Origin of the sequence: Klebsiella oxytoca NBRC 105695, assembly GCF_001598695.1 — a bacterium.
In the GTDB taxonomy this organism is placed as follows: Bacteria; Pseudomonadota; Gammaproteobacteria; order Enterobacterales; family Enterobacteriaceae; genus Klebsiella; species Klebsiella oxytoca.
The window spans coordinates 56,710-113,563 of the sequence record NZ_BCZK01000015.1 but is presented as its reverse complement, the minus strand read 5'-3'; the positions used below and the strand labels follow the sequence as shown (position 1 = coordinate 113,563).

Annotated in this window: 55 protein-coding genes (1 of these 55 cut by a window edge); 28 read left to right on the top strand and 27 right to left on the bottom strand. The window is 59.1% G+C overall.

Annotation, left to right across the window (positions count from 1 at the left end):
• Positions 1-321: 321 nt before the first annotated feature.
• The 5 genes from csrA to pncC all read right to left on the bottom strand — a co-directional run bounded on the left by csrA (position 322) and on the right by pncC (position 5,711).
• Complete coding sequence (gene csrA, locus KO1_RS22225; protein WP_000906486.1) at positions 322-507, bottom strand: carbon storage regulator CsrA; 186 nt, start codon at positions 505-507, stop codon at positions 322-324.
• A gap of 238 nt (positions 508-745) precedes the next feature.
• Entirely contained in the window at positions 746-3,373 is a 2,628-nt protein-coding gene (gene alaS, locus KO1_RS22220) for an alanine--tRNA ligase (RefSeq protein ID WP_004114720.1), read from the bottom strand.
• Between the two features lie 130 nt (positions 3,374-3,503).
• Positions 3,504-4,004, bottom strand: a complete 501-nt coding sequence (gene recX, locus KO1_RS22215; RefSeq protein ID WP_004114721.1) for a recombination regulator RecX — start codon at positions 4,002-4,004, stop codon at positions 3,504-3,506.
• Positions 4,005-4,074: 70 nt separating this feature from the next.
• Positions 4,075-5,133 (bottom strand): recombinase RecA, encoded by a 1,059-nt coding sequence (gene recA, locus KO1_RS22210; RefSeq protein ID WP_004104808.1) that lies wholly within the window; start codon positions 5,131-5,133, stop codon positions 4,075-4,077.
• An 80-nt stretch (positions 5,134-5,213) separates the two neighbouring features.
• On the bottom strand, positions 5,214-5,711 hold the full coding sequence (gene pncC / locus KO1_RS22205; RefSeq protein WP_016809455.1) for a nicotinamide-nucleotide amidase: 498 nt from the start codon (positions 5,709-5,711) through the stop codon (positions 5,214-5,216).
• A 203-nt stretch (positions 5,712-5,914) separates the two neighbouring features.
• Between pncC and KO1_RS22200 the strand changes: the two genes are divergently transcribed.
• On the top strand, positions 5,915-6,148 hold the full coding sequence (locus tag KO1_RS22200; RefSeq protein ID WP_004114722.1) for a hypothetical protein: 234 nt from the start codon (positions 5,915-5,917) through the stop codon (positions 6,146-6,148).
• Positions 6,149-6,176: 28 nt separating this feature from the next.
• On the opposite strand, the gene KO1_RS22195 is transcribed toward KO1_RS22200, so the two are convergent.
• The 4 genes from KO1_RS22195 to mltB all read right to left on the bottom strand — a co-directional run bounded on the left by KO1_RS22195 (position 6,177) and on the right by mltB (position 9,914).
• Complete coding sequence (locus tag KO1_RS22195; protein WP_024274602.1) at positions 6,177-7,058, bottom strand: metal ABC transporter substrate-binding protein; 882 nt, start codon at positions 7,056-7,058, stop codon at positions 6,177-6,179.
• A gap of 5 nt (positions 7,059-7,063) precedes the next feature.
• Positions 7,064-7,927 (bottom strand): metal ABC transporter permease, encoded by an 864-nt coding sequence (locus tag KO1_RS22190; protein WP_024274603.1) that lies wholly within the window; start codon positions 7,925-7,927, stop codon positions 7,064-7,066.
• A complete protein-coding gene (locus KO1_RS22185; protein ID WP_163470980.1) occupies positions 7,924-8,634 on the bottom strand; it encodes a metal ABC transporter ATP-binding protein in 711 nt (236 codons plus the stop codon). The genes KO1_RS22190 and KO1_RS22185 overlap by 4 nt, the downstream gene beginning before the upstream one ends.
• 203 nt (positions 8,635-8,837) lie before the next feature.
• A complete protein-coding gene (mltB, locus tag KO1_RS22180; RefSeq protein ID WP_004104816.1) occupies positions 8,838-9,914 on the bottom strand; it encodes a lytic murein transglycosylase B in 1,077 nt (358 codons plus the stop codon).
• Between the two features lie 262 nt (positions 9,915-10,176).
• Here mltB and srlA point away from each other — a divergent pair, with 262 nt between their 5' ends.
• The 7 genes from srlA (at position 10,177) to gutQ (ending at position 15,181) form a co-directional block, all read left to right on the top strand.
• Complete coding sequence (gene srlA / locus KO1_RS22175) at positions 10,177-10,740, top strand: PTS glucitol/sorbitol transporter subunit IIC (protein ID WP_004104818.1); 564 nt, start codon at positions 10,177-10,179, stop codon at positions 10,738-10,740.
• Positions 10,737-11,714: a PTS glucitol/sorbitol transporter subunit IIB gene (gene srlE / locus KO1_RS22170; protein ID WP_016809459.1), complete on the top strand. Its 978-nt coding sequence runs from the start codon at positions 10,737-10,739 to the stop codon at positions 11,712-11,714. The genes srlA and srlE overlap by 4 nt, the downstream gene beginning before the upstream one ends.
• 13 nt (positions 11,715-11,727) lie before the next feature.
• Positions 11,728-12,090 carry a PTS glucitol/sorbitol transporter subunit IIA gene (gene srlB / locus KO1_RS22165; RefSeq protein WP_004104820.1) on the top strand — a complete coding sequence of 121 codons (363 nt, stop codon included), beginning with the start codon at positions 11,728-11,730 and terminating at the stop codon, positions 12,088-12,090.
• A gap of 17 nt (positions 12,091-12,107) precedes the next feature.
• Positions 12,108-12,887: a sorbitol-6-phosphate dehydrogenase gene (gene srlD, locus KO1_RS22160; RefSeq protein WP_004104822.1), complete on the top strand. Its 780-nt coding sequence runs from the start codon at positions 12,108-12,110 to the stop codon at positions 12,885-12,887.
• Between the two features lie 134 nt (positions 12,888-13,021).
• Positions 13,022-13,381 (top strand): transcriptional regulator GutM, encoded by a 360-nt coding sequence (gene gutM / locus KO1_RS22155; RefSeq protein WP_004114726.1) that lies wholly within the window; start codon positions 13,022-13,024, stop codon positions 13,379-13,381.
• A gap of 68 nt (positions 13,382-13,449) precedes the next feature.
• Positions 13,450-14,223: a glucitol operon DNA-binding transcriptional repressor SrlR gene (gene srlR, locus KO1_RS22150; RefSeq protein ID WP_004104826.1), complete on the top strand. Its 774-nt coding sequence runs from the start codon at positions 13,450-13,452 to the stop codon at positions 14,221-14,223.
• Entirely contained in the window at positions 14,216-15,181 is a 966-nt protein-coding gene (gene gutQ, locus KO1_RS22145) for an arabinose-5-phosphate isomerase GutQ (RefSeq protein ID WP_004104827.1), read from the top strand. The genes srlR and gutQ overlap by 8 nt, the downstream gene beginning before the upstream one ends.
• Here the strand turns inward: gutQ and norR are convergent.
• Entirely contained in the window at positions 15,144-16,688 is a 1,545-nt protein-coding gene (gene norR, locus KO1_RS22140) for a nitric oxide reductase transcriptional regulator NorR (protein WP_004114728.1), read from the bottom strand. The genes gutQ and norR overlap by 38 nt on opposite strands.
• 187 nt (positions 16,689-16,875) lie before the next feature.
• Here norR and norV point away from each other — a divergent pair, with 187 nt between their 5' ends.
• Positions 16,876-18,321, top strand: a complete 1,446-nt coding sequence (norV, locus tag KO1_RS22135) for an anaerobic nitric oxide reductase flavorubredoxin (RefSeq protein ID WP_004104829.1) — start codon at positions 16,876-16,878, stop codon at positions 18,319-18,321.
• Positions 18,318-19,451, top strand: a complete 1,134-nt coding sequence (gene norW, locus KO1_RS22130; RefSeq protein ID WP_023321494.1) for an NADH:flavorubredoxin reductase NorW — start codon at positions 18,318-18,320, stop codon at positions 19,449-19,451. Before norV ends, norW begins: the two co-directional genes overlap by 4 nt.
• 230 nt (positions 19,452-19,681) lie before the next feature.
• Here the strand turns inward: norW and KO1_RS22125 are convergent, their stop codons facing one another.
• The 4 genes from KO1_RS22125 to KO1_RS22110 form a co-directional block, all read right to left on the bottom strand.
• Positions 19,682-20,695, bottom strand: a complete 1,014-nt coding sequence (locus KO1_RS22125; protein ID WP_004104831.1) for a HoxN/HupN/NixA family nickel/cobalt transporter — start codon at positions 20,693-20,695, stop codon at positions 19,682-19,684.
• Positions 20,696-20,706: 11 nt separating this feature from the next.
• Positions 20,707-22,926 carry a carbamoyltransferase HypF gene (gene hypF, locus KO1_RS22120; RefSeq protein WP_017145507.1) on the bottom strand — a complete coding sequence of 740 codons (2,220 nt, stop codon included), beginning with the start codon at positions 22,924-22,926 and terminating at the stop codon, positions 20,707-20,709.
• Positions 22,927-22,938: 12 nt separating this feature from the next.
• Positions 22,939-23,466: an electron transport protein HydN gene (gene hydN / locus KO1_RS22115; RefSeq protein WP_004104833.1), complete on the bottom strand. Its 528-nt coding sequence runs from the start codon at positions 23,464-23,466 to the stop codon at positions 22,939-22,941.
• 134 nt (positions 23,467-23,600) lie between these two features.
• Positions 23,601-24,614, bottom strand: a complete 1,014-nt coding sequence (locus KO1_RS22110) for a LacI family DNA-binding transcriptional regulator (protein WP_024274606.1) — start codon at positions 24,612-24,614, stop codon at positions 23,601-23,603.
• A gap of 256 nt (positions 24,615-24,870) precedes the next feature.
• On the opposite strand from KO1_RS22110, the gene ascF reads away from it, so the two are divergent.
• Positions 24,871-26,313 carry a PTS cellobiose/arbutin/salicin transporter subunit IIBC gene (gene ascF / locus KO1_RS22105; protein ID WP_004104835.1) on the top strand — a complete coding sequence of 481 codons (1,443 nt, stop codon included), beginning with the start codon at positions 24,871-24,873 and terminating at the stop codon, positions 26,311-26,313.
• Positions 26,314-26,339: 26 nt separating this feature from the next.
• A complete protein-coding gene (locus tag KO1_RS22100; RefSeq protein WP_004104839.1) occupies positions 26,340-27,764 on the top strand; it encodes a 6-phospho-beta-glucosidase in 1,425 nt (474 codons plus the stop codon).
• A 326-nt stretch (positions 27,765-28,090) separates the two neighbouring features.
• Here KO1_RS22100 and hycI read toward each other — a convergent pair whose 3' ends face one another.
• The 9 genes from hycI to hycA all read right to left on the bottom strand — a co-directional run bounded on the left by hycI (position 28,091) and on the right by hycA (position 35,911).
• A complete protein-coding gene (gene hycI / locus KO1_RS22095) occupies positions 28,091-28,576 on the bottom strand; it encodes a hydrogenase maturation peptidase HycI (RefSeq protein ID WP_004104842.1) in 486 nt (161 codons plus the stop codon).
• The gene (locus KO1_RS22090) at positions 28,569-28,979 is read right to left on the bottom strand and encodes a formate hydrogenlyase maturation HycH family protein (protein ID WP_004104844.1); all 411 of its coding nucleotides are present in this window, start codon (positions 28,977-28,979) and stop codon (positions 28,569-28,571) included. Before KO1_RS22090 ends, hycI begins: the two co-directional genes overlap by 8 nt.
• Positions 28,976-29,743 carry an NADH-quinone oxidoreductase subunit B family protein gene (locus KO1_RS22085; RefSeq protein WP_004104846.1) on the bottom strand — a complete coding sequence of 256 codons (768 nt, stop codon included), beginning with the start codon at positions 29,741-29,743 and terminating at the stop codon, positions 28,976-28,978. Before KO1_RS22085 ends, KO1_RS22090 begins: the two co-directional genes overlap by 4 nt.
• The gene (locus KO1_RS22080; protein WP_004104848.1) at positions 29,743-30,285 is read right to left on the bottom strand and encodes a formate hydrogenlyase complex iron-sulfur subunit; all 543 of its coding nucleotides are present in this window, start codon (positions 30,283-30,285) and stop codon (positions 29,743-29,745) included. Before KO1_RS22080 ends, KO1_RS22085 begins: the two co-directional genes overlap by 1 nt.
• Positions 30,286-30,294: 9 nt before the next feature.
• A complete protein-coding gene (hycE, locus tag KO1_RS22075) occupies positions 30,295-32,004 on the bottom strand; it encodes a formate hydrogenlyase subunit HycE (protein WP_014839316.1) in 1,710 nt (569 codons plus the stop codon).
• A 17-nt stretch (positions 32,005-32,021) separates the two neighbouring features.
• Positions 32,022-32,945, bottom strand: coding sequence for a respiratory chain complex I subunit 1 family protein (locus KO1_RS22070; RefSeq protein ID WP_004104852.1), 924 nt, complete (start codon positions 32,943-32,945; stop codon positions 32,022-32,024).
• Positions 32,946-32,947: 2 nt separating this feature from the next.
• Positions 32,948-34,774: a formate hydrogenlyase subunit 3 gene (hycC, locus tag KO1_RS22065; RefSeq protein ID WP_017145506.1), complete on the bottom strand. Its 1,827-nt coding sequence runs from the start codon at positions 34,772-34,774 to the stop codon at positions 32,948-32,950.
• Positions 34,771-35,379 carry a 4Fe-4S dicluster domain-containing protein gene (locus KO1_RS22060; RefSeq protein ID WP_023321498.1) on the bottom strand — a complete coding sequence of 203 codons (609 nt, stop codon included), beginning with the start codon at positions 35,377-35,379 and terminating at the stop codon, positions 34,771-34,773. The genes hycC and KO1_RS22060 overlap by 4 nt, the downstream gene beginning before the upstream one ends.
• Positions 35,380-35,461: 82 nt before the next feature.
• Positions 35,462-35,911 (bottom strand): formate hydrogenlyase regulator HycA, encoded by a 450-nt coding sequence (gene hycA / locus KO1_RS22055; RefSeq protein WP_004104858.1) that lies wholly within the window; start codon positions 35,909-35,911, stop codon positions 35,462-35,464.
• Positions 35,912-36,119: 208 nt separating this feature from the next.
• Here hycA and hypA point away from each other — a divergent pair, with 208 nt between their 5' ends.
• From hypA to KO1_RS22020, 7 genes are all read left to right on the top strand, one after another.
• Complete coding sequence (hypA, locus tag KO1_RS22050; protein WP_004104859.1) at positions 36,120-36,464, top strand: hydrogenase maturation nickel metallochaperone HypA; 345 nt, start codon at positions 36,120-36,122, stop codon at positions 36,462-36,464.
• Positions 36,465-36,471: 7 nt separating this feature from the next.
• A complete protein-coding gene (gene hypB, locus KO1_RS22045) occupies positions 36,472-37,344 on the top strand; it encodes a hydrogenase nickel incorporation protein HypB (RefSeq protein WP_004104860.1) in 873 nt (290 codons plus the stop codon).
• Positions 37,335-37,607, top strand: a complete 273-nt coding sequence (locus KO1_RS22040; protein ID WP_004104861.1) for a HypC/HybG/HupF family hydrogenase formation chaperone — start codon at positions 37,335-37,337, stop codon at positions 37,605-37,607. The genes hypB and KO1_RS22040 overlap by 10 nt, the downstream gene beginning before the upstream one ends.
• On the top strand, positions 37,608-38,729 hold the full coding sequence (gene hypD / locus KO1_RS22035) for a hydrogenase formation protein HypD (protein WP_047720731.1): 1,122 nt from the start codon (positions 37,608-37,610) through the stop codon (positions 38,727-38,729).
• Positions 38,726-39,736: a hydrogenase expression/formation protein HypE gene (hypE, locus tag KO1_RS22030; protein WP_016809470.1), complete on the top strand. Its 1,011-nt coding sequence runs from the start codon at positions 38,726-38,728 to the stop codon at positions 39,734-39,736. Before hypD ends, hypE begins: the two co-directional genes overlap by 4 nt.
• 231 nt (positions 39,737-39,967) lie before the next feature.
• The gene (gene flhA / locus KO1_RS22025) at positions 39,968-42,040 is read left to right on the top strand and encodes a formate hydrogenlyase transcriptional activator FlhA (protein ID WP_004104864.1); all 2,073 of its coding nucleotides are present in this window, start codon (positions 39,968-39,970) and stop codon (positions 42,038-42,040) included.
• A gap of 117 nt (positions 42,041-42,157) precedes the next feature.
• Entirely contained in the window at positions 42,158-43,114 is a 957-nt protein-coding gene (locus tag KO1_RS22020; RefSeq protein ID WP_047720730.1) for an alpha/beta hydrolase, read from the top strand.
• Between the two features lie 119 nt (positions 43,115-43,233).
• On the opposite strand, the gene KO1_RS22015 is transcribed toward KO1_RS22020, so the two are convergent.
• From KO1_RS22015 to KO1_RS22000, 4 genes are all read right to left on the bottom strand, one after another.
• Positions 43,234-44,634, bottom strand: a complete 1,401-nt coding sequence (locus KO1_RS22015; RefSeq protein WP_016809472.1) for a glycoside hydrolase family 1 protein — start codon at positions 44,632-44,634, stop codon at positions 43,234-43,236.
• Between the two features lie 54 nt (positions 44,635-44,688).
• The gene (locus KO1_RS22010) at positions 44,689-46,881 is read right to left on the bottom strand and encodes a CBM35 domain-containing protein (RefSeq protein ID WP_024274609.1); all 2,193 of its coding nucleotides are present in this window, start codon (positions 46,879-46,881) and stop codon (positions 44,689-44,691) included.
• A 14-nt stretch (positions 46,882-46,895) separates the two neighbouring features.
• Positions 46,896-48,233, bottom strand: coding sequence for a maltoporin (locus tag KO1_RS22005; protein WP_004104869.1), 1,338 nt, complete (start codon positions 48,231-48,233; stop codon positions 46,896-46,898).
• Between the two features lie 223 nt (positions 48,234-48,456).
• Complete coding sequence (locus KO1_RS22000; protein WP_016809474.1) at positions 48,457-49,728, bottom strand: PTS cellobiose transporter subunit IIC; 1,272 nt, start codon at positions 49,726-49,728, stop codon at positions 48,457-48,459.
• Between the two features lie 174 nt (positions 49,729-49,902).
• Between KO1_RS22000 and KO1_RS21995 the strand changes: the two genes are divergently transcribed.
• The 9 genes from KO1_RS21995 to sitD all read left to right on the top strand — a co-directional run.
• Complete coding sequence (locus tag KO1_RS21995; RefSeq protein WP_024274610.1) at positions 49,903-50,217, top strand: PTS sugar transporter subunit IIB; 315 nt, start codon at positions 49,903-49,905, stop codon at positions 50,215-50,217.
• Between the two features lie 9 nt (positions 50,218-50,226).
• Positions 50,227-51,549 carry a PTS cellobiose transporter subunit IIC gene (locus KO1_RS21990; RefSeq protein ID WP_016809475.1) on the top strand — a complete coding sequence of 441 codons (1,323 nt, stop codon included), beginning with the start codon at positions 50,227-50,229 and terminating at the stop codon, positions 51,547-51,549.
• Positions 51,550-51,572: 23 nt separating this feature from the next.
• Positions 51,573-51,887, top strand: coding sequence for a PTS lactose/cellobiose transporter subunit IIA (locus tag KO1_RS21985; protein WP_004104873.1), 315 nt, complete (start codon positions 51,573-51,575; stop codon positions 51,885-51,887).
• Positions 51,888-52,132: 245 nt separating this feature from the next.
• Positions 52,133-53,047: an ROK family protein gene (locus KO1_RS21980; RefSeq protein ID WP_004114773.1), complete on the top strand. Its 915-nt coding sequence runs from the start codon at positions 52,133-52,135 to the stop codon at positions 53,045-53,047.
• Positions 53,048-53,103: 56 nt separating this feature from the next.
• Positions 53,104-54,066, top strand: a complete 963-nt coding sequence (locus KO1_RS21975; RefSeq protein ID WP_004104875.1) for a LacI family DNA-binding transcriptional regulator — start codon at positions 53,104-53,106, stop codon at positions 54,064-54,066.
• A 174-nt stretch (positions 54,067-54,240) separates the two neighbouring features.
• Complete coding sequence (locus KO1_RS21970; RefSeq protein WP_024274611.1) at positions 54,241-55,158, top strand: metal ABC transporter substrate-binding protein; 918 nt, start codon at positions 54,241-54,243, stop codon at positions 55,156-55,158.
• Positions 55,155-55,976, top strand: a complete 822-nt coding sequence (locus KO1_RS21965; RefSeq protein ID WP_004104877.1) for a manganese/iron ABC transporter ATP-binding protein — start codon at positions 55,155-55,157, stop codon at positions 55,974-55,976. Before KO1_RS21970 ends, KO1_RS21965 begins: the two co-directional genes overlap by 4 nt.
• A complete protein-coding gene (gene sitC, locus KO1_RS21960) occupies positions 55,973-56,821 on the top strand; it encodes an iron/manganese ABC transporter permease subunit SitC (RefSeq protein ID WP_024274612.1) in 849 nt (282 codons plus the stop codon). Before KO1_RS21965 ends, sitC begins: the two co-directional genes overlap by 4 nt.
• Positions 56,815-56,854: the beginning of an iron/manganese ABC transporter permease subunit SitD gene (sitD, locus tag KO1_RS21955; RefSeq protein WP_024274613.1), read on the top strand. 815 nt of this gene lie beyond the right edge of the window; 40 of the gene's 855 nt are visible here — the first part of the coding sequence; its start codon is at positions 56,815-56,817; the stop codon falls past the right edge of the window. The genes sitC and sitD overlap by 7 nt, the downstream gene beginning before the upstream one ends.

Sequence of the window (56,854 nt, the reverse complement as noted above, 5' to 3'; positions counted from 1 at the left end):
ACGCCTCTTACGAGTGCTTCGAAGAACTTGTTTCTGCTCTTCGTCGCTGCGATGGCGCACATATTACTTTCTGGTACTTATAAGTCAAACCTTTTTTCGAGACCTTTTTTTCGTTTGCACACTTCCCGCGCAATTAGCCTGTGAAAACGGCAAAAAGAGTATTTTATCAACAAGAAATTGCTGATTTTGCTGCTGCTAACGCAAAAGATAACGGGAGCGGAAGCCGCGTAAACGACAAAAAAGAGAGGCTGTCGGAGAAGAAAAGTGGAAAAAACGAACCTGGGAGGGATGCGCCTCACCAAACAGCGAGGCGCGAAAACCTTAGTAACTGGACTGCTGGGATTTTTCAGCCTGGATACGCTGGTAGATCTCTTCACGATGCACAGAGACTTCTTTAGGGGCATTTACGCCAATACGAACCTGGTTACCCTTCACCCCTAAAACTGTCACAGTGACCTCATCTCCAATCATGAGGGTCTCACCAACTCGACGAGTCAGAATCAGCATTCTTTGCTCCTTGAAAGATTAAAAGAGTCGGGTCTCTCGTATCCCGGCATTATCCATCATATAACGCCAAAAAGTAAGCGATGACAAACACCCTACGGTGTAAGCAGTCACGGCATCACATTCTGTTAAACCTAAGTTTAGCCGATATACACAACTTCAACCCGACTTTATCGTTATCAGTGCTTCTCGCGCAAGATGCTGTAGTCCGAGAACCACAGCATCTATGCGATTATAGTTATTACAGTTTTGCGCTTACCCAGCCTTTCACACTGGCCAACGCAGCAGGGAGAGCAGACGCATCGGTACCGCCGGCCTGCGCCATATCCGGACGACCGCCCCCTTTACCGCCCACCTGCTGGGCGACCATACCAACCAGTTCCCCTGCTTTCACGCGGTCTGTCACATCCTTAGACACACCCGCAATCAGAGAAACCTTACCTTCTGCGACCGTAGCTAACACAACAACCGTTGAACCCAGCTGATTTTTCAGATCGTCAACCATAGTACGCAGCATTTTCGGCTCAACGCCGGCCAGCTCGCTGACCAGCAGCTTAACGCCGTTAATCTCTTCTGCTTTGCTGGAGAGGTTTGCGCTCTCCTGCGCGGCAGCCTGCTCTTTCAGCTGCTGCAGCTCTTTTTCCAGCTGACGGCTACGCTCCAGCGCGGCGCGTACCTTCTCGCCGAGGCTGTGGGTATCCCCTTTCAGCAGCTGCGCAATATCGCCCAGCAGATCGCTTTGCGCATGCAGCAGTGCCATCGCGCCTTCGCCGGTGACCGCTTCGATACGGCGCACGCCTGCGGCGGTGCCAGACTCAGAGGTGATGCGGAACAGGCCGATATCACCGGTACGCGAGGCGTGAGTTCCGCCGCACAGCTCGGTGGAAAAATCGCCCATTCGCAGCACGCGAACGCGATCGTCATACTTCTCGCCAAACAGCGCCATTGCGCCTGATTCACGAGCAGCGTCAATATCCATGATATTGGTTTCGATTGGCAGGTTGCGACGGATTTGCGCGTTCACCAGATCTTCAACCGCGCGGATCTCCTCCGGCTTCATCGCCTCAAAATGCGAGAAGTCGAAGCGCAGCGCTTTATCGTTGACCAGGGAGCCTTTCTGCGCAACGTGCGTACCGAGAACCTGACGCAGCGCCGCGTGCATCAGGTGCGTCGCGGAGTGGTTCAGACGGATACGCTGGCGGCGAGCCTGATCGACATCTGCCTGTACGGCGTCGCCGACCTTCAGCGAACCGCCATTCAGTTTACCAATATGACCAATTGCCTGACCGTATTTCTGTGTATCGCTGACCTGGAAGGAGAAACCGGCGCCCTTCAGCTCGCCTTTATCCCCCACCTGGCCGCCGGATTCAGCGTAGAACGGCGTCTGGTCGAGGATCACTACGGCTTCCTGACCGGCGTTCACCGCATTTACCGCTTTACCATCGATAAACAGGGCAGTCACTTTGCCGTTCAGTTCCAGGCTGTCATAGCCTTTAAACTCAGAGGCGCCGTCAACGCGGATCATCGCGTTGTAGTCCGCGCCAAAACCGCTGGATTCGCGCGCGCGACGGCGCTGCTCTTCCATTGCGGCTTCAAAGCCGGCTTCGTCAACCTTGATGTTGCGTTCGCGGCAAACGTCGGCGGTCAGGTCAACCGGGAAACCGTAGGTATCGTACAGGCGGAAAGCGGTTTCGCCGTCCAGCGTGTCGCCCTGTAGTTTAGCCAGCTCTTCATCCAGCAGCGCCAATCCGCGCTCGAGAGTACGGGCAAACTGCTCTTCTTCGGTTTTCAGCACCTGCTCAACCTGAGCCTGCTGCTGTTTCAGCTCTTCGCCGGCGGAGCCCATCACGTCAATCAGCGGGGCGACCAGTTTCCAGAAGAAGGTCTCCTTCGCACCCAGCATGTTGCCATGACGGATTGCGCGACGAATGATGCGGCGCAGCACGTAGCCGCGGTTTTCATTCGACGGGATAACGCCATCAGCAATCAGGAAAGCGCAGGAACGAATGTGGTCAGCGATAACGCGCAGGGACTTGTTAGAGAGATCGGTCGCGCCGGTGACGTCAGCCACGCTCTTAATCAGATCGCGGAACAGATCGATATCGTAGTTGGAGTTAACGTGCTGCAGTACGGCGGCAATACGTTCGAGGCCCATACCGGTATCCACGGACGGCTTAGGCAGCGGCTCCATTGTCCCGTCAGCCTGACGGTTGAACTGCATAAAGACGATATTCCAGATCTCAATATAGCGATCGCCGTCTTCTTCCGGCGTTCCCGGAGGGCCGCCCCAGATATGGTCGCCATGGTCGAAGAAGATTTCGGTGCATGGACCGCACGGCCCGGTGTCGCCCATCTGCCAGAAGTTATCGGAAGCAAAAGGCGCGCCTTTATTGTCGCCGATGCGAATAATACGCTCGCGCGGTACGCCAACTTCATTTGCCCAGATGTCGAACGCCTCGTCATCGGTTTCGTAGACGGTCACCCACAGTTTTTCTTTCGGCAGGGCGAACCAGTTCTCACCGGTCAGCAGTTCCCATGCGTATTTGATAGCGTCCTGTTTGAAGTAGTCGCCGAAGCTGAAGTTACCCAGCATTTCAAAGAAGGTGTGGTGACGCGCGGTGTAACCGACGTTTTCCAGATCGTTGTGCTTACCACCCGCACGAACACAACGCTGCGCGGTGGTTGCGCGCGAATAATTACGTTTGTCGAGACCAAGGAAAACATCCTTGAACTGGTTCATCCCGGCGTTGGTAAACAGCAGGGTCGGGTCGTTATGCGGCACCAGGGAGCTGCTCGCAACTACCTGATGTCCTTTACTATGGAAAAAGTCGAGAAACGCCTGACGGATCTCAGCGGTGCTCTTGCTCATAATTATCCTGAAATCAAGCTAACGAAATGTCGCTGGCAGCCACTACCCAGTATCGACCGGCAGGCTACTCACGAAAATAAAGTGGGAATAAGATAAGTTTTCTTTACGGGGAAGTAAAATCCCGGATGGGTCAATCTGCAAAATTTCGCCAGATTTCCTGGATATCTTCCATCAGATAGCCGCGGTAGAGCAAAAAGCGCTGAATTTTGACTTTTTCTGCAAATACGGTGGGCAAGGGTTCGCCATATTTTCTCTGCGCCTGCTCTTTAGCAAGCTGTGCCCAGTCGATTTCGCAGTCACGCATGGCTGACTCTATCGTCTCGCGGGAAATCCCTTTCTGCTTTAGCTCCTGGCGGACGCGCGCCGGGCCGTATCCCTTGCGGCTGCGGCTGGCAATAAACTGGGCGACAAAGCGATCGTCGTCCAGATAGCGGTTCTCAATACACCATTCGACAACGTTATCGACCTCTTCCGGCGTTACGTTTAGCGCTTCAGGGCCGTTCTTGCTCATCACCGGCGCAGCCAGTTTGCGCCTGAGCTCCTGTTCGCTATGGTCGCGCATTGCCAGAATGCGAATCGCGCGATCCAGCAGACGGGCATAGTCAGAGCGGCGGGATGAAGTTTCAGTCACGGGCAACCTCGCTAATCAAAAAAGCAAAAGGGCCGCATAAGCGGCCCCTTGTTAGTCTGTTCAGACGATATCAGAAATCTTGTTCGGTTTCTGCTTCGCTGTTGCCATCAACCGCGAAGTCCGGCGTGGAGTCCTGATTGCTCAGCAGCAGTTCACGAACTTTCTTCTCGATCTCTTTTGCTGCAGCCGGGTTCTCTTTCAGCCAGGAGATCGCGTTCGCCTTACCCTGACCAATTTTATCGCCGTTGTAGCTGTACCAGGCGCCCGCTTTCTCAATCAGCTTCTCTTTCACGCCGAGATCGACCAGCTCACCGAAGAAGTTGATACCTTCGCCGTAGAGAATCTGGAATTCGGCCTGTTTAAACGGCGCGGCAATTTTGTTTTTCACCACTTTAACGCGGGTTTCGCTGCCGACAACGTTGTCACCCTCTTTCACCGCACCGATACGGCGGATATCCAGACGCACGGAGGCGTAGAATTTCAGCGCGTTACCACCGGTAGTGGTTTCCGGGTTACCGAACATGACGCCAATTTTCATACGAATCTGGTTGATAAAGATCAGCAGCGTGTTGGACTGCTTCAGGTTACCCGCCAGTTTACGCATCGCCTGGCTCATCATACGCGCCGCGAGGCCCATGTGAGAGTCGCCGATTTCACCTTCGATTTCCGCTTTCGGCGTCAGCGCCGCAACGGAGTCGACGACGATAACGTCTACCGCACCGGAACGCGCCAGCGCGTCACAGATTTCCAGAGCCTGCTCGCCGGTGTCCGGCTGGGAGCACAGCAGGTTGTCGATATCGACGCCCAGCTTGCGAGCATAAACCGGATCCAGCGCGTGTTCCGCATCGATAAACGCACAGGTTTTACCTTCACGCTGCGCGGCGGCGATAACCTGCAGCGTCAGCGTGGTTTTACCGGAAGATTCAGGCCCGTAAATCTCGACGATACGGCCCATCGGCAGGCCGCCTGCGCCCAGGGCGATATCCAGGGAAAGCGAGCCGGTGGAGATTGTTTCCACATCCATGGAGCGGTCTTCACCCAGGCGCATGATGGAGCCTTTACCGAATTGTTTTTCGATCTGGCCCAGTGCTGCCGCCAACGCTTTCTGTTTGTTTTCGTCGATAGCCATTATTACTCCTCTCATGCCGGGTGTAACCGGGTAGTCAATTCTGTTCTGTTGAAGCAATTATACTGTATAGTCATACAGTATCAAGTATTTTGTAGAAATTGTTGCCAGAGGAGATTTAGCGCATAGGCCGTGGCCTGGCGGCGCACCGCCTCCCGGTCTCCGGCAAAGCATTCGCGCTGGGTTACGCCCTGTCCGCTGGCGCTCGCCACGCCAAACCAGACGGTGCCCACCGGCTTTTCCGCGCTGCCGCCATCCGGCCCGGCGATGCCGCTGACCGAAATCGCGTAGTCCGCGCGAGCCGCGCGCAGGGCGCCAATCGCCATCTCCACGACCACCGGTTCGCTCACCGCGCCATGGTCAAGCAGCGTCGCTTCGCTGACGCCAATCATCTGCGACTTGGCTTCATTACTGTAAGTCACAAAACCGCGCTCAAACCACGCCGAGCTGCCGGCAATATCGGTCAGGGTTTTGGCGACCCAGCCGCCGGTGCAGGACTCCGCCGTGGTCACCGTCGCGCCGCGCGCTTTCAGCGCCTGCCCCACCTGCTCGCTCAGCTGCATTAATTCCGAATCTGTCATTCGTCGCCCCACGTAAGCTCTATAAACAGGCCATCAAAGATAGCACTTCCAGCGAAGATATGGGGACGGGGTGGCGAATTTACGAGGAGGCTTGCGAAAATCATCGCCCACGCTGTCGCAGCACTTTCGGATAGCAGCCTGATGTCACCGGTGTCACAATTCACCGCACATTAAAGGAAGAGTTAAATTCGAGGTTATCTGGAATGGCCAAAGCCCCCTTTACCGCAGAGCAGAGTCTGCAAAAAATCCGTCAGGTGCGCCTTTGCCTGTTCTTATGCGGCTTATTTTCACTGTTCACCGCGCTTCTGCATATTTTCACCCGCTCCTTCAATCCCCTGTGTGAAGGCGTGCAGCTCTTATTGGGCGTCGGCTGCGTGATCTATGGATTTACTTTAAGCAAAAGAATCAAGCAGATACTTAACGGGCAGCCCGGATAAAAACCGGCCCCCTGCGGGCCGGCAGAAACTATTGCATACTGGCCGCAATCAGCTCGACGTTGTGACGCAGCATTTTCACATAACTGTCCGCCACGCCGCCGGGTTTAGAGAGCGCTTCAGGATAGAGCTCACCGCCCGGCTGCGCGCCCGTTGCGCTGGCGATCTGCTTGACCAGCCTTGGGTCGAGCTGGTTTTCCATAAACCAGGTATGCACGCCGTCGGCTTTAATTTGTTGAATTAAAGCCGCTACCTGCGCCGCGCTGGCTTCACTCTCCGACGATAATCCCTGCGGCGCGAGGAAGGTCACACCATAGGCGCGGCCAAAATAGCCGAAAGCGTCATGGCTGGTGAGCACTTTGCGTTTCTCCAGCGCAATGGCGCTGAACTGGCTTTTTGCCCAGCGATCGATATCGTTGAGCTGGCTGATATAGCGCTGACCGGAAATCTCCAGCGCAGCCTTATCATCCGGGTCCGCTTTTACCAGGCCGTTAAGGATATTCTTCGCATACAGGGCGCCGTTGGCGGCGCTGTTCCACGCATGCGGATCGGTTACCGTTGCGCCATCTTCTTCAAGCGTGTGAGTTTTGACTCCGCGGGAAGCTACCACCAGCTCACCTTTGAAACCGGATGCCTTAATTAAGCGGTCCAGCCAGCCTTCCAGCCCCAGACCGTTGACCACCACGACATCCGCTTTACTCAGCAGCGCGCTATCTTTCGGCGAAGGCTCAAAGGTATGCGGATCGCCATCCGGCCCCACCAGCGTGTTGACATGCACGTGTTCGCCGCCAATCTGCTGCACCATATCGCCTAAAACGGAAAAACTACTCACGACATTCAGCGTTTTCGCCATCACCCCGTGCGATGCGAGCCCCAGCGCCAGCGCCAGCCATATCCCGGTACGTTGCTTCATTTTCCTTACCCCATTAATTTACGCCAGCCGACAACCAGCCGGCTGCGCATGCCAAAAAATACCGATACAAAAAAGATGCCGCTGGCGGTCAGCACGATCGCGGGTCCGGCAGGCAAATTCGCCGCCCACGACAGGCTCAGCCCCATCCACGCGCAAAAACTGCCAATCGACGCCGCCAGCAGCAGAATGCCCGGCAGCGTTCGCGCCCAGCAGCGCGCCGCGACGGCAGGCAGCATCATGACGCCTACCGCCATCAGCGTGCCGAGAACCTGAAACCCGGCCACCAGGTTGAGCACCAGCAGGGCGAGAAACAGGCCGTGGAGCAGCGCCGGCAATCTTCGCGAGTTCACCTGAAGCCAGACGCTATCGAAGGCTTCACTGACCAGGCCGCGATAAAACAACGCGATGCAAATCAGGGTCAGGCTGGCAACGGCGGAGACAAACAGCGCCGAATCGCGGTCTACCGCCAGAATCGAGCCAAACAGCAGATGCAGCAGGTCGACGTTAGAACCGCGCAGCGAGACCAGCGTAACGCCCAGCGCCAGGGAGCCGAGATAAAACCCGGCGAAGCTGGCATCCTCTTTTAAAGGCGTGCGTCGGCTGACCCATCCCGCCACCAGCGCCACCGCAATGCCGGCAATAAAACCACCGACGGTCATCGCCAGCAGCGACATCCCGTTAAGCAGGTAGCCCGCCGCCACGCCGGGCAAAATCGCATGCGAGAGCGCATCGCCCATCAGGCTCATGCGACGTAAAAGTAAGAAAACGCCGAGCATCGTAGTGCTCAGGGAGAGCGCCAGGCACACCACCAGCGCGCGGCGCATAAAGCCAAACTCGATAAAGGGTTGAATAAAGGTGTGCCAGATCATGCCAGCCTCGCGGAGTGAAAGGCGGGCAGTACATCAGGCGTACAGCCCCAGCGGGCGTGCTGCGACGTTAGCAGCAGCGTTTCCGGGAAATAGTCGGCGACCCGTTGGTTATCGTGCAGCACCGCCAGAATCGTCTGTCCCTGCTGGTGCATTTCGAGGATCAGCGCCATCAGCTCACGACAGGTCGCTTCGTCGATGCCGGTAAACGGTTCGTCAAGCATTACCAGCGGCGCGCGTTGCACCATGACCCTTGCGAAGAGCATGCGCTGAAACTGGCCGCCGGAGAGCGCCTCAATCGGCGTTTTCGCCATCGTTAACAGTCCCACCCGCTCTAAGGATGCGACGATACGCTGACGCCCCTCTCCCCTGACCCCGCGCAATAGCGATACCCGGGGCCAGGCCCCCTGGCTGACCACATCCTGCACCGTCAACGGAAACTGCGACTCCAGGGCATGACGCTGCGCCAGCCAGCCGATAACGGGTCGTTCACCGCGCCAGTTCAGACGGCCGCTAACCGGTGGAATAAAGCCGGCTAGCGTCTTGAGCAGCGTCGACTTCCCACAGCCATTAAGGCCGACAATCGCCGTCATACTCCCCGTTGCAATCGTACCGCTAAGGGACGGCGTGATCGCCAGCCCTTCATAGCCAGCCACCAGGTGATCGAGCTTAATCATGGCAGGGATACCGCCCACCAGGTTGCCAGCCACAGCGCGGCCAGCACTACGCAGGCCATCGTCAGCCGGGCGATGCCTGAAGTCATCAATAAGGAAGTCAATGTTTACGCCTCAATAAAACGTTATAACATAACAATATTAAAAGAAGCGTAGATTGTAAATTGGCGTCAACAAAAGGAAATGCTGCAAAATGTTACAGACTCCTCTCCGGACGGAGAGGAGCGCAGAAGGCGGGATTACTGCATCCGGGCCTGAGAAACCGCCAGGCCCAGCTGCCAGACGGCCATCGCGTAATGGGTGCTGTGGTTATAGCGGGTGATAGTGTAGAAGTTCGGCAGGCCGTACCAGTACTGATAGCCGGTACCGACATCCAGACGCAGCAGGCTCGCCTGCTGATGGTTACCCAGCGGCTGGGTCGGGGTTAATCCTGCCGCCGCCAGCTGCGAGACGCTGTATTTAGTTTTAAACCCATTGTTCAGGCCTGGCGCCTGGCCCAGCGCCTGTACCGCGACCAGATCGCCGCTCACCCAACCGTGCTGCTTGAAGTAATTCGCCACGCTGCCGATGGCATCGACCGGATCCCACAGATTGATATGCCCGTCGCCGTTAAAGTCCACGGCATACTGCTTATAAGAAGAGGGCATAAACTGACCATAGCCCATTGCCCCGGCGAAGGAGCCTTTCAGATCGAGCGGGTCATCCTGTTCGCTGCGCGCCATCAGCAGGAACGTTTCCAGCTCGCCGGAGAAGTATTCGGCGCGGCGCGGATAGTTAAACGACAGCGTCGCCAGCGCATCGAGGATACGGGTCTTACCCATCACTCTGCCCCAGCGGGTCTCAACGCCAATAATCCCGACGATAATTTCCGGCGGCACGCCGTAAACCTGGTACGCGCGGTTGAGCGCATCCTGATACTGGTTCCAGAACGCCACGCCGTTCTGCACGTTATCCGGGGTAATAAACTGTTTTTTATAGCGCAGCCAGGCGCCGTTTGGCCCTGACGGCGGCAGCCCGGTCGGCGCCTGGCGGTCCATCAGACGCAGAACATAGTCCAGACGTTTAGCCTGCGAGAGGATCTCATGCAGCTGCTGTCGGTCAAAGCCGTGCTTGCTCACCATCTTGTCGATGAACTGCTCCGCCGCCGGGTTATTCGCGAAATCACCGCTCATTTGCATCACGTTATGCTGCGGCTCAAGTAAAAAACCGCCCGTGCCGCCCGCCATTTCCTTTTCCGCGGGGGTTTGAGGTTTGCTGCTGCAGGCAGCGAGTAGAACGCAAAGAGGGAGTAAAGCCAGATAACGACGCTTCAACATGGGACATCCATTCAACAAATCGGCAAGGGATAATTATGGTAAAGCATGCGCCCGCTCACAAGGAAGCGGCGACGATGTAAATTCTTTTTTCTTGCCGTTTTTGCTTATGCCTCGCCGGATCTTTCTTTCACTTCAGCTATAAACTTTCAAAATAAAATATTTATCTTTCATTTTGCGATCAGTTTAACACTTTTAAACCTTTTAAAATGATTAAAATTAGCCGCCAGTTAGCAAGAAAAATAACACGCTGAAGGAGAGAACAATGATTGAAGTCGTTACCCACGGCGCCGAGTGGTTTATCGGCCTGTTTCAGAAGGGAGGCGAGGTATTCACCGGAATGGTCACCGGGATCCTGCCTTTGCTGATCAGCCTGCTGGTGATCATGAATGCGCTGATCAACTTTATCGGTCAGCAGCGGATCGAAAAGCTGGCGCAGCGCTGCGCCGGTAATCCGATCTCCCGCTACCTGCTGCTGCCCTGCATCGGCACCTTCGTTTTCTGTAACCCGATGACCCTGAGCCTTGGGCGCTTTATGCCCGAGAAATACAAACCGAGCTACTACGCGGCGGCCTCCTACAGCTGCCACTCAATGAACGGCCTGTTTCCGCATATCAACCCCGGCGAACTGTTCGTCTATCTGGGGATCGCCAACGGGCTGACCACCCTCGGCCTGCCGTTAGGGCCGCTGGCGGTGAGCTATTTGCTGGTGGGTCTGGTGACGAACTTCTTCCGCGGCTGGGTAACCGATCTGACCACGTCGATTTTTGAGAAAAAAATGGCCATCCAGCTTGAGCAGAAAGTCCACCTGTCAGGAGCGACATCATGACCCGTATTCGCATTGAAAAAGGCACCGGCGGCTGGGGCGGACCGCTCGAACTGGACGCCGTTGCCGGTAAAAAAATTGTCTATATCACCGCGGGCACCCGTCCGGCGATCGTCGATAAAATTGCCCACCTCACCGGCTGGCAGGCGGTCGATGGTTTCAAAGAGGGCGAGCCGCCGGAAGCGGAAATCGGCGTGGCGATTATCGACTGCGGCGGCACCCTGCGCTGCGGTATCTACCCGAAGCGCCGCATCCCGACCATTAATATTCACGCGACCGGCAAATCGGGTCCGCTGGCGCAGTATATCGTCGAAGATATTTACGTTTCCGGCGTCAAAGAAGAGAACATTTTCGCCCTGGAAGATGGCCCTTCCCCGGCCCCGCAGGCCGCGCCAGCCCAGCCGGCGATCCGCGACTATGACACCAGCAAGAAAATCACCGAGCAGAGCGACGGCCTGCTGGCCAAAGTCGGCATGGGGATGGGTTCCGTCGTGGCGGTGCTGTTCCAGGCCGGGCGCGACACCATCGATACGGTGTTGAAAACCATTCTGCCGTTTATGGCCTTCGTCGCGGCGCTGATCGGCATCATCATGGCCTCCGGCATCGGCGATTGGGTAGCCCATGGCCTGGCGCCGCTCGCCAGCCATCCGCTGGGCCTCGTCACCCTGGCGCTGATCTGCTCTTTCCCGCTGCTGTCGCCGTTTCTCGGCCCCGGCGCGGTCATCGCCCAGGTTATCGGCGTGCTGATTGGCGTGCAGATTGGCCTCGGCAATATTCCGCCGCATCTCGCCCTGCCCGCGCTGTTCGCCATCAACGCCCAGGCCGCCTGCGACTTTATCCCGGTTGGCCTGTCGCTGGCGGAAGCTCGCCAGGACACGGTGCGCGTTGGCGTACCGTCGGTTCTGGTGAGCCGCTTCCTGACCGGCGCGCCAACGGTGCTCATCGCCTGGTTCGTTTCCGGATTTATTTATCAATAAGAGGTGCCTGAAGATGACCGTGATTTACCAGACCACCATTACCCATATCGGCGCCAGCGCGACGATGGCGCTGGAGGAGCAGATGCTGATCACCTTCCGCGAAGGCGCCCCGGCCGATATCGAAGAGTACTGCTTTATTCACAATCACGGCGAGTTGTCCGGCAAGCTGGTGCCGGGCGCGGAGCTACAGCTTGGCGAGCTGCGCTACCCAGTCACCGCCGTCGGCGATGTCGCCGAGCAGAACCTGTGCGAGCTGGGCCATATCACGCTGCGCTTTGATGGTCACCGCGAAGCGGAATTCCCCGGGACCGTACACGTGGCTGGCCCGGTGCCGGAAGGCATCACCACCGGCTGCGTACTGAAATTTGTTGCTTAAGTTGTAAGGAGAAAATTATGAATCAGGTTGCTGTTGTCATCGGTGGGGGACAAACCTTAGGAGAGTTTTTGTGCCGCGGGCTTGCCGCAGAAGGCTATCGCGTGGCGGTAGTCGATATTCAGAGCGATAAAGCGACCCGCGTCGCCCAGGCCATCAACGCGGAGTATGGCGAAGGCACGGCGTGGGGCTTCGGCGCGGACGCCACCAGCGAAGCCAGCGTGGTCGCCCTTGCTCGCGGAGTGGATGAAATATTTTCCCGCGTCGATCTGCTGGTCTATAGCGCCGGGATCGCTAAAGCGGCGTTTATCAGCGACTTCGCGCTGGGGGATTTCGACCGTTCGCTGCAGGTGAATCTGGTGGGCTACTTCCTCTGCGCCCGCGAGTTTTCCCGCCTGATGATCCGCGACGGCATTAAAGGTCGCATCATCCAGATCAACTCTAAATCCGGCAAAGTGGGCAGCAAGCATAACTCCGGCTATAGCGCGGCGAAGTTCGGCGGCGTGGGGCTGACGCAGTCGCTGGCGCTGGACCTCGCGGAGTATGGGATTACCGTGCATTCTCTGATGCTGGGCAACCTGCTGAAGTCGCCGATGTTCCAGTCTCTGCTGCCGCAGTACGCCACCAAGCTGGGGATCCCCGAAGAGCAGGTCGAGCAGTATTACATCGATAAAGTCCCGCTAAAGCGCGGCTGCGATTACCAGGACGTACTTAACGTGCTGATGTTTTACGCCAGCCCGCAGGCTTCATACTGTACCGGGCAGTCCATCAACGTCACCGGCGGGCAGGTGATGTTTTAAAACGTTGCGCACTGTTTCCCCGGAGGCGATGCTGCGCATCTGTCCGGGCTACCGATTATGCGGCTGTCTGGTAGCCCGGACAGGCGCAACGCGCCGCCTCCGGGGAAATATCGCACACGCCTTAAGGAGACTTTATGGTTACCGCACTTATCACCGTCGCCGCCATCGCCTGGATAACCCAGCTCGCCTTTGGCGGCTGGCAAATCAGGCAGTTCAATCGCGCGTTCGATCGGCTGTGCCAGCAGGGACGCGTCGGCGTCGGCCGTTCCTCGGGGCGGTTCAAGCCGCGCGCCGTCGTCGCCATCGCCGTCGACGAAAACGACCGCATTTGCGATACGCTGCTAATGAAAGGCCTCACCGTCTTCGCCAGGCCGCAAAAAATCCCCGTCCTGACCGGTAAACATCTTAAGGAATTGCAGCCTGATGTGATCTTTCCCAATGATCCGCTTTGTCAGAATGCACTATCATTAGCGCTTAATCCGAAACATGGATAATTTCGTTGTGAACGTTAATATCTTGCGAAATTATCATTTCGAAACTTTAAACGCAGGATACAACGCTTATGAAACCACGTCAGCGCCAGGCAGCCATTCTCGAGCACCTGCAATCGCAGGGCAAATGCTCGGTCGAAGAGCTGGCGCAACACTTCGACACCACCGGCACCACCATCCGTAAGGATCTGGTGATCCTTGAGAATGCCGGTACCGTTATCCGTACTTACGGCGGCGTGGTGTTAAATAAAGACGAGGCCGATCCGCCCATCGACCACAAAACGCTGATTAACACCCATAAAAAAGAGCGGATTGCCGAAGCCGCCGTCAGCTTCATTCACGATGGCGACTCGATCATTCTTGACGCCGGCAGTACGGTGCTGCAAATGGTACCGATGCTCAGCCGCTTCAATAACATTACCGTTATGACCAACAGCCTGCATATCGTCAACGCCCTCTCTGAACTGGATAACGAACAAACCATCCTGATGCCGGGCGGCACGTTTCGCAAAAAATCGGCCTCCTTTCACGGCCAGTTGGCGGAAAACGCCTTCGAACACTTCAGCTTCGATCGACTGTTTATGGGCACCGACGGCATTGATTTAATCGCCGGCGTCACCACCTTTAATGAGGTTTATACGGTCAGCAAAGCGATGTGCAATGCCGCCCGCGAAGTTATCCTGATGGCCGACTCGTCGAAGTTTGGCCGCAAAAGTCCCAATATCGTCTGCGGCCTGGAGAGCGTGGACAAACTGATTACCGATGCCGATATCAGCCCGGAATTTAAGCGGGCGCTGGAAGACAAAGGCATCGAAGTCATTATTACTGGAGAACATCATGAGTAACTTTCTGTTAGAAGCCGGACGCCAGACCCTGATGCTGGAGCTTCAGGAGGCGAGCCGCCTGCCTGAACGCCTGGGCGACGACTTCATCCGCGCGGCGGAAACCATCATCCACTGCGAGGGCAAACTGGTCGTCTCCGGTATCGGTAAATCGGGTCATATTGGTAAAAAGCTGGCCGCCACCTTCGCCAGCACCGGCACCCCGGCATTTTTTGTTCACCCGGCGGAAGCGCTGCACGGCGACCTCGGAATGCTCGACAGCCGCGACGTGATGCTGTTTATCTCTTACTCCGGCAGCGCCAAAGAGCTGGATCTTATCGTTCCGCGCCTGGAAGAAAAATCCATTCCGCTGCTGGCGATGACCGGTAAATCCACTTCACCGCTGGCGCTGGCGGCCAAAGCGGTGCTCGATATCGCCGTAGAGCGCGAAGCCTGCCCGATGCACCTCGCGCCCACCTCCAGCACCGTCAATACCCTGATGCTCGGCGACGCGCTGGCCATGGCGGTCATGCAGGCCCGCGGCTTTAACGAAGAAGATTTCGCCCGTTCGCACCCGGCGGGCGCGCTGGGCGCGCGGCTGCTGAACAAAGTCCATCATCTGATGCGCCGCGATGGCGACGTGCCGCGCGTCGCTAACGACACCAGCGTCATGGACGCGATGCTCGAACTCAGCCGCACCGGCCTGGGGCTGGTGGCGGTTTGCGATGAACGCAATCACGTGCAGGGCGTCTTTACCGATGGCGACCTGCGCCGCTGGCTGGTGGGCGGCGGCAGCTTACAGGATATCGTCAGCCAGGCAATGACCCGCAACGGCGTCACTCTGCAAGCGGAAAGCCGCGCGATAGAAGCCAAGGAGCGCCTGATGAAGCACAAAATCAGCGCCGCTCCGGTAGTGGATGAAAACGGCCAGCTGGTCGGCGCGATTAACCTGCAGAACTTTTATCAGGCCGGGATCCTTTAAGCCCCAGACGTTTCGCCAGCCGGTGCAGGTTGGCGACGTCGAGCTCCAGCGCGCGGGCGGCTGCGGCCCAGTTTCGACGGTTATCCGCCAGCGCTCTGGCGATCGCTTCGCGCTGAAACGCCTCTGTCGCCTCGCGCAGGCTTACCGCTCCCACCGACGGCTGCGGGGTAACGGTCGGCAAGGCCGGCGTTTCCTCGGCAAACTGGAAATGCTGCGGCTCCAGCACCACTTCATTACCCGCCTGCGTCGCCCGCGCCAGCACCACCGCCCGATGAATAGCGTGCTCCAGCTCGCGCACGTTGCCCGGCCATGACCACGCAAGCAGCCTGCCGCGCGTCGCCTCGCTTAAAATCACCTGCGCCAGCCCCATGCGCACACGGCACTGTTCGCAAAAATAACCGGCCAGCAGCACCACGTCATTGTCCCGCTCGCGCAGCGCCGGAACCGACAGCGGAAACACGCTCAGCCGATGATACAAATCGGCGCGAAAACGCCCCTCCACGACCTCCTGACGCAGATCGCGATTAGTGGCCGCCAGCACCCGCACATCGACCCGCAGGCTGCGGTCGTCGCCGACGCGCTGAATATCGCCATACTGCAGTACCCGTAGCAGCTTGGCCTGGAGCGCCAGCGAAAGCTCGCCAATTTCATCGAGAAATAGCGTTCCGTTATCTGCCATTTCAAACTTACCGCTGCGGTTGCTGATCGCCCCGGTAAATGCCCCTTTGACGTGGCCAAACAGTTCGCTCTCCGCCACGCTCTCCGGCAGGGCCGCGCAGTTGAGATAGACCAGCGGATTGGCCGCCCTCGGCGACCCCTGATGCACCGCTTTCGCCACCAGCTCTTTGCCGGTGCCGGTCTCGCCGCTAATCAGCACGTTTAAGTCAGAGGCCGCGACGATGTCGATCTCCTTCTTCAACTGCAGCATCGGCGCCGACAGGCCAATGATCTCCTGACGTTCGGATACCGGATACGCGATAGCCTGTTCCGGCAGCACGTTTTGATTCTCCAGCCTGGCGATCAGCAGCGCGTTATTGAGCGCTCCGGCGACCAGAGCGGCTATCAGGCGCAGCTCCTCGTCGCTAAAACTGTCAAAACGGTCCGCATCCATCCCGTCGAGGGTGAGCGCGCCGATCAGAGTTTGCCCGGCAAACAGCGGCAGGCCGACGCAGGCGTGCACCTTCAGGCTCTCCTGACCGGGGATCAGCCCATCGTAAGGGTCCGGCAAATCGCTGTCCGCCGGGAACCGCACCACGTCCCCCGCTCGGGCAATCGCCTCCAGCCGCGGGTGGCCTTCAAGGGCAAAGCGTCGGCCAAGCACGTCCTGGGCCAGGCCATCAATCGCCAGCGGCACAAACTGGTGCGCCTCATAGCGCAGCAGCGCCGAGGCATCGCAGCCGAGTATCTGCCGCAGGGTGGTAATCAAACGCGAGAAACGGTCGGCATGGCCGAGATCGCTTTGTAAATCAATGGCGATTTTCGCCAGGGCCTCGACGGAGAAACTCATGTTCGCCTCATAGTCATTTTGACATTTAACATAGTCATATCGACTATTTTAACCATTGTCATTTTGACATCAATGAATTTTAATAAAAATATAAAAACCATTAAATTCAATAAATTAAAAAGTTGGCACGCAACTTGATATAAGCAAAACATCCTATTTGAACAATGCTGAATTAATTGAGGTTGCTATGTCTATTCTGGTTAAAAATAACATTCATTGGGTTGGCCAACGCGACTGGGAAGTGCGTGATTTCCACGGGACGGAATACAAAACGCTGCGCGGCAGCAGCTACAACAGCTATCTTATCCGGGAAGAAAAAAATGTGCTGATCGATACCGTCGATCATAAATTCAGCCGTGAATTCGTGCAAAATCTGCGCGGCGAAATCGATCTCGCCGATATCGATTACATCATTATCAACCACGCGGAAGAGGACCATGCCGGCGCGCTCACCGAACTGATGACGCAAATTCCGGACACGCCGATTTACTGCACCGCCAACGCCATCGACTCCATCACCGGACACCATCATCACCCGGAGTGGAATTTCAACGTGGTGAAAACCGGCGACAGCCTGGATATCGGCAACGGCAAGCAGCTGATTTTCGTCGAAACCCCGATGCTGCACTGGCCGGATAGCATGATGACCTACATGACCGGCGACGCGGTGCTGTTCAGCAACGACGCCTTCGGCCAGCACTACTGCGATGAACATCTGTTTAATGATGAAGTTGACCAGGTTGAGCTTTATGAGCAGTGCCAGCGCTACTACGCCAACATTCTGACCCCGTTCAGCCGTCTGGTGACACCGAAAATTACCGAAATCCTCGGCTTTAACCTGCCGGTAGATATGATTGCCACCTCCCACGGCGTGGTCTGGCGCGATAATCCGACGCAGATTGTCGAAAAATATCTCGAGTGGGCGGCGGATTATCAGGAAGACCGCATCACGATTTTCTACGACACCATGTCCAACAATACCCGCATGATGGCCGATGCGATCGCTCAGGGCATTACCGACGTGGATCCGCGCGTGGCGGTGAAAATCTTCAACGTCGCCCGCAGCGATAAAAACGACATTCTGACCAACGTGTTCCGCTCGAAAGGCGTGCTGGTCGGCACCTCAACCATGAATAACGTGATGATGCCGAAAATCGCCGGGCTGGTGGAGGAGATGACCGGCCTGCGTTTTCGCAATAAGCACGCCAGCGCCTTCGGCTCCCACGGCTGGAGCGGCGGCGCGGTTGATCGCCTGTCCACGCGTTTACAGGATGCGGGCTTTGAAATGTCCCTGAGCCTGAAGGCCAAATGGCGTCCGGATCTCGACGCGCTGGAGCTGTGCCGTGAACACGGTCGCGAAATCGCCCGCCAGTGGGCACTCTCCCCGCTGCCGGTCACCAGTGAGGCCAAAGCTGCGCCAGAAGCAACGTCCTGCGCAGCAGCAGCCACTGCCGATCTCGGCCCGAAAATGCAGTGCAGCGTTTGCCAGTGGATTTACGACCCGGAACAAGGCGAGCCGAACCAGGACGTCCAGCCGGGTACACCGTGGAGCGATGTGCCGGATAACTTCCTCTGTCCTGAGTGTTCACTGGGTAAAGATGTGTTTGATGTTCTGGCATCGGAGGCAAAATGAGTGATGGCATCGTCATCATCGGCTCGGGCTTCGCGGCCCGTCAGCTGGTGAAAAATATCCGCAAGCAGGACCCGAACATCCCGCTGACCCTGATTGCCGCCGACAGCATGGATGAGTACAACAAGCCGGATCTCAGCCATGTGGTCAGCCGCGGCCAGAACGCCGACGACCTGACCCTGCAAACGGCGGGTGAGTTTGCCGAGCAGTACAATCTGCGCCTGTTTCCGCATACCTGGGTCAGCGATATCGACGCTGATAATCAGCGGGTGAAGAGCCAGGACCGCGAGTGGCGCTATGACAAACTGGTACTGGCCACCGGCGCGACGCCGTTTATCCCGCCGGTGCCGGGCCGCGAGCTGATGCTGACCCTGAACAGCCAGCGTGAATACGGCGCGGCGCAAAGCCAGCTGCGCGATGCAAAAAGAGTGCTGATCGTTGGCGGCGGGCTGATTGGCTGCGAGCTGGCGATGGATTTCTGCCGCGCCGGCAAAGCGGTGACGGTCGTGGATAACTCCGCCAGCGTGCTGTCGGCGCTGATGCCGCCGGAAGCCAGCAGTCGACTGCAGCATCGTCTGACCGACATGGGCGTGCATCTGATGCTGAAGACTCAGTTGGAAAGCCTGGAGCAGAGCGCCGACGGGATTCGCGTCACCCTAGACCGCCAGCGTACGGTGATGGTGGATGCGGTAGTGGCGGCCGCCGGTTTGCGCCCGGAAACGGCGCTGGCGCGGCATGCGGGGTTGAAGACGCACCGTGGCGTGGTGGTGAACAGCCAGCTGCAAACCAGCCATCCGGCGATTTACGCCCTTGGCGATTGCGCGGAAATCAACGGCATGGTCCTGCCTTTTCTGCAGCCGATTCTGCTAAGCGCCATGTGTCTGGGTAAAAACCTGTTGGCCCAGCAGGGCGAGCTCAAGCTGCCGCCGATGCTGGTGAAGGTCAAAACGCCGGATTTACCGCTGCATCTGGCGGGCGATACCCGGCGTGAGGATCTGACGTGGAATATCGTTGCCGCCAAAGATGGCCTGGTCGCGAAAGGCGTTGACGCCGAAAACCGGCTGCGCGCGTTTGTGGTTAGCGAAGATCGCATGAAAGATGCTTTTGCCCTGCTCAGGCAGCTGGTGAGTTAACCTCGATGAAATGAGGTTATTCCCGGGTCGCGGCGTAAACGCCTTACCCGGGCTACCGGATCTCAGACGGCAGTAGCCCGGGCAGGCGCCTTGCGCCGTCCCCGGGAGCAGCGCGCAGAGTGGCATAATTTCCCGGAGGCGATGCTTGCGCATCTGTCCGGGCTACCGCCAGCAGACGGCTGTTAACCTGTAGCCCGGCTAAGCGCAGCGCAAGCCGGGGAAAGCCCAACCTACCGCGCCAGGTTATCGTACCCGCGCCAGCGGTAGTTGAGCACCGACAGCACCCAGCAGGCCACGAACAGCCCGACCACTGCAAAACCGGCGTCGCCGAGATGGTCGTTCAATGCGCCGACCCAGCGCCAGACGCCGCCGCTCAGAGAGAACTTATCCATCAACAGCCCCAGCGCCTCCAGGCCGCCGATAAATAGCGCCACCACCACCGAGGTGCCGGTAATAGTCATATTGTAATAGAGCTTGCGCTGCGGCTTGCTGAACGCCCAGCCGTAGGCGCCGACCATCAGCACGTTATCAAGCGTATCCACCAGCGCCATTCCGCTGGCGAACAGCGCCGGAAAAACCATAATCGACCAAATCGATACCCCGCTCGACGCGCTGGCGGCGGAGATCCCCAGCACGCCGACCTCCGTCGCCGTATCAAAGCCGAGGCCAAACAGAAAACCCACCAGATACATCTGCCAGCTGCGGCTAATCAGGCGGAATGTTTTCGCGAACAGCCAGCTCATCATACCGCCGCCGGTCATAATCTCATCGCTCACCTTTTCGCCCTGCTTCCACGCCTGAAAGCTGCGCCAGACGCTGCGCAAAATGACCAGGTTGATAAGAGCCATCACCAGCAGGAATAGCGCCGATACGGCGGTGCCGATAACGCTGCCGGTCTCGTGAAACCAGCTCATCTGCTGGCCAAACGCGGTGGCGGTCGCGGCAATCGCCGCCGAAGCCAGCACCACAATCGACGAGTGTCCCAGAGAAAACCACGCGCCAACGGCAAAAGGCCGCTTCCCCTGCTGCATCATTTTGCGGGTCACGTTGTCGATCGCCGCGATATGGTCGGCGTCCACCGCGTGGCGCAGACCATATCCCCAGGCCAGCAGGCTGGCGGCCATCAGCGCGCCGCTGCCGCCGAACGCCGCAAAAGCCCAGCCCCAGGCCAGCAAATTGGCGGCAATTAATGCCAGCACCAGCGCCGCTGCGCGCGGCTGCTGACGCAAAATCGTCACTATCATATGGGTATCCTTTAAGCCTGCAGGCGGGCCGCAGCGACGATCGCCTGACCGAGGGCAATGGCGCCATCGCCGGCGGGCAGCTGCTGCGGAAAAAGCAGAGTAAAATCGGCCAGATAAAAGGTCAATCGCGCCGTCAGCAGGCGGTTGTGCAGTACCCCGCCGCCGAAGGCCAGCGTGTGAATGTTCCGCGCGTTCGCGCAATCGCGCATCATCGCCGCCAGCCCGCGGGCCAGCGCATCATGAAAGGCCCACGCTTTTTGCGCCGGGCCCGCCTGCCAGCTCAGCCACTGCCGCCAGAACGTCGCCAGGTCCAGTTTACCTTCGCGCCACGGCAGGGTCACCGGATGATCCACGCCTTCGCAGGTCGCCGCCAGCGCTTCCAGACGGCATGCCGCCTCCCCCTCATAGCTCAGGGCTAGCGGCGCACAGCCCAGCGCGCAGGCGACGGCGTCAAACAGACGGCCGCACGACGATGCCTGCGGCGCATTAATACCACGCTCGATTGCTCGCGCCAGCAGCGGCCAGTTTTGCTGGCGCAGCGCGGCGGTGTCGGCATAATTCTGCCATTCAGGGACAAACGCCAGGCAGTGGGCGAGCAGATTGCGCCACGGCTGACGCGCCGCGAGGTCGCCGCCGGGCAGCGCCACCGACGGCAGACCGCCAAGATGCTCACACTCGCGATAGTTGACCCGCAGGCACTCGCCGCCCCACAGTTCGCCATTTTCCCCCATCCCGATGCCGTCGAGCGTCAGGGCAATCACGTCGCCGCCCTCCAGCGGCCAGCGATGCTCGGCCAGGCACGCGGCAGCGTGGGCATGATGATGCAACACCCGCTCCACCGGCAGCATAAGCGACGCCGCCCACCGCGAAGCGCGGTAGCCGGGATGGGCGTCGGCAACCACCCGCTGCGGCGTAAAAGCGTAGATCTCCTGCATCAGGCGCAGCGCCTGCCGCCACTGCGCCTCAACGCCCTCCTCGTCGAGATCGCCAAAATGCTGGCTGAGCACCGCTTCGTCGCCGCGCAGCAGGCAGAACGTATTTTTCATATCCGCGCCGAGGGCCAGCAGGGGCGGCGCATCGTGAAACCCCGGCGGCAGCGCCAGCGCGTCCGGCACGTAGCCGCGGGCGCGACGCAGCATCTCGCCGCTTTGCCGCACTACGGAATCATCCATCCGCTGCACAATCTCGCGGTTATGCAGCAGAAAACCGTCGGCAATCCCGGCTAAATCCGCCAGCGCCTCTGCGTTGGTTAACGCCGGCGGGCGACCGCTGAGGTTGCCGGAGGTCATCACTAATGGGCGCGCCAGCGCCTGCGAAAGTAAATGCTGCAGTGGATTAGACGGCAGCATCCCCCCTACTTCCGCAAGCCCTGGCGCAATCTGGTCGCACAGCCCGGCCACCTGCGTTTTATCCAGCAGCACGATCGGTGCGGCGGGGGACGTGAGCAGCGTCACCGCCGGTTCATCGAGCCCCGCCGTTGTCGCCAGCATCACCGCCAGCGGTTTCGCCGGGCGATGCTTGCGCGCCCGCAGCCTCGCGACGGCCTCAGGATTTCCGGCATCGCACAACAGATGGAAACCACCCAGCCCTTTCACCGCCACTATATCGCCCGCCATCAGGCGAGCCGTCGCCGCTTCAAGAGCCGCCTCGCCAAATGAATGCGCCTGCGGCCCGCGCCACTCCAGCCGTGGCCCGCACTCGGCGCAGGCTACCGGCTGCGCGTGGAAACGGCGATCGGCGGGGTCGCCATACTCCGCCGCACAGGAGGTGCAGAGTGGAAACGGCGACATAGAGGTCAGTGGACGGTCGTAGGGCATGGCGCGAATAATGGTAAAGCGCGGCCCGCAGTGGGTGCAGTTGATAAACGGATAGCGGTAGCGGCGCTCCTGCGGGTTGTTCATTTCCGCCAGGCATGCCGGGCAGGTAGCGGCATCGGGCACAATCTGCGTGCGCATGCTTCCGGCCCCGCTTTGGCGAATGGTAAAGCCTGGCGGCGCGGCGTCCCAGACAAAAGGCGCCGCTGCCGCGCTGTCGATACGCGCCAGCGGCGGGCAGCGCCGGGTTAACGCGGCGAGAAATGGCGCATCACCGCCGACAAGGCGCACCAGCACGCCGTCGCCGTCGTTGCACACGTCGCCGCGCAGCCCCAACTGCTGCGCCAGCTGCCAGACGAAGGGGCGGAATCCCACCCCCTGCACTTTACCGCGAATGCGGATCTGCACCCCGTTCATTGCGCGACCGGCCTACCAGGCCAGCGCGGTACGGCGGCGTTTTTCGATATTCATCTGTTCGAGCTTGTTGCGGTCGACGCAAATCAGCGCGTGGGTCGGACAGGCATCCATACAGGCCGGGCCTTCCTCACGGTGGTGGCAAAGGTCGCATTTGTTGGCTTCGGCTTTTTCCGCCATCACGTTCAGCCCCGCGCCGCTGTGGCGGATAACCGGGCGCACCACCACTTCCATGGCGCCGTACGGACAGGCCACCACGCAGGTTTTACAGCCAATACAGCGCTCCTGCATCACGTGGACGAAGCCCTGGTCGCGGCTGATCGCGCCGTTCGGACAGACGTTGGCGCACGGCGCGTCTTCGCACTGACGACAGGCGGTGGCCGTCGACACGTTAACGCCTTTGATCACGTGAATACGCGGTAAAAAGCTTTTTGGCGTCAGCGCGGCGCAGTCCTGATTTTCCTGATGAGAGACCACGCAGGCCACTTCACAGGTGCGGCAGCCGATGCATTTGCTTGCGTCGGCGATAATGAAACGGTTCATCCATTTCTCCAGCAGTAAAAAGGTTACGCGCCGGAGTATGCATAATACGTTCCAACTTTTATCTAATTGATATTAAACAAGATAAATACGGAAGATACTGTCATCGTCAGTTGTGACGATGACAGCTGACGACGTCAGGTATGCGGGCCGGGGACCACCGAGTCGCGTTCAATCAGCTCGCCGGGGAAGAGTTGCTGAAATTTAAAATCGCCGCCGTCGAGCATAAAGATCAGCCGGTTGATGCTCTCTTTGATCATCTCCGTCACCGGAACTTTGACGCTGGAGAGCGCCGGAACCATATACGGCGCCAGCACGATATCGTCAAACCCCACGACCGAGACCTGCTCCGGAACCTTGACGCCGATCTGATGCAGCTGTTTCATCGCGCCAACCGCCATGTCGTCGTTGCTCGCCACCAGCGCGCTGTAGCCGACGCGGCGCTGGCGCAGCGTTTCAACCCCCGCCGCGCCGGTTTCCGGCGTCCAGCGGCCTTCGACGATCAGATCGTTATTCAGGGCAATGCCGTGGCGGGCCAGCGCGTCTTTATAGCCCGAGAGACGCTCAACGCCGGTTGGCGAATCCAGCGAACCGGTAATAAACGCGATTTCCCGATGGCCCAGCGCGATAAGCTTTTCCACCGCCATCATCGCCGAAGCTTTTTGATCGGACCAGACGCAGTGGCTGGCGTTGCGGCGCAGGCGGCGGTTGAGCACCATGATGGGCCGCTCATGATTTTCGATAATCTCATCCATCTCATCAACGCTGAGAAAGCGCGGATAGATAATTATCGCATCGCAGCGCAGATCGAGCAGATACTCAATCGCCTCGCGCTCCTCCTCCGCGCTGTGCTTGCCGTCGGCGAGGATCAGCTGCCGCCCTTTGTCTTCGGTCATCCGCGCGACGTGGTAGAGCAGTTCGCTGAAATAGACGCCGTGATAAAGGGTGTTGGTCACCACCAGCCCGAGGGTCTGCGTCTTTTTCGTCGCCAGGTTGCGCGCCAGCAGATTCGGCCGGTAGCCGCTTTCGGCCACCGCCTGGAAGACGCGATCTTTGGTCTCCTGGCTGACATAGCCGTTCCCCGACAGCACCCGCGAAACGGTGGCCTTTGACACCCCCGCGCGCTTCGCTACCTCCAGCATCGTTGCCATGTGGTTATTCCTGTTGCCAATGTTGCCCGCAGTGTACTGCACACGCTGCGCTTTTTCAGCATTTGCGCGTCGCCCGCGCGGATGCGCACACAGCGATCAAAATCACAAAATCGAGATCTTATTTTTTTATTTCTTGTATGAATAAATGAAACTAATCATGATTTTGTGGAACCGGTTTCCTATGTATGCATGATGCCGCTCCGCTTTCCGGCGCGGTGACAAGCCAGTACCCCATTGATAAACAGGATAAAATCCGATGTCTAAAAATTATGCAGCTCTGGCGCAGCAGATTATCGCGGCAATCGGTGGCGCAGATAACGTTGCCGCCGTCACCCACTGCATGACCCGCCTGCGTTTCGTGGTCAAAGACAACGAGCGGGTCGACAGCGCCACCCTCAAAGGGCTGAAAGGCGTGCTCGGCGTGGTGCGTAGCGATAACCAGTGCCAGGTGATCGTGGGCAATACCGTCTCCCAGGCGTATCGCGAAGTGGTCGCGCTGCTGCCGGGGGATCTGCGCCCGGCCGAACCGCAGGGGAAACCGCCTATTACCCTGAAACGCATCGGCGCCGGGATCCTCGACGCGCTGATCGGCACCATGTCGCCGCTGATCCCGGCGATTATCGGTGGATCGATGGTTAAGCTGCTGGCAATGATCCTCGAGATGACCGGCGCTCTGCCCAAAGGCGCGCCAACGCTGACTATTCTGACGGTGATCGGCGACGGCGCGTTCTTCTTCCTGCCGCTGATGGTCGCCGCTTCCGCAGCGGTGAAGTTCAAAACCAATATGTCGCTGGCGATTGCCATTGCCGGGGTGCTGGTGCACCCGAGCTTTATCGAACTGATGGCCAAAGCCGCCCAGGGCGAGCACGTGGAGTTTGCCTTTATTCCGGTGACGGCGGTGAAATACACCTATACCGTGATCCCGGCGCTGGTGATGACCTGGTGCCTCTCTTATATCGAACGCTGGGTCGACCGTATCACCCCGGCGGTGACAAAAAACTTCCTTAAACCGATGCTGATCGTATTGATCGCCGCTCCGCTGTCGATTCTGCTGATCGGCCCGCTCGGCATCTGGATCGGTAGCGCCATTTCCGCGCTGGTCTATACGATCCACAGCTATCTCGGCTGGCTGTCGGTGGCGATCATGGGCGCCCTGTGGCCGCTGCTGGTAATGACCGGGATGCACCGGGTCTTTACCCCAACGATCATTCAGACCATCGCCGAAACCGGCAAAGAGGGCATGGTGATGCCGTCGGAAATCGGCGCTAATCTGTCGCTGGGCGGCTCGTCGCTGGCGGTGGCGTGGAAAACCAAAAACCCGGAGCTGCGCCAGACGGCGCTGGCGGCCGCGGCTTCTGCAATTCTGGCGGGGATTTCCGAACCGGCGCTGTACGGCGTGGCGGTGCGGCTGAAGCGACCGCTGATCGCCAGCCTGATTAGCGGCTTTATCTGCGGCGCGGTGGCCGGCATTGCCGGGCTCGCCAGCCACTCAATGGCGGCGCCGGGCCTGTTCACCAGCGTCCAGTTTTTCGACCCGGCCAATCCGATGACGATCGTCTGGGTCTTTGGCGTCATGGCGCTGGCGGTGGTGCTGTCGTTTGTCCTGACGCTGATGCTCGGCTTTGAAGATATTCCGCAAGAAGAAGCCGCCGCCGACGCCAGACAGCGTCAGGCCGGCACCCAGGCTTCTCACGCCTGAACACCATTTTGTTAACGAGGTAACGCATGGCGACTTTTCCACAGGGATTTTTATGGGGCGGCGCGCTGGCCGCCAACCAGTCCGAAGGGGCATATCTGGAGGGCGGCAAAGGGCTGACCACCGTCGATATGATTCCTCACGGGGCTCACCGCCTCGCGGTCAAGCTGGGGCAGGAGAAACGCTTCGCGCTACGCGACGATGAGTTCTACCCGAGCCACGAGGCGATCGATTTTTATCATCGTTATAAAGAAGATATCGCCCTGATGGCCGAGATGGGCTTTAGCGTCTTCCGCACCTCTATCGCCTGGAGCCGCCTCTTTCCTGAGGGCGATGAGCTGGAACCGAACCCGGAGGGGATCGCCTTTTATCGCTCGCTGTTCGAGGAGTGCAAAAAGCACCGCATCGAGCCGCTGGTGACGCTGTGCCATTTCGACGTGCCGATGCACCTGGTTACCGAATACGGCTCCTGGCGCAATCGAAAAATGGTGGAGTTCTTCACCCGCTACGCCCGCACCTGCTTTGAAGCCTTTGATGGTTTGGTGAAATACTGGCTTACCTTCAATGAAATCAACATTATGCTGCATAGCCCGTTCTCCGGCGCCGGTCTGGTGTTTGAAGAGGGGGAAAATCAGGAGCAGGTGAAATACCAGGCCGCCCATCATGAACTGGTCGCCAGCGCCTTAGCGACCAAAATCGCCCACGAGGTGAATCCGCAAAATCAGGTCGGCTGTATGCTGGCGGGCGGCAATTTCTACCCTTACTCCTGTAAACCGGAAGACGTGTGGATGGCGCTGGAAAAAGATCGCGAGAACCTGTTCTTTATCGATGTCCAGGCGCGCGGCGCGTATCCGGTGTGGGCGGCGCGGGTATTCCGCGAGAAAGGCGTGACTATCGCCAAAGAGTCCGGCGATGATGAGATCCTGCGCCATACCGTCGATTTCGTCTCCTTCAGCTACTACGCTTCGCGCTGCGCATCGGCGGAGATGAATGCCGGCAACACCAGCGCCGCCAATATCGTTAAATCACTGAAAAACCCGCACATCAAGGCCAGCGAATGGGGCTGGGGCATCGACCCGCTCGGCCTGCGCATCACCATGAATATGATGTATGACCGCTACCAGAAACCGCTGTTCCTTGTGGAAAATGGCCTCGGCGCGCGCGATGAGGTGGAGGCTAACGGCGAGATTAACGACGACTATCGCATCAGCTATCTGCGCGAGCATATTAAAGCGATGGGTGACGCCATCGAGGACGGCATTCCGGTGATAGGCTACACCAGCTGGGGCTGTATCGACCTGGTATCCGCCTCCACCGGTGAGATGAGCAAGCGCTACGGCTTTGTCTACGTTGACCGCGACGATGCCGGCCGCGGCACGCTGGCGCGAAAGCGCAAAAAGTCGTTCTGGTGGTATAAGAAGGTGATTGCCAGCAACGGGGAAGATTTAGCGTAGTGCGCCCCGCAGGCTGAGGGATACTCAGCCTGACAAACACCTGCAACAAGGAAATTTTCCCGGCTCGCGCTGCGCTTAGCCGGGCTACAGGTTCATCAACGCCCGCGGACCGGTAGCCCGGAGAGATGCGCAGCATCGCCTCCGGGACTGGCAAACGCCAGGGTGACAAAAGTCGTCGTAGCCCGGACAGATGCGCAGCATCGCCTCCGGGAATGGCAAACGCCAGGGTGACAAAAGTCGTCGTAGCCCGGGTAAGGCGTTTACGCCGCGACCCGGGAAAAAAGTAAACCTGCTCCCCCTGATCGAACTCCAGGCTTGCGCTGCGCTTAGCCGGGGAACGCCGGCTCCTCTGCGGCTTCAAGTGCCGCAAACCCCCCCTGCCCCTGCCACCCATCAAGCCGCGCGTACACCGCTTCGACCGCGTCCTTAATCGGCTGGGTCATCGGGTAATAAAAGCCGACGATATCCGGCTGAATACCCAAGAAAATCACCTCGCCGATATCCTCTTTTAGCTGATCGATCAGATAGTTGAGCGGCATATTGTGGGTAGTCATCATAAACATCTCGGCGATATCGTCCGGATCGACGATGCGGATCTCGCCGGGGTTCAGACCCATATCGGTGGCATCGACGATCAGCAGGCGCTCGGGGCGCAGCTCGCGAATGGCGACGATATCGTTTTCCGGCGCGCTGCCGCCGTCAATCACCACCCAATCACCGACGGGATTAGCCGCGCACATCTCCGCCAGCAGCGGGCCTGCGCCGTCGTCGCCCATCATGCTATTGCCGACACAGAGTAAAACGTCAGTCACGGAGTCTCCTCACCATCAGATAGATGGCGCTTTCCTGGTGAATATCATGCAGCATACTGAGCATAGTTTTGCTCCACGCCTGCTGCTCGGGGGTCTGTCGCGCCAGCGCTTTATCAAAAGCGTTAGCCAGCATCGTCACATGATTGCTGTCGATAACAATCTCGCCGTACTTCGGCACGCCTTCCATTTTACGCCGCGCGGTGCTGCCCTCTTCGAGGGTCGCAATCCACGCCAGATACGCCTGCCACGGGCAGCTCAGCGCCGCCTCGAGGCAGTCGATGACGCCGAGGTGGTGGCCAATCGCCAGGCTGTAATAGACCACCTGCTGCGCCTGGTCAGGCGTCGCGTCGTTCTCATCAATAAATTTACGGCTCAGCTGACTGAACACCACCGTCTCGCTCATCGGATACGCGCTCCTTCTACGACCTGGTTCAGATGGGTGACGATCTCGGTCAGACGCGGATCTTTTTCCGCCTCCAGCCAGCGCATCACCTGGCTATCGCCCTGCCCCAGCAGGCGCATATAGTCATCGGCAATCTGCCGGCCGTAGCGATAGCCCGCCAGCCGGCGCGCTTCGCGATCGATGCGCACCCGCAGCGGCTGTACCATATCCGGGTGCAGAAGTTCGGTCGGCTGCTCGTCCTGCTCGCCCGGCACGCGGGCGTGGATTTTCTGTTCCAGCAGGCCCAGCGCCATCGCGAAGCCGTACAGCGTCGCGGCCGGGGTGGGCGGGCAGCCGGGAATATAGACATCCACCGGCACGATTTTATCGGTTCCGCCCCACACGCAATAAAGGTCGTGGAAGATGCCGCCGCTGTTGCCGCAGGCGCCATAGGAGATGCAGATTTTCGGATCCGGCGCGGACTGCCACGCGCGCAGCGCGGGAGAACGCATCGCCCGGGTCACTGCCCCGGTAAACAGCAGAATATCGGCGTGACGCGGCGACGGCACCACTTTGATCCCAAAGCGCTCGGCGTCGAACAGCGGCGACAGGGTGGCGAAAATCTCGATCTCGCAGCCGTTGCAGCCGCCGCAGTCCACCCGATAAACGTAGGCGGAACGCTTAATTTTCTTCAGCAGCGATGCCTTCATGCTGGCGATGGACTCATCCACCGTCATCGGCACCGGAATGCCGTTGTCATCGCGCGGGCCTAATAAGTTGCTCATCAGCTGGCCTCTCTCATATGGCGAGTCAGTTCAATACGGTCGGACGGCACCAGGCACTTCTGGCGTTTGCACTCCGGGCAGGTCTCGAAGCTTTCGCGATGCAGCTCGGCGCGGCTATCGCCGTTGTGTTTGAGCAGCGCGATGGCATAGTCGATCTCTTTCTGTACGGCGAATGGGCGTTCACACACCCGGCAGTGGCAAATGGCAAAACGCGATTGCTGGAGAAAATCCTCTTTCTTCCATACCGCCAGCTCGTACTCCTGAGAGAGCTTAATCGCCGCCGTCGGGCAGACCTCTTCGCAGCGTCCGCAGAAAATGCAGCGCCCGAGGTTGAACTGCCACGCCAGCTGGTTGGTGGCGAGATCGGTTTCTACCGTCAGGGCGTTCGACGGACAGGCGTTAACGCAGGCGGCGCAGCCGATACACTGCTGCGGATTATGCTCCGGTTTGCCGCGGAAATTTTTATCCACCGGCATCGGCTCCAGCGGGTATGAGTGCGTCGCGGTGCCGGTTTTGATGACTTTTTTAATAAAGGTAAACATGGCGATTCCTTATTTCAGCGGCGAGTTCTTACGCTCGATGCTGTAGCGCTCCAGCTCTTTGTACGGCACCACTTTGCTCTTCTTCTTGCGCACGTCGACCACCGTCATGCGATCGGTACAGGAGTAGCACGGGTCAAGGCTGCCGATGATCAGCGGCGCGTCGGAGACGGTATTGCCGCGCAGCATATAGCGCAGAGTCGGCCAGTTGGCGTAGGTCGCCGCCCGGCAGCGCCAGCGGTACAGCTTCTGGTTATCGCCGGTCATACTCCAGTGGATATCATCCCCGCGCGGCGCTTCTGAGAAGCCGAGCGCGAAGCGGTGCGGAATATAGGTGAAGCCCTCCACCATCAGCGGGCCGCCCGGCAGGTTATCGAGGCCAAAGTCGATCATGTTCAACGCGGTGTAGACCTCGTTGATGCGCACCTTCAGACGCGAGATGACGTCGCATCCCTGTTCGCTGTGCACTTCCATCGGCAGCAGGCCGTAGCCGACAAACGGGTGATCGGCGCGGGTATCGCGGGCGTGCCCGCTGGCGCGCACCATCGGGCCAACGTTGCTGAAGTCGCGGGCGATTTGCGGGTCGAGACGACCAATGCCCACGGTACGCTGCTCCATATTCGGCGTGCTGAGCAGCATATCCACCAGCTCCTGCACGTCGCGACGCATCTGCTGCGCCAGCTGGCGGGTCTGGATCATGTCCTCTTTCAGCAGATCGCGACGAATGCCGCCAATCAGGTTCAGACCGTAGGTTTTACGCGCCCCGGTAAGAATTTCCGCCATCTTCATCGAGGTTTCGCGCACGCGGAAGAACTGCATAAACCCGGAGTCGAAGCCGGTAAAGTGGCAGGCGAGGCCGAGGTTCAGCAGGTGCGAGTGCAGGCGTTCCACCTCCAGCAGAATGGCGCGGATCATCTGCGCGCGCTCCGGCACTACGATGCCCATCGCGTTCTCTACCGAAGTGGTGTAGGCGGTGCTGTGGGCGAAACCGCAGATACCGCACACGCGGTCCGACAGGAAGGTCACTTCGTTGTAGCCCATCCGGGTTTCCGCCAGCTTTTCCATCCCGCGATGGACGTAGAACAGGCGGTAGTCGGCGTCGATAATATTCTCGCCGTCAACGAACAGGCGGAAGTGGCCCGGTTCGTCGGAGGTGACGTGCAGCGGGCCAATCGGCACCACGTTGTTTTTCTTGCTGCCCAGCTCGTTGATAAACTCGTAGGTTTCGGCATCGGTGGTCGGCGCCGGGCGTTGACGGTAGTCCATGCTGTCTTTTCGCAGCGGATAGAGTTCATCCGGCCAGTCGTCCGGCAGCACCAGCCGGCGCTCGTCCGGCAGCCCCACCGGCACCAGGCCGTACATATCGCGCACTTCGCGCTCGCCCCACACAGCCGCCGGCACGCGCGGCGTCACCGACGGATATTCCGGTTTATTGGCGTCCACTTCCACGCGCACGGTGATCCAGCATTTCGTGCCCTGCTCCATCGACAGCACGTAGTAGACGGCGTAGTGGCCGTTGAGCTTGCGTTCGTCGTTGCCAAACAGCACAGACAGCCAGCCGCCCTGCTTGTAGTACAGGAACTCGACCACTTCCGGCAGATAGTTGACCTTTACCGTGACCGTCAACTGGTCTTTGGTCTGCCAGGCTTCATCCAGCACCACGCCCGGAAAGGCCTGATGCAGCGCGGCGAGATAGTGTTGACCGATTTTTTCTTCAGACATGCTCAAACTCTCTTAAATCACGCCACCAGCAAGGAGACGAAGGCTAAAAAGGCAAAACCAAACCCGGCCCAGGTGACGCGGGAGGTGGCGCAAAAGCGCAGACGCGCCATGCTGTTTTCGAACAGCGCAATCACCAGCACGCCAAGCACCAGCTTGACGACGGCAACTACCAGCGCCAGCAGCAGACCGCCGACGCTAAAGCTGGTCATCTGTCCCCACGGGATAAATACGCCGACGAACATTTGCAGGACCACCAGCTGCTTGAGGCTGATGCCCCACTTCAGCACGCCGAAGCCGCTACCGCTGTATTCCGAGAGCGGGCCTTCCTGAAGCTCCTGCTCCGCTTCCGCCAGGTCGAACGGCAGCTTGCCCATTTCGATAAAGGTGGCGAAGGCGCAAGCGCACAGCGCCAGAATCAGCGGAAGAGTGCGGGCGACAGGCCAGTGATAAATGGTGTCAGTGATACTGCTGATATGGGTGGACCCGGCGACCTGAGCCGCGACCCACAGGCCGAGCAGCAGGATAGGCTCCACCAGCACGCCGAGCATCGCTTCACGGCTCGCCCCGATAGCGGTAAACGGGCTGCCGGTATCGAGGCCGGAGATAGCGAAGAAGAAACGGGCGATGGCGAACAGGTAGATCAGGGTAATCAGGTCGCCCAGCCCCGCCATCGGCGAATCAACGGTCACCACCGGCAGCGCGGTAGCGATGGTCAGCATCACGCCGACCATCACGTACGGCGTCAGGCGGAAGACCCAGCCGGAGGCATCCGGGCCAACGCTCTGGCGCCCCAGCAGTTTCAGGATATCCCGGTACTCCTGCAGTACGCCCGGGCCGCGGCGATTATGCAGACGCGCGCGGGCGACGCGGGTCACCCCGGACAACAGCGGCGCGACGGCGAACAGCACCAGCGCCTGCAACAATGCAATTAATACGCTCATTCTCAGGCTCCTCGGGAAATCACAATCACCACCAGTACCGCCAGCTCCACCAGCGCCACGCCGCGAAACAGCGCGGGCGCAGAAGCGTTCTGCCAGCCGGGCACCAGGCGCACCGGGTTCAGCCAGTGGCGCAGCTTGAGAATTGGCGCAAAAGCCTCTTTCACCGGCATGGCGAAACCGTGGGCGGTCACCACCATGGATTTTTCATGGTCATAGCCGCAGACCCAGGCCGCGCCGCGCGAGCGCGCCGGCAGGCGATCGCCCTTAAAGAAGATCATCAGCAGCAGCGGCAGCAGCGGGCAGGCAATCAGCAGAATGGCGATCAGCGGCTGAGACACCACGCTGGAGACCTCCGCCTGCACCGGAAACGCCCCGCTCACCAGCGGCAGCAGCCACGGCGCGGCAACCCCGCCAATCACGCAGCAGACGGCGGCCAGCACCACGCTAAAGGTCATCAGCCCCGGCGCGCAGGTGGCGTTTTCCGCCTCTTTGCTTCGCGGCGCGCCGAGGAAGGTGACGCCGTAGACTTTCGCCATACACATCACCGCCAGCGCGCCGGTGATCGCCAGGCCCACCGCCAGCAGCGGCCCAAGCAGGCGGCCAACAAACGCGTCGCCGGTGCTCAACTTAAAGAAGGACTGATAGATAACCCACTCTCCGGCGAAGCCGTTCAGCGGCGGCAGCGCGGCCATCGCCATCAGACCCACCAGCATCGAAAGGGAAATCAGCGGCATTTTCTTGCCGATCCCGCCAAGCTTTTCGATATCGCGATGGCCGGTGCGGAACCACACCGCTCCCGCGCCGAGGAACAGGGTAGTTTTAAACAGGCTATGGTTGATCAGGTGATACATGCCGCCGATAAAGCCCAGCACCATCAGGGTTGGGTTATGGGTCGCCACGCCGGTGACGAATGCCCCGAGGCCGAGCAGGATAATGCCGATGTTTTCCAGGGTGTGGTACGCCAGCAGGCGCTGAATATTGTGCTCCATCAGGGCGTACAGCCCGCCGACGAAGGCGGTGATCATCCCCAGCACCAGCAGCATCACGCCCCACCACAGCGGCGGAACGCTGCCGGCCAGCGAGACCGTCAGGATGCCGTACAGACCGACCTTCATCACTACCGTAGAAAACAGCGCGGCAGCCGGAGCGCTGGCGCCAGCGTGGGCCTGCGGCGCCCAGCCGTGCAGCGGAATGACCCCGGCCAGCAGCGCAAAGCCGATCAGGCCCGGCAGCCACAATAGCGCGTTTTGCGGCGCCGCCACCGCCAGCTGGGTAATCTGCCCTAGCTCAAGGGTGCCGTAGGTCGACCAGACCAGCCAGCAGCTCCACGCCATCAGCAGCGTACCGAGGCGTCCCAGCGCAAACCACAGCTTGCCGGACTGCGCGCAGCCGGTAAGAAACGCGGCGCAAAGGGCCATAATTTCCGCCATCACCACCAGCGCGCCGAAGTTCGTCACCACCACGGCGCAGACGGCGGCGGCCAGCAGGAGATTCACCAGCAGACCGTTGGCTTTAACCTGCGGATGACGATGCCAGGCGATATTGAACAGCGAAATCGGCAGCGCCGACAGGCCGATTGCCAGCAGCCACAGCGCATTGACGCCGCCAACGCGCAGGGGCAGGTGCAGCATTTGCAGCATGCCGGCGCTGACGCGATCCGGCATCAGCAGCGCCGTTCCGCCCGCCAGCACCAGCATCGCGCTGGCGACCGCGCCGCCAATCCCGGCGATCGCCCCGCTCAGCGGTTTGCGCAGAGCGAACAAAAACGCCAGCACCGCGCTGGCGGCGTACCAGGCCACCGCCTGATTCACTAAGGAAATCACACTCATTTCACGTCCCCTTGTTGCGCCTGGAACAGCGACAGATCGCCGAGGTCGGTATTAAAAGTCAGCTGCCGCTTACGCTTGCTGGCCTGGGCGATATCGCGGATATCCACCAGCAGCAGCGCTTTGGTCGGGCAGGTGCGCACGCACGCCGGGCCTTCCTCATCGAAGTGGCACAGGTCGCATTTGACGGCGATAGCGCGTACGCCCGGCACCCAGTCGAGCAGCGAGCTGACGCGCGCCGGGGCCGGCGGCGCGGCGGGCGCCATCGGCGTATTGGCGTTAGCCGGAATATCCAGCGGGCGGCTGCCGGAAAACTCAATGGCGCCGAACGGACAGGCGATGCCGCACAGCTTGCAGCTTACGCACAGGCTCTCATTGAGCTGCACCGCGCCATCGACGCGATTAATGGCATTAACCGGGCAGACGGCGGCGCAGGGCGCATCTTCACAGTGGTGGCACATCTGCGGCGCGGATTCTTTTTCATTGCGCATCAGCCGTAGCCGGGGCATGGCTTGCAGGCCCTGCTGGCGGTGAGTCTCAGCGCAGGCGGCTTCGCAGGTGCGACAGCCGATACAGACGGTGGAGTCAGCAATTACAAAACGGTTCACCGGGTCGTCCTCAGGTGAAAGTCATTTTTGACGAAAACAGGTTGCGCAGGTGTCAGCTTCGACACTTGTCGACACCTGACGATTAACGGGCCAGCGTCAGGTGGTTTAAATCCACCGGCTGGTCTTGTTCGATAGCCTCGTAGAGACGGTCATAAACGCTGGCGATAGTCGCCAGATAGTGCTCCAGAACCTGCTCGCGATCGCGGTTGCTGATCCGGCCATCAATGGTGCCGTCTGAGCCCAGCGTGGCCTGGGCAATCAGCCGTCTGTCGCCGCCGTCTTTACTCTCTACGTAATACTCGATGGTGTGGCTGTTAAAGCCCTCCGCCAGCGCCACGTAAACCTGAAAATGACCAAACAATACGAAGCACAGCTCTTTATCCGGCGCGCAGCTCATCGCATGATGCAAACGCGCTTTCGACAGGGTTATCCCCTGTACCAGCGAGTTGCAGTAGGTATGCCACTGCTCCTGATGCTGGCGGTGACGATCGGCGATGTAGTCCGCCTTTTCACTTAATTCCCAAATAGTCATCCCGGATCCCCCGTTGTATGAGATGCACCGGTTAAGCATTTTTCATGCCAAAAGTTAATTAATTGATTTTTAACGATTTTAATAAATTTACCCTATAAGAAAGACATGTCGATGACGATGTCTGAGCGGTGTCATCGACATTTTTATGACATTACTTATGACCTGGCATCGTTATTGCATTAATGGGCCATCGCGATACGGAGGCACCATGCACGAAATCACCCTTAGCCAGCGGGCGCTGGAAATTATCGAACAGCAGGCGCAGCAGGCCGGCGCGCGTCGGGTCACCGGCGTGTGGCTGAAAGTGGGGGCATTTTCCTGCGTGGAAGCCAGCGCGCTGACCTTCTGCTTTGAGCTGGTGTGCCGCGGCACGCTGGCGGAAGGCTGTGAGCTGCATATCGCCGAACAACAGGCTGAATGCTGGTGTGAATCCTGCCAGCAGTACGTGCATCTCATCTCACAGCACGTGCGCCGCTGCCCGCAGTGTCAGAGCGACCGGCTGCAAATTGTGGCGGATGACGGCTTACAGATTCAGCGACTAGAAGTGGAGTAATAAGATTATGTGTACAACCTGCGGCTGCGGTGAAGGCAACCTTTATATAGAAGGCGACGAGCATAACCCGCATTCGGCGTTTCGCAGCGCCCCCTTCGCGCCCGCCCCGCGCCAGATGATGACCATTACCGGCGTGAAAACCGATAACTTTTCCCCCACCCGCTCGGAGACTGGCGACCTGCACTACGGTCATGGCGAAGCGGGTACCCATGCGCCGGGCCAGAGCCAGCGGCGGATGCTGGAAGTGGAAATCGACGTCCTGGATAAAAACAACCGTCTGGCCGCCCGCAACCGCGCGCGTTTCGCCGCCAGGAGCCAGCTGGTGCTGAACCTGGTCTCCAGCCCCGGCTCCGGCAAAACCACCCTGCTGACGGAAACCCTGCTGCGGCTGAAAGAGAAAACCGCCTGCGCGGTCATTGAAGGCGATCAGCAAACGGTGAACGACGCCGCGCGCATCCGCGCCACCGGCACTCCGGCGATTCAGGTCAACACCGGCAAAGGCTGCCATCTCGACGCGCAGATGATCGCCGACGCCGCGCCGCGCCTGCCGCTGGCGGACCACGGCATTCTGTTTATCGAAAACGTCGGCAACCTGGTGTGTCCGGCAAGTTTCGACCTCGGCGAACGTCATAAAGTGGCGGTGCTGTCGGTAACCGAAGGCGAAGACAAACCGCTGAAGTATCCGCATATGTTCGCCGCCGCCAGCCTGATGCTGCTTAACAAGGTCGACCTGCTGCCGTATCTCAACTTTGACGTAGAGAAGTGTCTGGCCTGCGCCCGCGAGGTGAACCCGGATATTGACATTATTCTGCTTTCCGCCACCAGCGGCGAAGGCATGGACCAGTGGCTTCGCTGGCTGGAGGCGCAGCAATGTGCATAGGCATACCCGGACAAATCTGCGCTATTGACGGCAATCTGGCGAAGGTCGAAGTGTGCGGCATTCAACGCGAAGTCGACCTGACCCTGGTGGGCGCGGTTGACGATCGCGGTCAGCCGCGTCTCGGCCAGTGGGTGCTGGTCCACGTGGGTTTTGCCATGAGCGTGATTAACGAAGCCGAAGCCCGCGACACCCTCGAGGCGCTGCAAAATATGTTTGAAGTCGAGCCGGACGTCGGCGCGCTGCTGTACGGCGAGGAGCGGTAAATGCGTTTTGTTGATGAATACCGCGCTCCGGAACAGGTGATGCAGCTGGTGGAACATCTCCGGCTGCGCGCGCGCCTGCTGCCGCATACCGCCAAACGTCCGCTGCGCATAATGGAAGTGTGCGGCGGCCATACCCACGCTATTTTTAAATTTGGCCTCGATCAGCTGCTGCCGGAAAATATTGAATTTATCCACGGCCCCGGCTGCCCGGTGTGCGTGCTGCCGATGGGGCGTATCGACGCCTGTATCGATATCGCCAGCCGTCCGGGGGTGATTTTCTGCACCTTTGGCGACGCCATGCGCGTACCGGGAAAAAACGGCTCGCTGCTGCAGGCAAAATCGCGCGGCGCCGACGTCCGCATCGTCTATTCGCCGATGGACGCCCTGAAGCTGGCGCAGCAGCACCCCGATCGAGAAGTGGTATTCTTCGGTCTCGGCTTTGAAACGACGATGCCCGCCACCGCCCTGACCCTGCGTCAGGCCCGCGAGCGCGGCGTCGGGAACTTTTACTTTTTCTGCCAGCACATCACCCTGCTGCCGACCCTGCGCAGCCTGCTCGACCAGCCGGATAACGGTATCGACGCTTTTCTCGCCCCCGGTCACGTCAGCATGGTGATTGGCACCGATGCTTACGGGTTTATCGCCAGCGACTATCACCGTCCATTAGTGGTGGCCGGATTCGAACCGCTTGATCTACTGCAAGGCGCGATGATGCTGGTTGAGCAGACAATAGCGCAGCGCAGCGAAGTGGAGAACCAGTATCGCCGGGTGGTGCCCGATGAGGGCAACCCGCTGGCGCAGTCGGCCATCGCCGACGTGTTTTGCCTCAGCGGCGATAGCGAGTGGCGCGGTCTGGGGGTGATTAACGACTCCGGCGTGCACCTGACGGCCGCGTATCAGCGTTTCGACGCAGAAGCGCATTTCCGCCCGGCGCCGCAGCGGGTCTGCGACGACCCGCGCGCCCGCTGCGGCGAGGTGCTGACCGGCCGCTGTAAACCGCACCAGTGCCCGCTATTCGGCAATACCTGCAACCCGCAGAGCGCATTCGGCGCGCTGATGGTCTCATCGGAAGGCGCCTGCGCCGCCTGGTATCAATATCGCAGTCAGGAAATCGAAGCATGAAAAGCGTTCAGTTAGCCCATGGTAGCGGCGGTCAGGCGATGCAGCAGCTGATCGGCGACCTGTTTATGCAGGCTTTCGCCAACCCCTGGCTGGCGGAGCAGGAAGATCAGGCGCGTCTCGATCTCGCTCAGCTTAGCGCGCAGGGCGACAGGCTCGCCTTCTCCACCGACAGCTACGTTATCGATCCGCTGTTTTTCCCCGGCGGTAATATCGGCAAGCTGGCGGTCTGCGGCACGGCGAACGATGTGGCGGTGAGCGGCGCGCTGCCGCGCTATCTCTCCTGCGGGTTTATTCTCGAAGAGGGGCTGGAGATGGCCACCCTCGAAGCGGTGGTGAGCAGCATGGCGCAGACCGCGCGGGAAGCCGGTATCGCCATTGTGACCGGCGATACCAAAGTGGTGCCGCGCGGGGCGGCGGATAAGCTGTTTATCAATACCGCCGGGATCGGCGTCATCCCCACCGGTATTCGCTGGGGAGCGCAGCAGATTAGCGCGGGAGACGTGCTGCTGGTCAGCGGCACGCTTGGCGATCACGGGGCAACGATCCTCAACCTGCGCGAACAGATGGGGCTGGACGGCGCGCTGTCCAGCGACTGCGCGGTGCTGACGCCCTTGATTCAGACGCTGCGCGACGTAGCTGGCGTGAAAGCCCTGCGCGATGCCACCCGCGGCGGCGTTAACGCGGTGGCCCATGAATTCGCCGCCGCCAGCGGCTGCGGAATAGAGCTGCATGAACAAAAGCTGCCGGTTAACGATACCGTACGCGGCGTGTGCGAGCTGCTGGGGCTGGACGCGCTTAATTTCGCCAACGAGGGTAAGCTGTTGATCGCCGTTGCCCGCGAGGCGGCGGAAAGCGTACTTGCGCATTTACGGTCTCATCCATTAGGCCGCGATGCGGCGATAATCGGCGACGTTGTGCCGCGCGCGGGCGTGCGCTCTGTCGGTCTGTACGGCGTCAAACGCACGCTGGATCTTCCTCACGCCGAGCCGCTGCCGAGAATTTGTTAACGGTGCGGGCCCCCGGATTGCGGCTAACGCCTTATCCGGGCTACAAAACTGCGCACACCTGTAGCCCGGCTAAGCGCAGCGCGAGCCGGGAAAAGCCAGCATGATTATCCAGCCCAAACCAGCGGGCACCCACGGATGGGTTAATGGCGGTCACAACCGCTTTATTAACAGACTATTATTTGTGTCATCACTTTCTTCTGCGCCGCTTTGCGGCGCTTTTGGACTTAAGCAATGTCGTATACACCGATGGGCGATCTTGGGCAGCAGGGTCTGTTTGATATCACCCGCATTTTATTACAGCAGCCGGACCTTGCCGCGCTGAGCGAGACGCTGACCGGCCTGGTGCAGCAGTCCGCGCTCGCCGACCGGGCGGCGATTATTCTGTGGCATTCCGGCAATCATCGCGCTATCCGGCACGCCTGCGACGACGCGGGGCAGCCGGTGAGCTACGAAGATGAAACCGTCCTCGCCAACGGCCCGGTTCGACGCCTGCTATCGCGTCCGGATGCGCTGCATTGCGATAGCGCCACCTTTGCCGAAACCTGGCCGCAGCTCGCCGTAAGCGGACTCTACCCCAACTTTGGCTATTACTGCCTGCTGCCGCTGGCGGCGGAAGGGCGTATCTTCGGCGGCTGCGAATTTATTCGCGACGACAACCGGCCGTGGACCGAAAAAGAGTACCAGCGGCTGCACACCTTTACGCAAATCGTTGCCGTGGTCACCGAACAGATCCAAAGCCGGGTCAGCAACAACGTCGATTACGACCTGCTGTGCCGGGAACGCGATAACTTCCGCATCCTGGTGGCGATCACCAACGCGGTGCTCTCGCGGCTGGATATCGATGAACTGGTCAGCGAAGTGGCCAAAGAGATCCACCGCTACTTCCGCATCGACGCCATCAGCGTGGTACTGCGCAGCAACCGCAAAGGTAAGCTCAATATCTACTCCACCCACTACCTCGACGCCAGCCATCCGGTACATGACCAGAGCGAAGTGGACGAAGCCGGTACCCTGACCGAGCGGGTATTCAAAAGCAAAGAGATGCTGCTGCTCAATCTCCACGAGCACGACCCGCTGGCGCCGTACGAAAAAATGCTTTTCGAGATGTGGGATAACAAAATCCAGACCCTGTGCCTGCTGCCGTTGATGTCCGGTAATACTTTGCTTGGGGTGCTGAAGCTGGCGCAGTGCGATGAAAAAGTCTTCACCACCACCAACCTCAAGCTGCTGCGGCAAATTGCCGAGCGCGTCTCGATCGCCATCGACAACGCCCTCGCCTACCGCGAGATTCAGCGGCTGAAAGAGCGGCTGGTCGATGAGAACCTCGCCCTGACCGAACAGCTCAACAACGTTGAGAGCGAGTTTGGCGAAATCATTGGCCGCAGCGAGGCCATGAACAGCGTGCTCAAGCAGGTGGAGATGGTGGCGCAGAGCGACAGTACGGTGCTGATCCTAGGCGAAACCGGCACCGGTAAGGAGCTGATTGCCCGCGCTATTCATAACCTGAGCGGCCGCAATAGCCGCCGGATGGTCAAAATGAACTGCGCGGCGATGCCAGCCGGGCTGCTGGAAAGCGACCTGTTTGGCCACGAGCGCGGCGCTTTCACCGGCGCCAGCGCCCAGCGTATCGGCCGTTTCGAACTGGCGGACAAAAGCTCGCTGTTTCTCGATGAAGTGGGCGATATGCCGATTGAACTACAGCCGAAACTGCTGCGCGTGTTGCAGGAGCAGGAGTTCGAGCGTCTCGGCAGCAATAAGCTGATTCACACCGACGTGCGCCTGATCGCCGCCACCAACCGCGATCTTAAACAGATGGTCGCCGATCGCGAGTTTCGCAGCGATCTCTACTACCGGCTGAACGTCTTCCCGATCCATCTGCCGCCCCTGCGCGAACGGCCGGAGGATATTCCTCTGCTGGTGAAGGCCTTCACCTTTAAAATCGCCCGCCGTCTCGGACGCAATATCGACAGCATTCCGGCGGAGACGCTGCGCCTGCTTAGCCGCATGGAGTGGCCGGGTAACGTGCGCGAACTGGAGAACGTCATTGAACGCGCGGTGCTGCTGACCCGCGGCAGCGTGCTGCAGCTTTCACTGCCGGAAATGAGCCTCGAGACTGAGCCGCTGCCGGCAGAAGTGCTGCCCGAAGAGGGCGAAGACGAATACCAGCTCATTGTCCGGGTGCTGAAAGAGAGTAACGGGGTGGTCGCCGGGCCGAAGGGCGCGGCCCAGCGTCTGGGATTAAAGCGCACGACGCTGCTTTCGCGCATGAAACGGTTGGGTATTAATAAAGACCAGCTGCAGTAGGCATAACCTTAAAACGCTGTTTCATTTTATTTTTAATGAAACAGCGTTCTGTGAGACAACTCGCTTTACCCGTTCCTGATGAATGATAAATAAGCTTTTTCCTTAATGGAGATGCTTATGACGCGTTTACCTCTGGCCGCCGCCATCGCTTTGCTTTTGGCTTCTCCGGCGGCATTTTCCTCTCTCCCCACCTTTTCTGTCTGGCCCGGCGGTGAAGCCCCCGGCGCGAAAAACAGCCCGGCGAGCGAATCGCTGGTAGAGCGCAGCAAAGATCCCTCGCTGCCCGATCGCGCGGTCACCGGGATTCGTGCTCCGACAATTACCGTTTACGCACCGGAGAAGCCCAACGGTATTGCGCTGCTGGTGACGCCGGGCGGCTCTTACCAGCGAGTGGTATTGGATAAAGAGGGCAGCGATCTCGCGCCGGTATTTAACGCCCGTGGCTATACCCTGTTTGTCATGACCTACCGGATGCCGGCGGACGGTCACGCAGAAGGCAGCGAGGCGCCGTTGGCCGATGCGCAGCGCGCGCTGCGTACCCTGCGGGCGCGGGCCGCCGAGTGGCATATCGACCCGCATAAAATCGGCATTATGGGCTTTTCCGCCGGGGGGCACGTGGCGGCCAGCCTGGAGACCCGGTATAGCGAACCGGCTTACGCCGCCGTGGACGCGGTTGATCGGCAGAGCGCGCGGCCGGACTTCGCGGTGCTCGGCTATCCGGTGATTTCGATGGATCCGGCGATTGCCCATCCCGGATCGCGCAAGGCATTGATTGGCGAAACGCCGACGGCGGAGCGGCAGCATCGCTATTCACCGGAGCAGAACGTCACGCCGCAGACGCCGCCAACCTTTATTTTCCACGCGGTAGACGATCCTTCCGTGCCGGTGGATAACGCGCTGGTGATGTTTAACGCCCTGCGCGCGCAGCAGGTGCCGACCGAGCTGCATCTGTTCGCCGAGGGGAAACACGGATTTGGTATTCGCGGGACCCGGGGCCTGCCCGCCGCCGAATGGCCGCAGCTGGCGATGAACTGGATAGCTTCGCTGGCGGAAATGAACAAATCGCGCCAATAATCCCCGGTGGGGATGACTTCCCGGAGGCGATGCTGCGCATCTGTCCGGGCTACAAGTTCGTGCGGTTTGGTAGCCCGGACAGGCGCGTCAAGCGCCGCCTCCGGGGGGATTTTGCCGGGCTATTTATCAGAACTGAAGCCGTTGCTGGTCGCCAGTTCGGCAAACCACAGCGCGTTGCGCTTTATCAGCCGCTCGCCGGTTTGCAGGTCGAGCCGCCAGAAGCCGTAGCGGCGCTTGAACGAGTTAATCCACGACCAGTTATCGATAAAGGTCCACTGATGCACGCCAAAGCAGTTCGCGCCGTCGGCAATGGCGCGATGCAGCTGCACCAGATGCTCTTCCATCAGGCCGATGCGGAACGAATCGTCAATCACCCCGTCCTCGCCCGGCTCGCCTTCCGACTCAATATCCATCGCGATACCAATTTCTGCGAGGAACCACTTTATATTGCCGTAGTTATCGCGAATGTTGGCGGCAATGTCATAAATCGCCTGCGGCAGAATCTCATTATTATCGCGATAAGGATTAAAGCGCCCTTGCGGATTCACATAGTTTTCGAAATAGAACTCCGGGGTGAAATAGTCCAGCGTATAGTCGCTTTCGCGGGCTTTCACCCGCCGCGGAACGTAATAGTTAACGCCGAGAAAATCGACGCGCGATCCGGTAATCAGCTCAACGTCGGCTTTTGTCACCTCCGGCAGACAGTCGTGCGCGGCCAGAATTTCGCACAGCTCTTTCGGGAACTGATGTTTCACCAGCGGATCGAGAAAGCTGCGGTTGAAGAACAGATCCGCATACCACGCCGCTTTTTGGTCTTCCGCGCTGTCGTTGCGGGTATAGGACGGCGTCAGATTCAGCACCACGCCAATCTCGCTTTCCAGCGCCAGCGCGCGAAACTCGCGCACCGCTTTGGCGTGGGCCAGCATAATGTTAAACGCCACCTGCGCCGCCAGACTGCCGTCTTTCTTGCAGGGATAGTGGAAGTCATACAGATAGCCGCCCTCAACTGGCACAATCGGCTCGTTGAAGGTGATCCAGTATTTCACTTTGTGCCCAAACAGCTCAAAAGCGGTACGGGCAAAACGCGCGAAAAGATCGGTCACGTGCGCCGACTCAAAGCCGCCGTACTGCTTTTGCAGCGCTTCCGGCATGTCAAAGTGATAGAGGTTGATCATCGGCTCGATGCCGTTTTCAATCATCTCATCCAGGTAGGCATGATAAAAACGCACCGCGTCCGCATTGGGCGCGCCGGTTTCGAAGTCGTCAATCAGCCGCGACCACTGAATCGAGGTGCGAAAAGAGTTGAACCCGGTCCGCTTCATCAACGCCACGTCCTGGGGATACTGATGGTAAGTGTCGCAAACCGTTTGCGGCCCAATCTGCTGATAAAAACGTTCCGGCTGTTCGGCAAACCAGCTATCCCAAATAGAACGATGCGGCTTGTTGCTTATCCCTTCCGTTTGCGGACCGGATGCCGCCGCGCCCCAAAAAAAACCTTCCGGAAACTGATACCGGGTCATAACGCCTCCTGTAAGTTAAAAAAGGCCGCGCCCAACGGGCGCAGCCAATAAGCACTACTCTGCAACCACTTCAATCGATTTGATAAACATGTAGCCCCAGTCGCCGGCGAATTTACCGAAGTCGATGCGATTATCGCCAGCCTTCAGCTCCACCGGCACCCGCAGCTGCTGGCCCTGTTCATCGGTTTGCGGGAATTCAACCGCGATTGGCGCGCCGCCGTTGACGATAAACGAGTTTTTCTTGCCGCCCCATTTGCCGCTGAACGTCACCTGCAGCTGATACTTGCCGGCCCACGGCGCGGCAACCTGCCAGCTCACCTTATCGCCATCGTTGGCGAACGGCCCGAGGAAACCGTCTTCGTCAATCGTCAGCGCGTCTTTCTCGCTTTTCGCCGCCTCGATCTTGCCATCGGTCACGTTCACAACCCCGCCGCTAAAACGGCAGTAATCAGCGGGCGCTTTCCCGACGGCTTCCGTCACCGTGACCTTTACGGTTTTACTGCTTTTGAGCAGACCATCATCGGCGCTAAAGGTCAGCGCGTATTCACCGGGGGCGCTAAACCAGGCGCGAGTTTCGGCTTTATCCGTCGCGCAGATATGGGCCTGCGCGTTGCCGCCGTTGCTCCAGCTCACCTTAACGTTGCCATCCGGCAGCCCGTCATCGCGCCAGCTCGCGCTGAGCTGCACGCCCTGGTCCTGGCTGGTGGTGAGCGTTTCCACCAGCGTGACTTCCGGCGCCTGATTCGCCTGGGTGTGCTTCACGCTAATCACGTTCGAAGGCGATGAACTGCCGCTCTCGTTTTTAGCAATGACGCGGTAATAGTACGTATTCCCCAGTTGCAGACTGCGATAGTCATCGCGGAACAGATCCATCGTCTGCGGGTTCCACTCGTTTACTCCGTCCGAAATATCGCGCCCCACGATCTTCCACGGTCCGGATGCCGAATCGGCGCGCTCAACATCATAAGCGCGCCCTACCGCCGCCCCCAGCCAGTTGATCGCAAACGGTGAATCCGTCGCCCGCAGCTTCGGCGCATCCGGCTTCGGCAGCGGCGGCGCTTTCTCCTGCCCGTTCATCTGCGCCGCGGCGGTCCGCACCAGATCGACCACCTCCATCTCCTGATTGGCTTTACCGTCGACCGGGAAGCCCGGCAAATGGTAGCTGTAGTGGCCGGTGGACTCTTTATGCCAGTAGAAACCGCCATCGTGACGATGACCGCGGAAGCCCCAGATTAAACCGCCCGCCGCCTGCGCGCCGTTGACTTCGCTATGGACGATCGCCTGCATAATGGCGTTAAGCTGCTGCGCATCCAGCAGGCCAAATTCGCCCACCATGTAGACTTTCTTACCCGCGGCCGCCGTCAGGTCTTTTTTCACCTGATCGGGATGGTTGTTATCGGCATTGGTGTAGTAGTGGTTGCTGACGATATCGACATGGGGATCGTTAAGCGCAAACGCATTAATTTTCTTATAGGTGCCATCCACCACCAGCTGATGCGGCGCCCACTTTTTGATCCATGCGGCGGTCTGCTGAAGGAACGCCGCGTTGGTGTCTTCCAGCTCGTTGCCGGTCTCCCAGGCCATAATCGCTTTTTCGTCATAGTAAGGGCGCCCGGTCACGCTGTTGGTACGGGTGATAACCTGACGAATCACGTCCAGATAGGCCTTGAAGGTTTTACTATCGGTACGGTAAAAATCCTCCGGCTTTTCGTGGTAAAACGCCGCCAGCTGCTCGCGACCGCCCCACCACCACCAGTGATCGATAAACGGCAGAATCAGGCGCAGACCCTGTTTGTCCGCCTCGGCGATCATGTTGTCGTACACCCGCATCGCCTTTTCGTTCAGGCGCGGCATGCCGTCGGCGGTTTCCGGAGCCAGAATATGGGTTTCGCGACCGCAGGCCTCGTCAAACGCCTGCTGTACCGAGAGCACGTATACCCGCTGCGCTCTGGCGCCGGTTTGCACCAGCGCTTTAATCCAGTTTTCCTGTTCCTCCGCCGTCGGCCAGCGGAAGTATTGCCCCCAGCCGCGCGAGTCGGCTTTACAGGTGCCGCGCGCGTCGTCTTCAATACGATGCAGCTCCGGCGCATGAATGCCCGCAAAGCGGAACACCTTGTCGCCATCTTTTAACGTCGCGCCGTCGCGGGTAATAAAGTGTTCAAAGTGCGACTGCTCCGCGGCCATCGCGCCTGCGCTTCCCAGCGCCGAAAGCAGCGCGACGAGCATCAGTTTTTTCACCGGCTTAATCATCGTATCTCTCCTTAGAACCAGACTTCGGCCTGCACGCCGAAGTTCAGCGTATCGGTGTCGCCGCTGCGCGAGTAGCTACCAGCGGAAAGGGTATTGGTGCTCCAGTCGTAGTTGCCGTCCAGCGCGTCGGACACCCCCTTATCCCACTTCGCGTAAGTGACGAAGAAGCGCAACTGCGGGCGCGTCCAGAAGCCGGAATCAAAGGTCAGGGTCGGCGCGATGGTCACTTTAGTCAGGCCGCCTTTGCCCTTGCCGTCCACGCCTTTGTAGTTTTTATCGTCGAGATATTCGTAGCCCAGCTCGTACTGCATGGCGAAGTTTTTGGTGATCTGCTGATACGGGCGGATCCCCGCCACCCAGCTGGTGCGCCCCCAGCCTTCGGCGTCTTCCGTCCACCAGCGGTAGTTTTTGTCTTTCTGATAGTAGGCAAACGTGGAGATTTCCCAGTCGCCGAGCGAGGCCATGTTATCCAGCACCACGCGCCAGGACTGGGTATCGTCGAGGTTTGCCCAGCCCCAGCCGTTTTTACCCAGCGAGTCTCCCGCCGCCAGGCCGCGTCCGTACTGGAAGACCACGCGAGAGTAGCCGCCGGTCAGGCCGTAGAAGCCGTCAAAGTTGTAAACGCCGGTCACGCCGTAGCCTTTTTCCGCCGAGGTCGGGTGCTTCTCGTTGCGGTTCATGTGGTGGCCAATCAGCTCAAGATCGAAGCCGGTGCCGCCGATCTTTTTCAGCCACAGGTTGAGCGAGTAGTCATCCGGATAGCCCTGATCGCCTTTGTCGACCGGGTAGGCTTTGGTTTCGTCCGTCGGCGAGAAGGCGTAAACCCCGGCATCGAAGCGCGCGAAGCCAAGATCCATATTGTCGAAGCCGCCGCCGGTGCCGTTGTACTGAATGTACTCCCAGTCAAACTGATGGCTGGAGGTGTTGGAGCTGCTGTAGCGCTTACCGGCCCAGAAGGTCATCTCCGGGGCAAAGTCGAGGTTGGACAGTTCGGCAAAACCTTCGCGGAACTGCACATCATGCCCGTCGTCGTCCTGACAGTTCCAGTCAGAGGTACATTTTGACTGATGGGTGATGTTGGCCTGGACTTTTGCTACCACGCCGCTGTCCGAGGTTAACGTCACCGTTGGGATCAGTTCGATCTTGGTATCTTCTTCGTTGCCCAGACGCCACTTGCCGTCCGGCATCAGGCCAACGGAGTCAGCGCGATTGCCGTCGGCGTTGGCAAGGATCCCTGAACGGATATAGCCATGCAGCATAAAATCGTACTTCGGATCGGCGCTGGCGCAGTCGCTCATCACCGCAAGGGCAAGTAAAGACAGAGGTATTGAATGATTTAGCCTGATCATTTTTTATCCTTGGTTATTTTTTTATTAACACTGCCTGAGAACGGGAGGAAATTTACGGATCAAAAAAGGAAATGTACATCCACAAACGGAAAGCGCTTTCCGTAATTGCCGGATGAGTTCACAAATTTAACGATAGCGGGCAAATATTCGTGATGGAGTTCACATATTCTGGCAGAAATAAAAAAGCCCGCGCAGGGCGGGCTGGGGCAGACAGGCGAAAAGCTTAGCGTTCAGCGTCAGCAAGCTGGCGTTCGTAGACCTTAAAGAACGGGCGATAGAGCATCCAGGCGTTAAAAATAGCGAACAGGCACATGCATAAGTTTTTCCAGCTACCGTTGGCTGACCACGCCGCGCCGAGCGGCGCCGGCATCGACCACGGCAGCATCGCCACCGCCCGGTCGAGAATCCCCAAATGGGTTAAATACCAGGCGATACAGGCATTTATCAGCGGCACAAAAATAAACGGCAGCAGAAAAACCGGGTTCATGATAATCGGAAAGCCGAACAATATCGGCTCATTAATGTTAAACAGCGAGGGAAGCAGGCCAATTTTCCCGACGCTTTTCAACTGCCGGGAACGGCTGCGCATCGCCATAAAAACCAGCGGCAGGGTCGAGCCGATACCGCCGATTAACAGGTAGAAATCCCAGAATCCCTGCAGGTAAATATGCGGTAACGTGGCGGAACCGGCGGCCAGCGCCTGCTGGTTTTCAAACAGATAGGTCATCCAGAACGGGTTCATGATCCCGGTGATAATTAGCGCGCCGTGAATACCGACAAACCAAAGCAGGTTGCAGATAAATAACGATATTAAGACCGCGGTTAGGGTATCGGAGGCCACCACCAGCGGCCGCACCGCTTCGCTAATCAGCTCCGGTAAAATGCGCCCGGTGCTTTGCAACAGCAGCGCGTTAATGACGCTAATAGAGAGCATCACCACCAGCAGCGGAATCAGTAGCTGAAAGCCGTTACGGGTCATCACCGGTACCTCTTCCGGCAGGCGGATGCACCAGCCTTTCTTATAGAAAAAGCGTACAATTTCAATGGAGTAAGTACTCGATATCAGCGCGGTAAAAATCCCCATTCCGCCAAGAAAAATATTGGTCGCGCCGTTGTCGCGAAAGCCGATAAACAGCAAAAACGCCAGGCAGCCGGTCAGCCCGCAGAGCCGCTCCGGTAGCCGGTACTGCTTGGCAAGACTGGCGCTGGCGCCGAAGGCCACAATCAGCGCCACCAGCCCGATAGTCAGTTCAAAAGTCGGCAGCAGTATAGGCCGCAGCTGGAAATAGAACTGGCCAAAAGCCGATGCGCCGTCGATGGAAACGGGCGGAAACAAAATCGGCACCAGCAAACTTCCGACGATCACAAACGGCATCGCCAGCGCAAAGCTGTCGCGCATCGCCGTAATGTGGTTATTGCGCGTCAGAACGTTGGCCAGCGGCGCCAGCCGCTGCTCGATGATATCGACGGCAACATTCATTAACTGAATGTTCATAATCCTGCCTTTCAGAAGAGAGTAGTCGCCAGGATGATCGCGCACTCCTGTGTAAAGTAAAAGCCCGTCATAGGTGATCGTGGTCACAATAAATAAATCCACAAACGGAAAGCGCTTTCCGTTTTATATCCATTGTGACTATAGTCGGCGCATCCCACTCATCAGGAGCGATATATGAAAAAGATAATGTTGTGCTGTTCCGCGGGCATGTCCACCAGCCTGCTGGTGAAAAAAATGATCGCCGAGGCCGAGCAGCGCGGGTTGCCGGTAGAGATCAACGCCTTTGGCGTCGCGGAGTTCGATCAACAGGCCGGCCATTACCAGGTGGTCCTGCTGGGGCCGCAGGTGAAATACATGCAGAAAGATCTGCAAAAACAGGCTGATAAATACGGGATCCGCGTGGAACCCATCAACATGATGGATTACGGCATGCAGAAAGGCGGCGCCGTGCTGGATTTCGCGCTTTCCCTTATCGATAACAAAAACTAAGGAAAGATCATGAGCTCTCTGTACGCGAAGCTGATCGCCGTGATTGAACAGAAGATCACGCCTATGGCGGGGGCGATCGGCCAGCAAAAATACGTCACCTCCATCCGCGACGGTTTCATTACCGCCCTGCCCTTTATGATCGTTGGCTCGTTTTTGCTGGTGTTTATCTTCCCCCCGTTCTCCCCGGATACGACGTGGGGCTTTGCCCGCGCCTGGCTGCAATTTTCGCTCGATCATCGCGATGCGCTGATGCTGCCGTTTAACTTCAGCATGGGGGTGATGACGCTGTTTATCGCCGTCGGGATCGCCGCCAGCCTGGCGAAGCACCATAACCTGGACTCGCTGACCGCCGGGATGCTGTCGCTGATGTCGTTTCTGCTGGTGGCCGCGCCGCTGAAAGATGGCCAGATCTCTACCGCCTACTTCTCCGGCCAGGGGATCTTTACCGCAATTCTGGTGGCGATTTACTCTACCGAGCTGTACGCCTTTCTCAAACGCCACAACATTACGATCCGTCTACCGCCTGAAGTTCCGGCGGGCGTGGCGCGCTCGTTCGAGATCCTGATCCCGGTGCTGGCGATCGTGCTGACGCTGCATCCGCTGAACCTGTTTATCGAAGCGCAGCTGGGCATGATCATTCCGGAAGCGATCATGTCGCTGGTGAAACCGCTGGTGGCGGCGTCCGATACCCTACCGGCGATCCTGCTGTCGGTACTGGTGTGCCAGGTGCTGTGGTTTGCCGGCATTCACGGGGCGCTGATCGTCACCGGGATTATGAATCCGTTCTGGATGGCGAATCTGTCGATCAACCAGGCGGCGATGGCCGCAGGGACCGCGATTCCACATATCTATGTCCAGGGCTTCTGGGATCACTATCTGCTGATCGGCGGCGTCGGCTCCACCCTGCCGCTGGCGCTGATGCTGCTGCGCAGCAAGGCCGTGCATCTGCGGACGATTGGCCGGATGGGCGTGGTGCCGGGCGTATTTAACATCAACGAACCGATTCTGTTCGGCGCGCCGATCATCATGAACCCGCTGTTCTTCCTGCCGTTCGTGCTGGTGCCGATGGTCAACGCGACCCTGGCCTACTTTGCGCTGAAGCTGGACCTGGTCAGCCGCGTGGTGTCGATGACGCCGTGGACAACGCCAGCCCCTATCGGCGCCTCCTGGGCGGCAAACTGGAGCTTTAGCCCGGTGATCATGTGCCTGATTTGTATAGCGACGGCGATGGTGATGTATCTGCCGTTCCTCAAAGCCTACGAAAAACAGCTGCTGGAGCAGGAGCACGCTAACGCCGCCGCCCAGGCTGAAGGCGCGCCGCAGTCCGCATAATTCATACTATTCAGAGGTTTGTCATGGAATTAGAAGAACAGGTGATGGGTATTATCATCAACGCCGGGCAGTCGCGCAGCCTGTGCTACGAAGCGCTGAGCTGCGCTAAAGCGGGGGACTTCGCCGCCGCCGACGAAAAAATGAAAGAAGCGGCGCATTTTGCCCGCGAAGCGCATCGGGTACAGACCCAGCTGATTGAAGCCGACGAAGGCGAGGGTAAAACCAAAATGACCCTGGTGATGGTTCACGCTCAGGATCATCTGATGACCTCGATTCTGGCGAAAGAGCTGATCGGCGAACTGATCGCCATTTACCGCTCGCGGCCGCTGCACGCGTAGGGCTCCCCTCTCCAGGGGAGAGAAGAAAATCGGCCTGCATCGCGGATGACGTAGCCCGGGTAAGGCGTTGACGCCGCAACCCGGGAAAACGGTAAATGCTCATGTCACCTGGCTGACTTCCCGGCTCGCGCTGCGCTTAGCCGGGCTACCCGGACTGCACGCGTAGCGCCCTCCCGGAGAAAACCGGCTGGCATCGCGGATAACGTCGCGGCCCGGGAAACCGTCGACCACGATTAAGGATAACTATGCTACATCTGGGTTTAGACATTGGCGGCACCAAAATGGAAGCCGTCCTGCTCAACGCGGCGGGCGAATGCGTCTATCGCCAGCGCCGTCCGACGCATAAAGAGAGCTATCAGGCGTTTATGCAGCAGCTGCTCGGGCTGATTGCGACCGTCAGCGACTGGAGCGAACGGCCGTTTACTATCGGCATCGGCCTACCGGGGGCTATCGACCCGCAAAGCGGCCTGATTAAAAACTGTAACTGTCTGGTGCTCAACGGCCACGACCTGCGTCATGACCTGATGCGGGAACTTGGTCAACCGGTATGGATGGCGAACGATGCCGACTGCTTCACCCTCTCTGAAGCGGTGGACGGCGCGGGCGCAGGGGCAACGACCGTATTCGGCGTTATTATCGGTACCGGCTGCGGCGGCGGCATCGCGGTGAACCAACGGCTACTCAGCGGGCCTAACGCCATCGTTGGCGAGTGGGGACACAATCCTCTGCCGGGCTATTGCCCCGAGCGCGACGGTCCGGCGCAGCCCTGCTACTGTGGCAAAGAGAACTGCATCGAAAGCTTTATCTCCGGTACCGGCTTTGCCCGCCGCTACGGCGAACAGGCGCCTGCGGAAGCGATTATCGCCGCCGCGCAAAACGGCGAACCGCAGGCGCTGGCCCACTGGTGGCATTTTATTGACGCTTTCGCCCGCAGCCTGGCCTCGGTAATCAATATCCTCGATCCGCAGGTGATTGTGTTGGGCGGCGGGCTCTCCAACGTCGGGCAAATCTACGAGCAGCTGCCGTCGGCCATCGTCCCGTATCTCTTTTCCGACAGCTGCCGAACGCAGATCAAAAAGGCGCGCTTCGGCGACGCCAGCGGCGTGCGCGGCGCGGCCTGGCTGCCGGTTCTGGCCGCTGCTGAAGGCCCCCGCCGGTAGACACTTTTTTCAGCAGGTATGCTAAGCTAGGCGAAAATATTCACACAGAAAAAGCCATGCCAACCATTGATGATGTTTCAAGATTAGCGAATGTCTCCCGAGCGACGGTATCCCGCGTGCTGACCGGCACCCGGGGCGTGCGCGAAGAGAGCCGGGAAGCGGTGCTGCGCGCGGTAGAAGAACTTAACTACCGCCCGAGCTTTGCCGCGCAAAACCTCGCCAGTCAAACATCCAATCACGTGGGGCTGGTGATCCCGGCAAACGATGAAAGCAGCGGCGCGCGCCTGCTGCCGATGCTTTCATTAGCGCTGAAGGGGCTGAATAAGAACCTGATTGTTCAGTACGTCACGGATGCGGCGGAACAGGCGGCGGTCGTCGATGATCTACAGCGTCAGTGCGTGGCGGTAGTGGTACTCGGCGCCGTCCCGGCGGATGCGCCGCGCAACGTGATCTCTTTTGACCGTTTCAGCATTGCCGGGGTCAATAATCAGGGCTATGACTACGCTTTTGCTACCGAAAGCGCCTGCCGCTACGTGATCGGCAAAGGCCATCGCAATATCGCTCTGCTTATTGATAGCGACAGCGATGACGCCAGCCGCCAGATGCTCGAAGGCTATCGCAACGTCCTGCAAAACTACTCCATCCCTTTTAACCGGCAGCTGATGCTGGCGGCCAACGACAACGTTGAACAGGCGCTGCTGACGCTGATCAACAGCTTCAGCAAATACTCGGTGATTATCGTGAAACGCGACCGCTACGCCGCCGAAGCGATGCGCCTGCTGCGCGAATTCAACATCGCCGTACCGCAGGAGGTTTCGCTGCTGAGCCTGGAGGATTCTCCCCTCGCCTCGCTGCTGAATCCGCCGCTGACCTGTATCTCCTGGCCGCTGGAGCAGCTGATGGAGAACTGCCTGCAGCGTATCCGCAACCTGATTGACGAGCGCCCCGCCTTCTCTCCCGAAGGGCGCACGCTGGCGGGCCGCCTGATCCCCCGCCAGTCGGTGGCCGATCTCTCCTGATTTTAGCGCCCGGCCCTTTGGCCGGGCCTTTTCCGCACGCGCCGCTGGTTTCAACGCTAATCATTCGCCTCACATCTAAATAAGAATTATTTTCATTTATAAATAGCTTATGCTATATAACATAGCAATGGCTATAAATGATGATTAATTAACCGCAACGTTGTGAGGGACCTTATGCTGCACCTGCCACCTTTGAAGCATCTGATGTTTGCCGCGACTCTGGCGCTGCTGGCCGTCGCCCCCGTCCAGGCCAAAGAGAAATTTAAAGTGATTACCACCTTCACGGTGATCGCCGACATGGCGCAAAACGTCGCGGGCGACGCCGCCGACGTCAGCTCCATCACCAAACCGGGGGCCGAGATCCATGAATATCAGCCGACCCCCGGGGATATCAAACGCGCGCAGGGCGCGCAGCTCATCCTCGCCAACGGCCTGAATCTTGAACTGTGGTTCGCCCGCTTCTATCAGCACTTAAACGGCGTACCGGAAGTGGTGGTCAGTAACGGCATTCAGCCGATGGGCATCAGCGAAGGGCCGTATAACGGCAAACCCAACCCGCACGCGTGGATGTCGGCGGACAACGCGCTGATCTATGTCGATAATATTCGCGACGCGCTGGTGAAATACGATCCTGCAAACGCCAACGCCTATCGCCACAACGCCGAAGCATACAAAGAGAAGATCCGTCAGACCATGGCGCCGCTGAAGGCGGAACTGGCGAAGCTGCCGCAGGATAAGCGCTGGCTGGTGACCAGCGAGGGCGCGTTTTCTTACCTGGCCCGCGATAACGGCCTGCAGGAGCGCTATCTGTGGCCGATCAACGCCGACCAGCAGGGTACCCCGCAGCAGGTGCGCAAAACCATCGACACCATGAAGAAAGAGCGCATCCCGACCATTTTTAGCGAAAGCACCATTTCCGATAAACCGGCGCGTCAGGTGGCCCGGGAAGCCGGCGCCCACTACGGCGGCGTCCTGTACGTCGACTCCCTGAGTACCGCCGATGGCCCGGTGCCGACCTACCTCGACCTGCTGCGCGTTACGACCCAAACCATCGTCCAGGGCATCAACGACGGACTAAGGAAACAGGCATGAGCCATGAGCAGCCGGGCCTCGCGGTCAACAACGTCAGCGTCACCTACCGCAACGGCCACACCGCGCTGCGCGATGCCTCGTTCTGCGTCCCGCGCAGCTCTATCGCCGCGCTGGTCGGCGTGAACGGCTCGGGAAAATCGACGCTGTTTAAAGCGCTGATGGGCTTTGTGCGCGTCGGAAAGGGCGATATTGCGATTCTCGGTCAGCCGGTTAATCGCGCTCTGCGGCAGAATCTCGTCGCCTACGTTCCGCAGGCGGAAGAGGTGGACTGGTCCTTCCCGGTACTGGTGGAGGATGTGGTAATGATGGGGCGCTACGGCCATATGGGCTGGCTACGGCGGGCCAAACCGCGTGACCATGAGATTGTCGACGCCGCCCTGGCGCGGGTCGGCATGAGCGAGTACCGCCATCGTCAGATCGGCGAACTCTCCGGCGGCCAGAAAAAACGCGTCTTTCTGGCCCGCGCTATCGCTCAGCAGGGAAAAGTCATCCTGCTGGATGAACCCTTTACCGGCGTCGACGTGCAGACCGAAGCGCGCATCATCGAGCTGCTGCGGGAATTGCGCGACGAAGGCTGCACCATGCTGGTTTCCACTCACAACCTCGGTTCGGTAAGCGAATTCTGCGACTACACGGTGATGGTCAAAGGTACCGTGCTGGCCAGCGGCCCGACGGAAAGCACCTTTACCGCTGAAAACCTCGAGCTGGCGTTTAGCGGCGTGCTGCGCCACGTGGTGCTGAGCGGCGCGGAAGAGCGGATTATTACCGACGATGAGCGGCCATTTATCAGCCGCCGGGCGGCGGGGGGCGAAAGATGAGCTGGCTGCTGGAGCCGTTTAGTTATCACTATATGCTGAATGCGATGTGGGTTTCGGCCCTGGTAGGCGGGGTGTGCGCATTTCTCTCTTGCTACTTGATGCTCAAAGGCTGGTCGCTGATTGGCGACGCCCTCTCCCACTCCATTGTCCCCGGCGTGGCGGGCGCTTATATGCTCGGTCTGCCCTTTGCGCTGGGGGCGTTTCTTTCCGGCGGGCTGGCCGCGGGCAGCATGCTGTTTCTTAACCAGCGCTCGAAGCTGAAGGAAGACGCGATTATCGGCCTGATCTTCTCCTCTTTTTTCGGTATTGGCCTGTTTATGATGTCGCTGAATCCGACCTCGGTGAATATCCAGACCATTATTCTCGGCAATATTCTGGCAATTGCCCCGGAGGATATTATTCAGCTGGCGGCGATTGGCTTTATTTCGATGGCGATTCTGCTGCTGAAGTGGAAAGACCTGATGGTGACCTTTTTCGATGAAAGCCACGCTCGTTCGATTGGCCTCAACACCAGCGGGTTAAAGCTGCTGTTCTTTACCCTGCTGGCGGCCTGTACCGTGGCGGCGCTGCAAACCGTCGGCGCGTTTCTGGTGATTTGTCTGGTAGTGACGCCCGGTGCCACCGCCTGGCTGTTGACCGATCGCTTCCCGCGCTTGCTGGCGATTGCCGTTGCGATTGGCAGCCTGACCAGCTTTTTCGGCGCCTGGCTGAGCTACTATCTGGACGGGGCGACCGGCGGGATTATCGTCGTCGCCCAGACGCTGCTGTTTTTAGCCGCTTTTGTTTTCGCGCCGAAGCACGGCCTGCTCGCCAGCCGTCGCCGCGCCAGGGAGGCCTCATGCTGAGCGCGCTGCTTGAACCTTTTCAGTTCTCCTTTA

Excerpts from the sequence above, each read along its gene's own strand:
- ascF (WP_004104835.1), top strand. The coding sequence starts at position 24,871 with ATGTCTAAAAATTATGCAGCTCTGGCGCAGCAGATTATCGCGGCAATC.
- KO1_RS21975 (WP_004104875.1), top strand. The coding sequence starts at position 53,104 with ATGCCAACCATTGATGATGTTTCAAGATTAGCGAATGTCTCCCGAGCG.
- srlE (WP_016809459.1), top strand. The coding sequence starts at position 10,737 with ATGACCCGTATTCGCATTGAAAAAGGCACCGGCGGCTGGGGCGGACCG.
- KO1_RS22000 (WP_016809474.1), bottom strand. The coding sequence starts at position 49,728 with ATGAACATTCAGTTAATGAATGTTGCCGTCGATATCATCGAGCAGCGG.
- KO1_RS22080 (WP_004104848.1), bottom strand. The coding sequence starts at position 30,285 with ATGTTTACCTTTATTAAAAAAGTCATCAAAACCGGCACCGCGACGCAC.
- csrA (WP_000906486.1), bottom strand. The coding sequence starts at position 507 with ATGCTGATTCTGACTCGTCGAGTTGGTGAGACCCTCATGATTGGAGAT.
- hycC (WP_017145506.1), bottom strand. The coding sequence starts at position 34,774 with ATGAGTGTGATTTCCTTAGTGAATCAGGCGGTGGCCTGGTACGCCGCC.
- KO1_RS22125 (WP_004104831.1), bottom strand. The coding sequence starts at position 20,695 with ATGATAGTGACGATTTTGCGTCAGCAGCCGCGCGCAGCGGCGCTGGTG.
- KO1_RS21970 (WP_024274611.1), top strand. The coding sequence starts at position 54,241 with ATGCTGCACCTGCCACCTTTGAAGCATCTGATGTTTGCCGCGACTCTG.
- KO1_RS22015 (WP_016809472.1), bottom strand. The coding sequence starts at position 44,634 with ATGACCCGGTATCAGTTTCCGGAAGGTTTTTTTTGGGGCGCGGCGGCA.
- hypA (WP_004104859.1), top strand. The coding sequence starts at position 36,120 with ATGCACGAAATCACCCTTAGCCAGCGGGCGCTGGAAATTATCGAACAG.
- KO1_RS21965 (WP_004104877.1), top strand. The coding sequence starts at position 55,155 with ATGAGCCATGAGCAGCCGGGCCTCGCGGTCAACAACGTCAGCGTCACC.
- pncC (WP_016809455.1), bottom strand. The coding sequence starts at position 5,711 with ATGACAGATTCGGAATTAATGCAGCTGAGCGAGCAGGTGGGGCAGGCG.
- hypF (WP_017145507.1), bottom strand. The coding sequence starts at position 22,926 with ATGAACGGGGTGCAGATCCGCATTCGCGGTAAAGTGCAGGGGGTGGGA.
- KO1_RS21995 (WP_024274610.1), top strand. The coding sequence starts at position 49,903 with ATGAAAAAGATAATGTTGTGCTGTTCCGCGGGCATGTCCACCAGCCTG.
- KO1_RS22020 (WP_047720730.1), top strand. The coding sequence starts at position 42,158 with ATGACGCGTTTACCTCTGGCCGCCGCCATCGCTTTGCTTTTGGCTTCT.
- KO1_RS22195 (WP_024274602.1), bottom strand. The coding sequence starts at position 7,058 with ATGAAGCAACGTACCGGGATATGGCTGGCGCTGGCGCTGGGGCTCGCA.
- alaS (WP_004114720.1), bottom strand. The coding sequence starts at position 3,373 with ATGAGCAAGAGCACCGCTGAGATCCGTCAGGCGTTTCTCGACTTTTTC.
- KO1_RS22085 (WP_004104846.1), bottom strand. The coding sequence starts at position 29,743 with ATGAGCAACTTATTAGGCCCGCGCGATGACAACGGCATTCCGGTGCCG.
- KO1_RS22200 (WP_004114722.1), top strand. The coding sequence starts at position 5,915 with ATGGCCAAAGCCCCCTTTACCGCAGAGCAGAGTCTGCAAAAAATCCGT.
- sitC (WP_024274612.1), top strand. The coding sequence starts at position 55,973 with ATGAGCTGGCTGCTGGAGCCGTTTAGTTATCACTATATGCTGAATGCG.
- srlR (WP_004104826.1), top strand. The coding sequence starts at position 13,450 with ATGAAACCACGTCAGCGCCAGGCAGCCATTCTCGAGCACCTGCAATCG.
- mltB (WP_004104816.1), bottom strand. The coding sequence starts at position 9,914 with ATGTTGAAGCGTCGTTATCTGGCTTTACTCCCTCTTTGCGTTCTACTC.
- hydN (WP_004104833.1), bottom strand. The coding sequence starts at position 23,466 with ATGAACCGTTTCATTATCGCCGACGCAAGCAAATGCATCGGCTGCCGC.
- srlD (WP_004104822.1), top strand. The coding sequence starts at position 12,108 with ATGAATCAGGTTGCTGTTGTCATCGGTGGGGGACAAACCTTAGGAGAG.
- hypB (WP_004104860.1), top strand. The coding sequence starts at position 36,472 with ATGTGTACAACCTGCGGCTGCGGTGAAGGCAACCTTTATATAGAAGGC.
- KO1_RS21980 (WP_004114773.1), top strand. The coding sequence starts at position 52,133 with ATGCTACATCTGGGTTTAGACATTGGCGGCACCAAAATGGAAGCCGTC.
- hycE (WP_014839316.1), bottom strand. The coding sequence starts at position 32,004 with ATGTCTGAAGAAAAAATCGGTCAACACTATCTCGCCGCGCTGCATCAG.
- KO1_RS22005 (WP_004104869.1), bottom strand. The coding sequence starts at position 48,233 with ATGATCAGGCTAAATCATTCAATACCTCTGTCTTTACTTGCCCTTGCG.
- gutM (WP_004114726.1), top strand. The coding sequence starts at position 13,022 with ATGGTTACCGCACTTATCACCGTCGCCGCCATCGCCTGGATAACCCAG.
- KO1_RS22100 (WP_004104839.1), top strand. The coding sequence starts at position 26,340 with ATGGCGACTTTTCCACAGGGATTTTTATGGGGCGGCGCGCTGGCCGCC.
- hycA (WP_004104858.1), bottom strand. The coding sequence starts at position 35,911 with ATGACTATTTGGGAATTAAGTGAAAAGGCGGACTACATCGCCGATCGT.
- flhA (WP_004104864.1), top strand. The coding sequence starts at position 39,968 with ATGTCGTATACACCGATGGGCGATCTTGGGCAGCAGGGTCTGTTTGAT.
- KO1_RS21985 (WP_004104873.1), top strand. The coding sequence starts at position 51,573 with ATGGAATTAGAAGAACAGGTGATGGGTATTATCATCAACGCCGGGCAG.
- hypD (WP_047720731.1), top strand. The coding sequence starts at position 37,608 with ATGCGTTTTGTTGATGAATACCGCGCTCCGGAACAGGTGATGCAGCTG.
- KO1_RS22070 (WP_004104852.1), bottom strand. The coding sequence starts at position 32,945 with ATGAGCGTATTAATTGCATTGTTGCAGGCGCTGGTGCTGTTCGCCGTC.
- srlB (WP_004104820.1), top strand. The coding sequence starts at position 11,728 with ATGACCGTGATTTACCAGACCACCATTACCCATATCGGCGCCAGCGCG.
- KO1_RS21990 (WP_016809475.1), top strand. The coding sequence starts at position 50,227 with ATGAGCTCTCTGTACGCGAAGCTGATCGCCGTGATTGAACAGAAGATC.
- KO1_RS22110 (WP_024274606.1), bottom strand. The coding sequence starts at position 24,614 with ATGGCAACGATGCTGGAGGTAGCGAAGCGCGCGGGGGTGTCAAAGGCC.
- KO1_RS22040 (WP_004104861.1), top strand. The coding sequence starts at position 37,335 with ATGTGCATAGGCATACCCGGACAAATCTGCGCTATTGACGGCAATCTG.
- srlA (WP_004104818.1), top strand. The coding sequence starts at position 10,177 with ATGATTGAAGTCGTTACCCACGGCGCCGAGTGGTTTATCGGCCTGTTT.
- KO1_RS22190 (WP_024274603.1), bottom strand. The coding sequence starts at position 7,927 with ATGATCTGGCACACCTTTATTCAACCCTTTATCGAGTTTGGCTTTATG.
- KO1_RS22090 (WP_004104844.1), bottom strand. The coding sequence starts at position 28,979 with ATGAGCGAGACGGTGGTGTTCAGTCAGCTGAGCCGTAAATTTATTGAT.
- norV (WP_004104829.1), top strand. The coding sequence starts at position 16,876 with ATGTCTATTCTGGTTAAAAATAACATTCATTGGGTTGGCCAACGCGAC.
- recA (WP_004104808.1), bottom strand. The coding sequence starts at position 5,133 with ATGGCTATCGACGAAAACAAACAGAAAGCGTTGGCGGCAGCACTGGGC.
- norW (WP_023321494.1), top strand. The coding sequence starts at position 18,318 with ATGAGTGATGGCATCGTCATCATCGGCTCGGGCTTCGCGGCCCGTCAG.
- gutQ (WP_004104827.1), top strand. The coding sequence starts at position 14,216 with ATGAGTAACTTTCTGTTAGAAGCCGGACGCCAGACCCTGATGCTGGAG.
- norR (WP_004114728.1), bottom strand. The coding sequence starts at position 16,688 with ATGAGTTTCTCCGTCGAGGCCCTGGCGAAAATCGCCATTGATTTACAA.
- hypE (WP_016809470.1), top strand. The coding sequence starts at position 38,726 with ATGAAAAGCGTTCAGTTAGCCCATGGTAGCGGCGGTCAGGCGATGCAG.